Here is a 57,671-nt window from a genome sequence, read left to right on the forward strand (position 1 = left end):
AGCCGGGAACTGTCAAATTAACTTCTGGGAACGTGGCATTTGCGTTTTCAGGAGGGGCTGACATCTCTCTGGTGAGTCCTGCCCTGTTTGGAATGGAACGCAAAAATCATGGAACCTTGTTTTCAGGGACGCTTTCCGCGCACCTGACCGACCCTCAATCTCCCTTTACCTTGGAAACTCCAAGTGTCGAGGTCATCGATTTGGGAACCGAATATGAGGTGACCGTCAATGAAGCGTCTGAGACTTTTGTGCATGTGCTGGATGGTCAAGTCAAAGTGAAGCCGCGTCGTCGTCTGCCACGCTTTTACTGGAATTTCGATCAACTGGAGGAGAGCCCACTCACAGATACAATTTCCGGGAATGCAATCCGTATCGGGAGAAATGCGAAGCGCATTCCCGGATTGATTGGCGAGGGAGCAGTTCGGTTTAACAATAAACCTGATGCAAGCCTGCTCTTAGGAAACGGTGGTGGAATAGAAGTTGGAACGGGTGATTATTCTGCTTCGACTGGTGTCACGTTAGAAGCGTTAGTGATTTCAGAGTGGCAAACACCCAATGAGCCTCAAACTAAATATCCCTTTGACTACGATGAGATATTCCGTAAAGAAGATGGCAACTATCGTATTCTGCTCAGCTTTCAGAATGATGATGGCGCGTCTCAGACACAAATTCCAGATGTGGAACGCGGTCCGTGTCTGTCGTTTGGACTCTTTCTTTCAGGCATGGGTTATAACGAGCTCGATATGCCCCTGGATGGAAAAGAGGGACGTCCGTCTTTAGAGGAAATCCGAGATGGAAAACCGCATCACATCGTAGCAACCTATAACGGTTGGACAGGAATCAAAGCTATTTACGTCGATGGAAAACTTTGCATGAGCCATCGCTTTCCTGTAGGGACGATGATTATCAGCGGTGGTCGCACACCGGCCGTGATCGGGAATCTGATTTCAGGAAATTTTGAATCGCTGGTCGGCAGAGAACCCTTCAATGGTGTCATTGATGAAGTTGCCTTTTATGGTTTTGCATTGGACGCGGCGACAGTCGCACAACATTATGCCCGCGTGCAGCAGGGAAAAGATTATTTTGACGGCCAGCTAAATAATTTCGTCATGCAGGAAAAGGAAGGTGGCAACGTTCTACTCAATAAAGGCGAAAAAATGAAATTCGCCGCGGAGACCGGAGAGCCAATTTTCTGAAACGGGAATTGTCTTCAGTTGATTTGCCTTATTTAATCACTCATCCAGCGATGTTCCGTGAGTTTCCCTGATCGTGAGACAGATGAGAAATGATACGACGGCCATAGCAGAAAGATACCATGAAAATGAGACGGGATTACCGGTCTCCTTGACCAGCCAGGCCGCGACTACCGGAGCGGTTCCCCCGAAAATCGCAAAAGTCAAATTATAGCTGACGCTGGCTGCGCTCACTCGCACGCCCCGCTTGAAGAGTTCTGTGAGTGTGGCCGGTAGTGCGCCCCCAAAACAGGCGAGTAGCAGGGCAAAACAGATTTGTCCGGTGAGGATCATCGTAAAATTGTGATGGTGCATGAGATTGATCAGGGGAGGAGAAAAGAGAGCCACACCCCCTGCTCCGATCAGTAAAAACGGTTTGCGGCCAAATTTATCAGCCAGCATGGCCGCAAAGGGCAGCGCGATTGACAGGACGGCCATACTGATGGTATTGATGTCAAGTGCTTCCCCGCGGGGCTCGCCGACTTCTTCTTCCAACCAGGAAGCCAGATAAATGAAGACCGTGTAAAACGTGACGGCGATCATCAGATTGAGTCCGGCAGCCTGGAGTAGTTCTTTCCGATGATAGGTCAATGCCTCCCTGATCGGCGAGATCTTTGTTTTTTCTGTTGGTTCTTTTGTGACCGGTTCTTCCGGAATACCATGTCGGATGAAGTAACCTACGAAGGCAACCAGCACGCCCGCCAGAAAAGGCAGGCGCCAACCCCAGTTGAGCAATTGTTCGTCGGTTGTCAGGCTGTTGACCAAAGCACCGACTGCAGAACCAAGCAGAATGCCACAGGTGGCTCCGATCATACTCCAGGAGCCAAAAAAAGCGCGACGTTCTGGAGGCGCATGTTCAACGAGAAACACAAACGAACTCGTATATTCACCCCCGACCGAGACGCCCTGCACCATGCGCAATAAGACCATGAGCACCGCCGCATATACACCAATCTGTGCATGTGTCGGTAAGATACCCACCAGCAATGTTGGTACGGCCATCATGATCACCGAGATGGTGAGGGCTTTTTTGCGTCCGATACGATCGCCAATATGACCAAACAGAACTGCTCCCACAGGCCGCATCAGAAAGCCTGCCGCAAAGGCTCCAAAAGAAGCGATCAGCGAAGTGCTGGGATCGTCTGAAGGGAAGAAAAGTTTACCAATCGTAGGGGCAAAAAAACCATAGACGGCGAAATCGTACCACTCCAGAATATTGCCAATGAATCCTGCTGCCACAACACGAATATTCTTACCACCGACTTGTGTGGTGCCTGCCATTGATGATGCTTTCTGGATGATGTGATGGATTTACGAGGTTAGTAATGTGAGATAAGTTTAGAGGAAATGCAATTGATTGGGAATGGCGGTGTTATAAAGAACTGAATTATCTAATTGGGCTTCGGTTAATGAAGATATCCGGGTTTGCTCGTCATGACTTCGATACCCGAATCGCGTAATGATTGGATCGTGACGGAGGATAGTTTTGTGCCACTGACATTAACTTTGCTCAGTTTTGGGATATGTAACAGACTTTCTTTCACCTGATCGGTGATCAGCGTGTTTGATAGTTCCAATTTCGTCAAACTTGGGGAGTGAATCAGGTTTTTAATTCCTGCGTCAGTGATGTGAGTATTTGTCAGAAAAAGGTGGTGCAAATTTTTTATGTTGGTGAGTGGGATCAATCCCTGATCTGTGACTTCTGAATCATTCAGCATCAGAAATGTGAGTTGATTCACGTTAGAGACTTGCCGCACATGTTCATCTTTAGTAGCTTTACCTTTCAAACTTAGATAACGCAGTGACTTCACTTCGATTAGATGGTTGAGAGAATCGGCTTTGATTACCGAATTGTCAATGTTGACACAAACTAGATTTTTTGATTTGGACAAATGACGCAAACCATCACCGTCGATGACTGCTTTATTGAGATCCAAATAGTCCAAATTGGGAAGGGAAGCAAGATTCGCCAGACCTGTATCAGTAATACTTAAATCGGAAAAATGCAGGGATTTTAAGTTCTTCAATGTTGGGGCACACTGAAACTGATCTCCCGAGAAATCCAAATCACGGAGTATGAGGCACTTCAGGGTTGGTATTTTTTCCAGTACATTGAGTCCTGAATCAGTGAAAGATCCACCGGCAATACTGAGTATCTCAAGAGGGTATTTGGACAGCTTAGCGAGACCGTGGTCTGTGATGGTACTCGGTTGTTTCTCACTTCCCAGATAAAGGTGGCGTAAATGCGGCTGATTACCCAGAGAATCAATGAACTCGTCGTTGATCGGATAGTCTTCTGAACTCTGATATGAGATATAATAAATGGCGCCTACTGTATCATTTAGTTTTAAAGGCAATTTCAGGCAATATCCTTTGGCACACAAGGGATTGGCAAAATAAACCTCCCCCCCATGGCTGCGAATCGTTTCAGCTAAGACTATCAAGCGTCCACGCTGGAAAACAAGCGGGGCGAAGTAGATCACAACTGCCAGTACAAGTAGGACTAACGCATTGCGGAGTTTGAACCAGGAGGAGGATGAGTGTTTCAACTTGCGGATTCCATCAAATATGCGATTGTTATACATGGATACATTTTCACCGAAAAATAGCCGTTGTAATACTCTCAATCTGAAATGTCTGGTGTTTTCTCAGTAAAGACATTGATCCCTGAATCACGCAGAGATTGAATGGTGGCCGCCGACAACTTTGTGTTATAGACACTCACTTCTACAAGCTTTGGGATTTTCAATAAAAATTCTTTTGACTGATCAGAAATTTGAGTGTATGAGAGACCAAGACGTGACAAACTTTCAAGACGCGTTAAGTGTCTTAAACCTTCGTCCGTAATATGTGAGTTTGTTAGAGACAGTGAATCCAAGCTTTTCATATTCAATAGAGGGATCAAGCCTTGATCGGCCACTTGTGTGCTATTCAGCGACAGCACCTTGAGTTGTGTTAGATTTGCTAACTGTCGTACATGCTCGTCATTGACCCATTTACCCTTGAGTGTCAGATAATTTAATGTTTTCAGTCCCGCTAAATGTTTAAGGGTATCGGGTTCGATTTTAGAGTTTCTGAGCCTTAAAGAGGACAGTTTTTTTAATTTCGATAAATGCCGTAAAGCGTCACGTTCGAACTGAGTATTATCAATATCGAAATAGCTTAAGCCAGGGAGGGAAGCAAGATTCTCCATTCCTGAATCGGTGATTTTCACATCGGAAAGATAAAGAAAATTTAAGTTCTTCAATTTAGGAGCGCAGTCAAATTGTTCTCCTGTGAAACTTAAGTCATGAAGCATCAGTGTTTTGAGAGTGGTTAGATTCCCCAGTACATTGCAGCCGGCATCTGTGATTGAACCTCCCGTGACTCCAAGTTGTATGAGTGGGTATTTTGTCAGTGCCGCCAGTCCACGGTCTGTAAGTTGCGTTGGGTTTTCTTTATTCCCCAAAGTAAGACCATATAAATGTGGTTGCTTGCCCAGGGAGTCGATAAACGCATCGTTCACTGGGTAGTCTTCTGAATTCGCAATGGAGATCGAACCGATTGCCCCTGTAAATTCTGCTAATTTCGGGTGCGGAATCGAACAAATACCATAAATGCAATTGCCGTGACCAAACTGAACTTGCCCACCATGGCTGCGAATGGTTTTTACCAGATTCCGCGAACGCCATTGTTCCATTACAAAAGGAATCAAAATAAACACAGCCGCCAGTGAAAGGACCACAAACAGCTTGCGGAGGTTGAACCAATACCGTGATGGTTTTTCGATCTCTTTGATTCCAGCAAATAAGAGGCTCAATATCATAGGTACGATTCTTATCAGCAGATCATAAGTTCTTCATGGGTGTCTATCTCACTCTTTTATACGAACTTTATGGCGTCAGTCGGGGGATCCCGATGGATTGTCCATAAACCTGACTGAGTTGTTCGACTGTGATTCCGTAGGCTCTTAGTAAACTGTCCTGCCAGGTTAAGCCGTCTTTGATTCCATTGAAAAATAGTTTGAATTGTTCCGGGCTGGCTTTGAGCATGAGTTGAATGAGGGCACTAGCGCATCCATATTGCCAGCTATCCAGTCGGTCCGAATTGAAAAATTGACCGCCGAACGTTTGCATCTGTCTCAATCGGGCGGCCGCTTCTGTTTGTCGGTACTTTACTTCTTTCGACGAAGGGACAACAGTCATTGCAATCCAGTCAGCAATTCCCTCATTAATCCAGGTAGGAATACTGACTGTGGTGCGATAGCGGTGCATATACCCATGCGCGGTTTCATGGACGAGCACGGCACCAAAGAAATTTGGATCATCGCCGCGATAGCAGGAGACAATCACTTTTCCATTGCTGTGAGAATGACAGAGTCCTATTGCGTTGCCTGTTTCAATGCGATTGTAAAACTTTTTCTCAAATTCCAGAAACGCTGGCTTTGCCATAAAGGCGACGATGACCGCTTTGCCTCGCCAGATATTATAACCGGGTTTGAAACCAAACGACCGTCCCAATAATTCGTTCATCTTGTCGAGTTGAATCAGGTACGGAGCCACCTGCTTGGCAGGCATATCTGTAAAAAACAGAAAATACTTGGTTTCGTAGAATTTCATGTTTAACGCACTGAAATGTTCTCCAACTTTAGTGAGAAACGTTTTGTATTCCTCCACATGTTCGTTTTGCTCTTCTTCCGGGATCTCTTCCCAGAATTGTTCATTGGATAACCGGAGCTTTTCTGTAATCGCGGCCTTTTTCTGATCCAGATTTTCGATCAAGGCGGCTTTGATAGAGGGGATGTATTGAAACTGGTATTTTTTATCATCGACTGTCATCTCAACCAGTTTGGTTGCGAAGAAGCGTTTGCCTCTTTTGGCGTTCTCAGCCTTGAATTCAATCGATTTGACGTGCCCTTTATTTCGTCCGGTAAAGAAACGTGTGATTTCGACGTTCTGTTCTAATTTCCCTGTCGTTGTCAGTACGTCCGCCTTTTTTCCAACCAGTTCATTCACTTGTTCCGCAGTGAGCGCAAACTCCATAGCAGCCGCTTCCACAGTATTTGCCGGTTTGGCATTGAGCCGGGTAGAACGTTTCTGCGCTGTTGCTTCTGAGGGCTGAAAAATCAGAAGCATAAATAGAATAGAGGCAACTCGAAAAATGGAATTGGGAACCGCGCGAGAAACCTGCATAACGAGACGCTTTCTGGGATAGAATCGGAGATGTGCCCAACATCAATGGAAAACAATTATAATCCTCGTCTGCTAAGGTACAATAGTCAAGTGGTTGTTTGACAAATTACGGTATTTCTCACGCCGCTTTAATTCATCGTCGTTGCAAATTCAAATTAAGGTTATTCAATGGCATCATTTCTTTCTTCACTTTTAACATGGGATTTGTTGTAGATGGTGAATTGAGAGATCGGACACATGGTTCACAAGTCTGTCCTAAGTGAGGGGCATGATTCGAGGAAATGAAAATTGCTGAAAAAATGCGATCCGAAACATTTAGGTCAAAATTGATTTGTAATGACACTATTTTTGTGTGAATTTTAAGATTCTTTATTTTCCAGCAATTTTTTTCAGAGTCGATCAGTTCCCTGAAAACAGGTGTTCGTCACTAACAAGATTGTGATTATTCTTAAAAGCCAGAGAAAAACAGAATTTTCATCCAAAGTTTTTTGCGGCTGAGTTTGCTCTTAAAATAGGCTTAATGGTGTTTTGAGTACCTTATTGTGTGTGTTCTGTCGTACCAATTTACTGAACCTGCTTGTTTTATTGATGCCGCCCGTTAGAATGATCCTTCTGTGGTTGAGTAGCCTGAAATCAGTTTTATCGGGGGATTCCGCAGAGACACATTTATTTTTTAGGAATCGGAATTAAGATGGCAGAAGGTACGATCAAGAAAGTGACACAAAAAGGCTTCGGATTTATCGACACTGAAGGTAGCGGAGACTTGTTCTTCCACTCTTCAAACCTCGAAGGAATCACATTCGAGCAACTCTATGAAGGTCAACGTGTTTCTTTCACAGAAGGACGTGGAGAAAAAGGTCCAAGAGCAGAGAACGTAAAACCTATCTAAGCTCTCAGCCCGTACAAGAGACAAAAAGCCGACGAAACCTCGTCGGCTTTTTTTATTGGCTTTATCAGCGACAGTTCATAAATCGTTCAAGCAAGTCGAAGCCGTTTTCTGGCAAATTCGAGCGCATCGATCAGCACATCGATTTCTTCGGTCGTATTATAAAATGTCAGACTGGCGCGAACGCTGGCTGTGATGTTCAACCATTGATGTAATGGCATCGTGCAATGATGACCGTGCCGGACAGCGATCCCTTTGCGGTCTAACAGTGTGGCCAGATCTTCCGGATGAGCACCTTCAATATTGAAACTGAAAATGGCGCCTCTCATTTCCATTTCCTGAGGACCATAAATTTGTAGGCCAGGTACTTCCTGTAGTTTTTGTAGCGCATACTGACTGAGAAGATACTCCTGTTCCTGGATCGTGTCGAATCCGAGTTGCGAGACATAATCGATGGCAGTTCCTAGAGCGATGGCTTCAGCAATGGGAGGCGTACCCGCTTCAAAACGAGCAGGGATGTTGGCCCAGTTGGAATGATCGCAGTGAACTTCGGAGATCATATTTCCACCGAACAGGAAGGGAGGTAATGTTTCCAGAAGCGCCTTGCGTCCATATAACACGCCGATCCCCGAAGGGCCGAACAATTTGTGTCCAGAAAAGGCAAGGAAATCGATTTCACTCTCAACGACATTCACAGGTTGGTGCAGAACACTTTGGGCGCCGTCGACGAAAATCAATGCACCAACTTCATGGGCGCGCTGTGCCATTTCTTCCACCGGGTTTATGGTTCCCAACATGTTTGACATACCAGTGACGGCGACCATTTTGGTTTTAGAAGAAAGCAGTGAGTGATAATGTTCCTGGTCAAGCCGTCCGTCTGGTGTGAGTTGAATGAACTTTAAAGTGGCGTCACGTTCTTTGGCTATGGCCTGCCAGGGAACGAAGTTTGCGTGATGCTCCATTTCGTTTAGAATAATTTCATCACCTGCATTTAAGTGATGACGTCCCCAAGTCTGGGCGACCAGGTTGATGGACATGGTTGTGCCGGAAGTAAAAATAATCTCTTCCGGATAACTCGCGCCGATAAATGTTTGGACGCGAGCGCGAGCAGCTTCCATTTCTGTAGTAACCCGATCTCCCAGTTGATGCACGCCACGGTGCACGTTGGAGTAATAGTGCTCATAAATTTCGGATATTTTATCAATGACAACCTGAGGGCGCTGTGCCGAAGCACCACTATCCAGATAAACGAGATGCTGCCCGTTGGGAAGTTTTTTATTGAGAATCGGAAAATCGTGCCGAATTGAAGTGATATTGGCAACCATGATTTGTTGTTTCAGTCTTTAGAGTACGAAATTAATATGCTATTTGAATTTTAGCACGAAACCTCATAATGAAAAGGGTTCCCCGGAAAAGCAGTCTGCTCCACTAAACTCAGTTTAATATGAATCCGGTTGGATAACCTGATGACACGAAACAGCGACACAAAGTTCAGGTCGTCTAATCTTGTTGAAGCTTCTAAACGTACTTGAACTGAGCGAGCTGAGAGTGTTCCTGGATACTGCTCAACTTTCAGCTACAGCAATCAGATTCTATCATCTAGAATCGGTTGATGCTTCATTACATAAAAGTTGATACGTTTTTTCGAGTTCTTCATCAGACATCGCTTGTATTTGTGCTGGTGTCAGATCGAGGTGAAGTTCTTTTTTGTGCGTTCGTGTGGGACTATCCAGTCCCAGTAATTTATCAATGCGTTCACGTGCGCGAAGACGATCGCGCTGAGTGGAGTTTTCATCAGTCAGAATACCTCGATAAAAATAGTAGGCTTCTGCCACATGGTCTTCGATAGAAAATTTTGTATGTTTGACCATTTCGCGGCGTGCCCGTGTGATATATCGTTGCACTGATCGCGTCGAAAGACCGTATTTTTGTTGTACCGCTTTTTTAATTTCAGACGTATATTTTGCCATCCCCAGCATTTTCTTGATCAGACGAACGAGTTGAATCTGTTGTTCTTTCGAGATGTTCCGCTTTGGTTTTTGGGTAGGTTCAGTCATGAATTCGATTTCCTGTATTTATGGAGGATCTGTTTTTCTAACAGTGCCCATGATGTGAAACGGCGCGAGGGGGTCAAGCGGTGTTTGTTGTGTGAAGCAATGCTGAAGCTGCACGAGCGGATAATGAAGCGACTTCATATGTGGTCGATCGCGTTTGAAAATATCACGAATCAATACGATTCATTGGAAACGCATTCGCCGTGTTCAGATTCTGAGCGTCGAAAAACAGTCGATTTTATGACGTTTAAAACAACAGGTACGGAACTGTTCAGCGGGAAAATAAAGTTCCACGCGCGCGACGCAGATTGCGCAGTTTAAGGGGAGGGACGGCCGTGTCAAGCAATAAAAAAATCCCTGTTTTTCAGGGATTAAATACAACGGAATTTCAAGTCGTGAGTTTGTCAATGACAGTTGTGTTTAGATTGATAACGACAAAAGATGATTGGCATAGTTCTTTATTTTTTGGGAATCAATCTCTGTGCTTTGGAAATTCGGTAGCATGGTTTTCCCATTTTGTCTTGTTGAGAGCCATCAATGTGACCATCGAGAAGCACAACATCTCCATTCGTAAAGCGGTTTAATTTTCCCTGCTCATCGACAAGTACAATATTTCCACCAAATTTATCTGTGCGATCGGGGGTCGCGTTATAAGTGATGTTCCAGCTTTTTTCCTGTTCATCATATTCCACAATACCTCGTAACCAGCGATAGTTTTGTTTGTCATAATTGAATGGAGAAGGAGATTTGGCGGCTGAAGTTTGTACGTGGGAGTTCTTAGCTGGTGACTTAAAAGAAGCCGATTGGAATTTCGCAGGAGTCAGAAACGGATCTGATTTTACGAGTTGAGGTCCAGATGCGGGAGTTTGGTGATTTGCATGGCTGACTTTGTTTGAAGAGGGCTTCATCAGTGAACTGCTGTTGGGACCAAAGGCAGCATCATCATTGTTTTCTGGAAAACTGTTGATGGGCGCTCCGAAATTAGGACTGCTGTTTTGGGGATTCGCTTCAAAACTATCATTCGGATTCGAATTAAAACTATCGTTGGGGATACTATTGAAACTGTCGTTGGGATTCGCTTTAAATTCGGTGGGGTTTTCATTAAAAGCATCACTGCTGCTTTCGAAACTTTGCTGTTGCACAGGTTGTGGAACGCTAAACCCTGAGTTGTCATTTTGTTTGAATTGATCATTTTCACTGGGAGCGAATTGATCCTTCATTTGTGTTGAATCCGTACCAATTGGTTGAGGATTCTGATTACTTTCGAATTGATTATCGGCGTTGTTTGGAAATGTATTATTGTTATTTGCGGGGAATTCATTATCGGGAGTGAGAGGGTTGCCAAAATTCTGATTGGGGTCTTCGTAGCTGGGAACTGTTCCTTTGCTATTTAATCCTCTACTAGGGTTTGAGTTATTTCCAGACGCTGTTGGATTTGCACCAAAGGGAGGCTGGCTATTGGTTCCTGCGCTCGGAGTACTATTGATTGGTTGTTTCCATTGAGTATCAACGCCGTCGTAATTTGTGTTGCTGGGGAAAGCGCCTCCATTATTATCCGAACCTGAAGGTATAGATGAGCCTTGAGGTGGAGGTACTGGCTGACCAAGATCGGGCTGCACAGGATAGTTTCCAGGTGGAATACTACCTGGCGTGACTGTTCCAGGACCCATCTCATAAGGCCCTGGTGATCCGTAAGGGCCGGGATAGGTACCACCGTAAGGATACTGATGGTAAGAGTAACACCCGGAAATCGTGCAGCCCAACAGAGCGCACCAGCTGATATTGAATAGAAATCGTACAGACATGATAGGGTCCTTAAAGTTCCAAGTGATTTCCCGGAAGAGATTGGTGATCTACAGAAAGGGAAAAATCCAGGGACAGGTGCTAACTGAAACGTGTGGTTCGAACATTTTTGCTTCACATACAGCGGGGATTGATGTGAATATGTCTCTGCGGGGAGACGAATACAAAAACAGTCTTGTTTCAGTAAGCGTGCGGGATTTTAGAGAATCTTCAATATGTGTCTATACCGAAAATGGGATTCTCTCCCCTCCCTGAGAAATCTTGACCAGAAAGTTCGCTAGAACAGTGACTTTGCGTTTCGTTTTTGTAATCTTTACAATAAGTGTGAGCCTTATTTCCAAAGAAAAGTGTTTACATTAAGAATTTGTATGCCAGCCCCTCAATTAAAACTCCCTACGATCCAAAACTGGAACTGCCACAGTTGTGCTGGTTGTTGCAGGCAACATGAGATCGAAATCACAACAGAAGAAAAAGAGCGGATTGAAAAACAGCGTTGGGATCAGGATGAGTCGATTCCCACAGGCCAGCCTGTCTTTGTGAAGATAGGGCTTTCACCTGTCAGTAATCGCTATCGACTGGCTCATCAAGAGGATGGTTCCTGCATTTTTCTTGACGAAAAGGGCTTATGCCGCATCCACGCCAAGTTTGGCGAGCCGGCGAAACCATTGGCATGTCAGGTGTATCCCTACGCTTTTCATCCGGCAGGTAATGATATCGCCGTTAGTTTACGATTCAGTTGTCCTTCTGTGGTCTCCAATCTTGGTAAGCGGGTTGATCAACAATCCTCCGAGATTCGAAAAATTGTAGATCAGGTTCTCCCCAAACGTCGAAAAACACCACCGCCTCCTCGCCTCACCGCGAAAGAATCTCTCGGGTGGCCGGACACATTAAAAGTTGTTGGTTCATTAAACCAGTTGTTCCAGTCATCGGATACGCGATTTTTAATCAACCTGTTGCGTGCACTTGCCTGGGTGGAGCTAATAGAGCAATCACGGTTTGAGACAATTCGAGGAGAACGACTGGATGAGTTTCTTTCGTTGATCAGTCAGGCGATCGTACAGGAGTATCCGGGGGATCTGGAATTAAGCAGAACTGCGATTAGCAGATTGGGAGGAATTCAATTTCGCTTACTGGCGGCACAATACGCAAGGAAAGATACCTATGCAGAAGCTTCCCGGGGGTTAGTAAGAAGACGTTTATCGTTATTTCGCTCAGCCCTGAAATTCACTTTAGGAAAAGGTACTATTCCCTGTTTACAAGATCGATTTGTAGCCGTGCCTTTCTCACAATTGGAGGGATCGTTCGGGGCATTGCCACCAGAGTCTGAAAAATTATTTGCCCGCTATTACCGGGTGAAAATTCAGGGACTCCATTTTTTGGGAGCGGCTTATTATGACATTCCTTTTGTCGAAGGATTTTACCATTTGGCACTGATGTTCCCGGCGATTATGTGGATCGCGCGTTGGATTGCCGTCAGTGAAGGCAGGTCAACTTTACAGGTAGAAGATGTGAATGAAGCAATGGCGATTGCGGACCATCACCATGGTTATTCGCCTGTATTTGGTATGCCTCATTTCCGTAGCCGAGTACGAAATCTATCTCGTTCTCAGGATATCAAGAAGTTGATCACCTGGTATGGACTGTAATTAAGAGTTTGAATTCGGTATGGAGTTATTGCTGAAGCTCGATACCTTTCCAGAAGGCAATCCGGTTTTTAAGTTGTTCGTACTCTTGCTCAGGCTCTAAGTAGTACCAGGCAGCATCGCGATTCATCTTGTCGTTAACAATCACGTCGTAGAAAAAGGCTTTACCTTTATACGGACTTGTAGAAGTGGACGAACTCTTCTTTAGAAAATTACTATTTACAGATTCTAACGGGAAATAGACATCCCCATCTATAGTAATGACATCATCAGATTCAACTAAAACAGCCTCATTCCAAATCGCTTTGGGCACACTGAACTCCTCATTATTATATTCAAATAATGATACTAATAAATCACTTGAGAATAGATGTTTAACGAGGTTGCCCAAGACTATAGTAGCCAAGTTTTATTTGAAAGCTATCGATTTTTTTTAAAAATAAGGCTGCTCTTTAAAAAAATAAAATGAATTTCAATTCTGATAGCGGTATTGAGTGATGAATTGTCTGTCCTGATATCCGTCTTACGGATCTTGTTGATCATCGTCTGGAATTTGTCGTGGGCTGAAAGAGATGATGCCTAACTCCCACTGTTTCCTCTTGAACATATTTTGAGAATTTAAAGTGTGGATAAATGTGGCATCTTTTCGCTCATAGGAGATCAAGCCACCATCTTCGAGTTCGACAATATGAATCATTTCCTGAGGATCGGCAGATGGGTATTGCTTAATTTCCACCTCTTCTGAACCGAGAAGCGCTTCTACCGAGAGCGGTGTCTCTTGCCGGCTGAGAGTAAAACGACCATTCGTGTTAGGGATTTGTTCCCATTGAAATCGTTTGAGTAAGTCGTCAATTTTCATAGAATCATGTTCACAGGGGTGGTTTTGTTCGGCTATTACTACTTTCTATTTATGAGTCTAAAACGTTTTTCCAATGAATGGAAGGAATCCGCTTTTAAAAGAAACCTCTTATCTTGTCTGCGCATAAAAAAATGATGTTTCCCTAAAAGAGAGACATCATTTTAAATTTTAATAGCTGCTAAGCTTAAATTCTCAAAAATAAGGACTTCCTGATGTTCAATTCAAAGCTTCAAAGAAACTTTCGTGTTGTGAAGTCCGTCCGAGGGAAAGATTCCCTCGGACTTGACGTTCACGATACTGGAAGCTGCCTTTCGGACCTGATTGGCCAATCCCGTTTAGTGTAGTCTTGGGATTGCAGAAGTTCCTCAAATTCGAATTAGTTGCAGCAAGACTTTGGAGCTGGAGCACAGCAAGTTGGCTTTGGAGCTGGTGCACAGCAAGTAGGAGCTGGAGCACAGCAGCTTCGGGACTTGTGGTTGCAGCAACGAATTCTTACTTTACGGCAACGATCTTTGCAACGGTTGAACATCTTTCCGCAACGGTCTTTGCAACGGTTCATGAAGTTTCCTCTGAACAGTTTTTTACGACCACAGCATGAGTTATCACATGTGTTGCAGCAGGTCTTAGGAGCTGGAGCACAGCAAGTCTTAGGAGCTGGGGCACAGCAAGTTTTGGGAGCTGGAGCACAGCACTTAGGAGCAGGAGCGCAACAAGTTTTAGGAGCTGGGGCACAGCATGTAGGAGCAGGAGCACAGCATCCTTTACCAAGGAAGCTAGCAGCTTCAGCAGATACGCCAGCACAACAAACAACCGCAACGGCGGCAACATAACTTAACAATTTCATTTAGGCAATCTCCAAGGATTCGCTTCGTGGACGGTCGTGAGGTACTCTGTCATGGTTGATTCAGGTGAGGTTTCCCGATCAACCTGAGAGTCCATAGCCTCACGTAATTAAAAAGGTAAACCTGAATATCTTTTCGGCCATAATTGCCAAATGGTCCTTGAATAAACATAAAATTGTCGTGTCTTCCCCGAAAGTGGGTCCTGAAACGTCATTTGTATCGATTATGAGGTCCCTTCGAATGTGTCCGCTCACCTGAGAGAACTATCACTTCATTTTCTGGCAGAAATAACTGTGTCTGTTTGTATATTTTAGATTCCTTAGAAATGACTACCTTCACCTCAAATCTGGAAATCATAGAAAATCCGACTCAGGAGTCCTTCCTGAGCCCTTGAATGAGTTGTATTCAAGCGGGGTATGTATAGGATTGAGATAAAGTCACGCAATGTGTATTAAACAGGCAGCTTTTTATGTGATCGTATGTTTAATTTGAATGGACATCTATGAGAAAAGTGTTTGTTCTTGAAGAGCGGACACACGTTAGTTCTGAGCTTCAATGGCAATTTGAAGAGGAGTCAGATTGGAGCATTCGTGGGTTTTCCTCTGAGTCTAATTTGTTTCAGCAATGTCTTCAGGAAATCCAGGCAGATCTAATCGTAGTTATTAATCTGAGTATTAGTAAGCAAATTTGTTTGCAGTTTTTACAAAAGTGGCTGTCAGCAAGAGTCTCGTTTCCTGTCATCATTTTCTCGGAAGAACCTCTCCAAAATCTGGAATGGGCCCTCCGAGAGCTGGGAGTCTTTCATTTGCAAATAGGCAGTTTGGAGCCGGAAAGAATTGCAAAAATTTGTCGATGGCATTTGGGAGCAACAACATCAAGATCGAAGTCATAATCACGAACACTGCACTTTCATGAATCGATACTCACGCTGCAGATAGTGCAGGTCATTTATCTTACTTGTTCAGATTCTATAGAATGAACTGAGATTTCTTGAAACACAAATCAATAATGTCGTTATTGGAAAGAACATCAAACTGATGAGTAATTCTGAAATAAATGAAATGAATATACAAAGTTGTCTGAATGATCTTATGGATCCAGTATTTGAGAAACCTTTATCTTCTTCAGGATTTCTGAAAGAAACAACGGTTGGCGATTCCGGTCAGGTTCATGTGCTGATTGAATTGCCTGTTCCTTCTTACCCTTTACAGTCTGAGTTATCCGAGCAGATTCAAAGTGCGATTCAAAAACAGTTCCCCGAATGTCAAGATGTAAACGTGGAATATACTACTAATATTAAAGGGAAACAGTCGGGGGGTCGGCTGGGACTTAATGTGAAAAATATTATTGCCGTGGGGGCTGGCAAAGGAGGCGTTGGCAAAAGCACAGTGGCAGCGAGTTTGGCTTATAGCCTCAAGCAATTTGGTGCTCGTGTTGGCTTGGTTGATGCTGATGTTTATGGCCCCAGTATCCCACATCTGGTGGGCACAAGCGAAAAGCCAGTGGCGCAGGAGTTTCAAGGAAAAGATGGCCAGACAATGACTCGTATCGTTCCGGTTGAGGCAAACGGTTTGAAGGTGATGTCGATGGCATTTTTTGTCGAGCCCGATCAAGCTGTCATCTGGCGGGGGCCAATGTTGCATAAAGCGATCACACAATTTCTGCAGGATACAGAATGGGGAGAACTCGACTATCTTATTATTGATATGCCTCCTGGAACAGGTGATGTCTCGTTAACATTGTCTCAATTACTTGAATTGGCAGGTGCAGTGATTGTCTGCTCTCCTCAACAAGTGGCTTTGTTGGATGCAGTAAAAGCAGTGCAAATGTTTCGTCAGGTAAAAATTCCTGTCTTGGGAATCATCGAGAACATGTCTGGTGAGGTATTTGGACAGGGGGGTGCCCAGGCGAAAGGCGAAGAATTAGAAATCCCCTTCTTGGGAGAGATTCCCATGAATGCGGAAATCCGCATCAAATCTGATTCGGGAAACATTTCTCAATTAGTAGAAGAGGGCTCGGAAGCACAAATTCATTTACTCAAGGTTGCAGAAAACGTGGCTATTGAAATTGCCCGCAATCTGATCGCGAATCCCACTCGACCGCCTTTGGAAATTCTCTAGTGCCTCTAAAACCAAATTCAACAGCACATAATTCGACAACTAAAATGATTAGCATTGAAGAACTATTAGAAGAATTTAAGCATCTCGCCGATTGGGAAGAGCGTTGCGATTTTCTGATCGATCTGGGATTTGAACTTCCTGCCATGCCCGATTCAGAAAAAACGGAGGCGAACCGTGTGCATGGATGTCAGAGTATGGTCTGGCTTACCACAGATCTAAAACAGGTCGGAGACCAAAAGGTCCTGGAGATTAATGCGGACAGCGATGCATTAATTGTCAAAGGATTAATAGCTGTTCTACTTGCAATTTATAATAGTAAAACACCGGAAGAAGTCCTGAACATCGATGTGGAACAGTATTTTTCTGAGTTACAGCTAGATAAATATCTTAGCTCTCAAAGAAAAAATGGTTTATTTGGGATGGTTGAGCGAGTTCAGCAGGAAGCAAAAACGCTGTCTGGTCAAACTTAATAATCTACTATCTCGTCAGGAATTCAGTACGTGGTCTGTGATTAATCATCGACAACGTTCTTTCCTGGAAGTGGGATCGCTTCAAAGTGGAAATCAATGGGAGCTGAAGTAATCAGGGTTGGAGCCAGATAAGTGAATTGGTAACTTGTCTCTGCTTGCGGTAAATCAGTAAATTGATAGAGCACGCTAATCTTTCCCGTGCTTTCCAAAGTGGTTTGAGATGATCCGTTCAACCAATACTTTTTACCTTGCGGGTTCTGTAGAAATGCTCGATTGTGGTAAATCCATGTTCGATGTGATTCGAAAGCAGGGCCACTATAGTCATAGCTCAAAGCTATGCGAATATTCAGATTCTGTTTGAAATCATGTTTCATTTTCTCTGCATCAATCAATTCGACTGAAATATTTCCCCGTCGGCGAAGTGCTCCCTTTGATCGCGAAAGATGATCAAAGGTAATTGGTAGAGTTTCAGCCGCCAGTTCCATTTTTAGCCGTCCCTGAAACTCAATGGTCTTTGGAAGTTGATTGCGATCCAAGATCCATTGCATCGAAAATTTTAAATTCTTACCCCCTTCTCCCAGAGGAAGCTCATATTTCGCGTAGGGATTAAAAGGGAGAAGCTTGTGTGTCTTGTTCCCTTTTGCCTCTAATTCACTAGATGAGTAACTCAGAAATAAAGGTCTTAAACGTGGTTCAACCTGAATCAAAAATGTGGTCCGTAAGAGTTCTCGGCTTTTGCTGCCTACGAGAGGTCGTCTGAGAAACTTTTCGATCTCAATCCGAAAAGGTCCGCTGTAGCAGACATAAGTGGTTTCTGCTAATGGGTTCTGCTGATTCTGGCGAATCTGATTGAATTCCAAATGTCCATTCGAACTATTAATTTGATAAGCCAGGTGTCGTTTTCGAGAGAGATCATCAATGGCTTTCCAGAAGGGACGGTCGACAAAATTGACGTCGATCTTAGCTTTTAATAGAGCCTTCGATAAATTCGCCGTATCAAGCAGGTTCCCGGTTTGCTCAGTGATTTTTATGAAAATCATATGAAGCGAGTGTTTGCCTCTCAAATTAACAGTTGAGGCCTTAATGGAATCTTTTGCGACCCGCTTTTCAATCTGCTTTCGTATGCGTTGGAGGGTGTCTCGAACAGAATTACTCGAGACGAGTTCTGGTGGGGGCAGTAAAGACAGAACAGGTTTTCCCAACGAGACTAACTCTATTTCAGCTTGTTGTCGAACAACACGCTGATTCGAATCCAGCTTTTTGATGAGTTTAGCAATCTGCTGCTTCATCTGAGCTTTTTTTGTTATTTCTGGTTTCTGGTCAAAAGCGTTTGATTCCGCCATCATCCAAAAACATGTCAGATAAAAAAAAGGAATTCCAAAATGAAGCCAGGTACGCCACACAAGAAGGTTTCCATCTCAAGTAGATAGATTTGAATTAAGCTCCCTGAAGAAGCACTATAATATTGTAGCCGATTCGTATGCCATGAAAACACCAGGAAGATCAGGTAATACAATTAGTGTATTCATTATAATTGATACTGCTATTTCAATACTTGCTTCTTAACGCTCTGATTTGATGCAGATATTGTTTTATCGAATCCCCTTCTAAAACGGGTATTACACTTATCATTAGAGAGAACTCACAAATCTGTTTTCTACTAAAGGTCTTCTGGATGTTAACCTGCTTTCGTATCATTCCACTCTGTTTTCTGGGAGCGAGCCTCTTTTTCTTTTCAGGCGTAACTGCGCTGGCTAAGCCCCCTTCTCTTATCGAGATGAAAACCAAAAACGATACATTCATTGGGAAATCAATTGCCCATAATCATGATATCAGTTGGATGGTCGATCAGACCGGCAAGTTATCTGAGGTTGCATTAAAGGATGTCACTTCGTTCCGACGAGTCTCTTCTGAATTTCAAAGACTACCGTTAAATAAAATGAAGCTACGGTTACAGGAAGAGTTTGGCCCCTTTTTTGAAGTCATCTCAACTCGACATTATCTGATTTGTGCACCAAGAGGAAAGGCGAAAGCCTATGGTGGGATATTTGAAGAATTGTATCAATCGTTTTCACATTATTTTGCCTTGCGTGGATATCAGGTAAAAACTCCTGAGTTTTTGATGGTGACGGTAATTTTTCCAGATCAGGATCAGTTTTTCAAATATTGCAAGAAGGACCATGTCAGAACTGGGCAAGGTCTGCTGGGGTATTACCATCCACACACGAATCGGACTGCTCTCTTCGATCGAAGGACTGCATCAAAATCTGCCGGCCTTCAAGAGCATCAAGATGAAAACGAATCAATTTATTCGCGAGTTTCGAATAATGGTAAAAATATTACGGAAGCGTTACGAGATACAATTATCCACGAAGCCACGCATCAAGTCGCATTTAATACAGGCTTGCACTCACGGGTTGGTGATAATCCCCGCTGGGTTGTGGAAGGTTTAGCGACGACATTTGAGTCAGATGAACTGCGGTCTCATACGGGTGGTCGTGCCAAATCGATCTCGCGCGTGAATCGAGATCGACTTTTGTGGTTTACAAATTATGCACAAAAACGTCGTAAAAAAGATTCACTTCGATCATTCATTCGAGAAGACGCTTTATTTCATTCAGCGACATTTGACGCTTACGCAGAAGCATGGGCATTGACCTTTTATCTGGTGGAAACACGACCTGCTCGGTATGCACGTTACCTGAAGCAGATCTCACAACGTGATCCACTGAAAAAATACACACCTGAAGCCAGAGAGAAAGATTTCAAAAACGTATTTAAAACGAATCTTCAAGCTCTGGAAGTCGACTATCTGAAATTCATGGATCAGTTAGCTCAAGATCTAATTAAGCAGAATTAAGCAGCCGGTCTTACTAAATCCTGTTCCATCGCAGATACAACCAATGCACCACGGGCGATCGAAAGTTGTTCGTCTTGAACATGAGTTACCTGTTGAGAATCAAATCGAACTTGTCTGTTAGATAGATTGTGTACCAGGAATTCTCCGAACCCTTCAATGTGAGATAACTCACCCAGATAGACGATGGGAAGTTTCTCAAGCGTGGTAAGATAGTGTTGCATTGCTTCCATTTGTAAGACGAAATGATCTAACAGGCTGTCGAGTAGTGACTCATACCAGCTGGCGATCACGGAGTGATTAGTAAGAAAAGGGCTGATATTAATTCCCGGGTTGCGTCGTTTCAGTTTGGCTTTCTCTGTATCTGGAACCTGCTGACCTTCTGAATTTGTGGTAAACAGTTTTAAGGAATTAGCCAGTTGCTCATCCATCCATTCACTCCCATAGGGAGCCGAATGCTGGATCACCATTCGGCTTTGATGAATTAAGCCAATTTCTGAGTGAGAGTGGCCGAGGTAGACTGCATATCCTGACAATCGCGAAATGGCAGGAAACGCGGATAAGCCTGCCGCTAATGAAATACTCGTTGCTAACGGAGTATAACCTTGTAATGTAATCAATTGAGAGACCAGCTTATTTAAAGATGAAGTCGCATCAGTCCCTGGCGTCATGAAGGAACAATACTCACCAGTTTTTTTTGATTTGGGAAGGATTGATTGGATCAAGGTTGAGAGTAACTGTCGGTGGACAGGGTCGTTTAAAACCAACTCTCCTTTCGAAAAAAGAGGATATAAAGGCAAATTCGAAAATCGTGCAATTTGGCACGCTCTCTCTCCTGGAATAATCAAACTGTCTTCACAACAAAGAAAAGGGGTTGTGAGTTTTCGTAGAAAGAAACGGTTTTCTTTCGTATCTTCCATGATGGTATATGCGGTATCAATCGATCGGCTCGTTAATTTTTGGTTGGAATCGTTTTGTAATGTTCTGAGGCTGTTTGAGCCAATATGCAATGAAGTGCTCATTTTTGGATCACTCCCTGCATTGCCTGTAACACTCGATCGAGTATCCCGGATGTATCGTTTGCTTTTTCAGATGGCTGATGATTCGAAGTGACTGAACGAGAACTCTTTTTAGAATCCCTATTTTCTTCAGGAGATTTTGAAGCTTCCGGATGAGGCCTGTCAAATCGAAACGCAGGTGTTTTCAATGTTTTTTCTGCTCGCTCTGAACGCGGTTTTGCTGAGACCGCATTTGTTGCTTCAGCGTTCACTGGGATCTTTGATCCACGGTCTGTTTGTTTGTTGAAATGAGGGCCTTTGAGTATTTCTCGTTGATCGATACGTGCGGATCTGGTTTGGTGACGTCCATAAATAAAGTTGTCGGTCGGAATCTGAGGTGTTTCTTCAATGACGGGGATGTTATTTTCCAGGATTTGTTCCAGAAGAGATTTTTCCGGTAATGGAGGTAGTGATTCCCAATTTGCAACGAGAGCTACTTCTGACTCAGGGGACATTGTTGTTTGCTGCTGACCATCTTTTAGTGTATCACGTTTTGCTTTGGTTTTTTTATGGTAGAATCTCCAGCCCATAACACCAGCAAATGTCAGTAAGAGATATACGCTCCAATGAGACCAGAACGAAGAGCCAGCCTTCGATTCTGCCTCTTCAAGTTTGATTAAATCATTCTCCGATAGAACCTGGATTGCTTCGGCAGGAGGAGCGGGTGCCGCCTTTAAATGCATTTCAGGAACAGTAGGGGTGGCAGTGAGTTCTTTGTCCTGTTGGTTTGATTGATCTTTTGGCTCTTGGCCCCTGTTTTCAACGTGCGTAACTTTCGGTTTGGTATCCAAGTCCAGATTCGCAGTTGTTTGTTGTAGTAGGGGACCATTGAGTTGGAGCTGCTTATCTTCTAAATCAAGACGAGGTTCTTCTGTAGCACCCGGGATATTTTCTGGATGAGCTACTCCTTGAAACGTTTCCTGAATGTCTTTCTTCACGGGGGGCACTTGTTGAAAACGAGATGTCTCCAAAGGCAATGATACAGGAGCATTCATCTCTGCTGGAGATGCGAGAACATTAAATTCTTCTGCGTGTAACTGTAAAGGGGCTGGTAGGGATTTGGGTACCAACGAGAGATCGAGGCTCTGTTTGGCATTCAAAACGAGTACCGTGCCTGTATCCAGTTTGGTTGTCAGCTTATTTGTTGTGAAAGCAGCTTTGTGTCTGCCCCGATGAGGTGGAATCACTTTAATGGTTCGCGCGATTTGTGGGTACTTTTCTATCGGTTGATTCAAACAGCGCAAGATGCTAGCTAGATCAGCTATTTCTGGTTGCAGACCAAATACGATCGGACGGTTTAATAAGTTGATTATGGCAACTTGAATCAGTTCAGGTGATCCTTGTTGTTGATTTCTTTGATTGTAGTTCCACTGTTGGTTTGAGACATCATCAATCACTCTGGCAGATGATTTCATAGCAAGCAGCACATCACCATTCATCAGTGGAAACTCTTGATCTGCTGAGTAAAAGAGATTCTGGCTGATGCGTCCACCGCGAATAATACGAATGATACCCGATGATTTTGCGGTCAATCCGCCTGCTCTGGAGATCACTTTATTCAATTGCAGGTCTTGGTCGGCAACTTCATATGCAGCACAATGTGCAAATTCACCTAGTAGTCCAATCACCGCGGTCTGCTTCTGTGGTTGTCCGTCGATTTCATGGAATTCAGTTTGCGCATTAATGACACTCAATGATCCAGAACAGAGGATCATGATCGAAAACATAAAACAAAATACGCGCCAGCAGAACATCTAGCCTTCCTTATGGCAATTTGACAAAGGTAGAAGGGCATCGAGGAGAGTCCGTATAATCAGTAAAATCGGCATAATCTGAGTTCAAGCATCACCCAAAGTATCGGAATTCAGGGAAAACCTATGATTCAGAGAGAGCCCACGAAAAAGTGGTAAGTATTTATCTATAAAAGGCTTGAAATTATCATCAGAATAGAGCGGGGGTATTTATTCCAAGTGATTTGTGATGTTGATAGGATAAAGACATAAATGAAGCGCATGTGCGTTTTTAAATCGTAATTATGCATTTCATAATCAAATAAGCCCCTATTATAAAAGGGTTTATAGTTTGATGAGGCAGGATGATTTTGTGAATGTCACTAGTTTAACCGTTGAGAATTATTTGAAGGCAATATTACAGATTAGCCTCCAATCAAACTCAGAATGGATCAGTACCGGTGAGTTAGCCAAATATATGGATGTGGCCCCCGGAACGGTGACTAGTATGCTTAAAACCTTGAAGCATTCTGATCACGTTGAGTATCGTCCTTATGAGGGAGCCTGTTTAACGGAGAGCGGCAAACAGATGGCGATCCGTGTGCTTCGACGACATCGGTTAATAGAACTGTTCCTTGCTCAGACACTTAAACTTTCCTGGGATCAGGTTCATTCTGAAGCAGAGAATATGGAGCATGCCGTCAGTGATTTTCTTGTAGATCGTATTGATGAGTATCTTGAATTTCCCGAGACCGATCCACACGGTGATCCGATTCCATCCATTGATGGGCAGATGCGGCGTGCTTATCCCAACCTGACGAATTTATCTGATTGCCAAATCGGAATCCCGATCAAAATCGTTCAGGTGACTGATCAAGAAACAGAATTTTTGCGGTTTCTATCCCGATCAGGCTTAACCATTGGTTCTCAAGGCAGCGTCACTGAAAAAAATGTGGAAGCTGGAATTGTTGTCTCGGAATGGAATGGTCAAGTCATTTCAATGGGTGTGCATGTTGCCGAGAATGTTCGAGTCGTGCCTGTGAATAACTAATTATGCCTCATATAAGAGGGATTTTTGATTTACCATAACGGAGTTTGAGGAAACTCCTCCGTGTTGAAGAAAGAGAAGAAATTGAGTCATTTAATTTATGAGAATCCGTTGATTACTCGGTATGCGTCCCAGGAAATGAGCCAGATTTGGTCGGCTCAAAAAAAACATTCCACCTGGCGCAGATTATGGGTCGCACTTGCCGAGTCACAGCACGAAATGGGGCTCGGGATTTCAGCGGAACAGGTTCAATCGTTAAAAGAAGCTGTCGACGATATTGATTTCAAGCTGGCCGCTAAGTACGAAAAAGAACTGCGACACGATGTGATGGCTCATGTGCACACTTACGGTGACCGTTGTCCTGATTCGATGGCCATCATTCATCTCGGTGCCACCAGTTGTTTTGTAACTGACAACAGCGAACTAGTTATGATTCGCGAAAGTCTTGAGTGTGTGCGAGCCAGGCTTATTTCTGTGATCGATCATCTGGCTAGTTTTGCTAAAGAGAATCGTGATTTACCCTGTCTGGGATTCACTCATTTACAACCGGCTCAACCGACGACGATCGGAAAAAGAGCGACTCTCTGGTGTTATGATCTGATCCTCGACCTGGAAGAAATCGAATATCGTCTGGAAAAACTACGATTTCGAGGTGTGAAGGGAACCACGGGAACACAGGCGACCTTCCTCCAGCTTTTTAAAGGCGATCATGCAAAAGTAGATGAGCTGGATCGACGCGTGACGGAAAAAATGGGTTTCAGTGATCGCTATGCAGTGACCGGTCAAACCTATTCTCGCAAAGTGGATGCTCAGGTTTTGTCTACGTTGAGTGGCATTGGTCAGTCAGCACATAAAGCAGGTAACGACATTCGAATTCTGCAGAACCGGAAAGAACTGGAAGAGCCATTTGAGAAAAAACAAATCGGTTCCTCAGCTATGGCTTATAAGCGAAATCCGATGCGGTCCGAACGCATGTGTTCGCTGGCACGGTTTGCAATCAGCTTGACCGCGAACGCAGAAGATACGGCTGCGACTCAATGGATGGAACGAACGTTGGATGACAGTGCCAATCGGCGACTGTCTCTACCTCAGTCGTTTCTAGCCATCGATGCTGTATTAATTTTGTATCGGAATATTGTCGATGGGATGGTTGTTTATCCCAAAGTGATTGAGAAACATCTCAATGAAGAGCTCCCATTCATGGCGACGGAAGAATTTCTGATGGCCGGTGTTGCGGCAGGCGGTGATCGTCAGGAATTGCATGAACTCATTCGGGTTCATAGCCAGGCTGCTGGTGCAGAAGTGAAAGTGAATGGTGGACAGAATGATTTGATCGAACGCCTGCAAAAAGATCCCGCTTTCAAAGACTGTGATTTGAATAGTGCGCTCGACGCTCGAAAGTATATCGGGCGTGCACCGGAACAAGTGGATGCATTCATTGCCGAAATCATCGAACCAGTCAGGCAGCGCTATCAAAGCAATCTGAATCAGAGTACAGAAGATCTAAAAGTATAGCATCGCATCGATTTGACTTTGGTGGCTGACTCAAAATGAAGATGCCCCGATGATCAAGACCATCGGGGCATCCACTTCAGGGACTGTATAGTGCCATGCTACTACGTCAGAATATTTTTAATGACATGTGCCTCTTCAACACCTGTGAGTTTAGTATCCAATCCTTGAAATTCCACACTGAATTGTTGATGATTAATTCCGAGCAGGTGTAGCATAGTTGCATGTAGATCACGAACGTTGACAATGTTTTCTACGGAATTATACCCAAGTTCATCGGTTGCACCATAAGTAATTCCACCTTTTATCCCTCCTCCGGCCATCCACATGGAAAAACCTTTAATGTGGTGATCGCGACCTGCACCTCCTTTTCCCTGGAACATGGGAGTTCTGCCAAATTCCCCTCCCCAAATCACCAGTGTTTCCTCTAGCATCCCTCGTTGCTTCAGATCATTGATTAAAGCCCAGGTTGGTTGATCAGTTAAACCGCAGCAGGTATTCATGTATTTCACTAGGTCACCGTGATGGTCCCAACCGCGATGGTAAAGATGAATAAATCGAGATCCTCGTTCTGCCAGACGTCTCGCCAGCAGGCAATTAGTGGCATAGCTTCCAGATCCTGGTTCGGCACCATACATTTCCAATGTCTGTTTCGATTCTCCTGAAAGGTCCATGAGTTCGGGAACAGAGGTTTGCATTTTGAATGCCATTTCATAGGCGGCGATACGTGTTTCTATTTCCGGATTAGCGACACGCTGATTGCGGAATCGGTCCAGCTTTTGAACTGTTTCAATCAGTTCTTTTTGTTGCCGTGCATTCACACCTGCAGGGTTGTTTAAATAATTCACCGGATCACCGGTTGAATTGAATTGAACTCCCTGATAACGGCTGGGAAGAAACCCCGTGCCCCATTGCCGTGACGCGATTGGTTGAGGGTTTCGCCCACCTACACTGGTGAGTACGACAAAACCAGGCAGCTCTTCCGTTTCGCTACCTAATCCATATGTGATCCAAGATCCCATTGAAGGCCGCCCACTGATGGCAGTGCCTGTATTCATAAAAGTATGCGCGGGATCATGATTGATCTGCTCGGTGACCATCGAACGGATGATGCAGATGTCGTCGGCGATTTTTGCAGTCCAAGGCAGAAAATCGCTGATTTCCTGTCCGTTCTGACCGTACTTATGGAACTTAGTCAATGGCCCCTGGCATTTCAGGGCTTTGCCCTGCAACTGCGCAATCGGTTGACCTTTGGTGTAACTTTCAGGGAATGGTTTTCCATCCATTTCAGCCAATTTTGGTTTATAGTCAAACGTTTCAAGATGAGTAGGCCCACCTGCCATGCAGAGAAATATGACTCGTTTTGCTTTGGGAGCAAAATGTGGTAAGCCCGGTAACCCTCTCACTATAGATGGTTTTGCTACTGATTGCGCAACAGCACTTTTTTCGTTCGTTAGCAAAGAGCCCAGTGCGGCCGCTCCCAGTCCTACTCCCGAATTGGTAAGAAACGTTCGACGATTCAAGCCAGTTTGAATTTGATTCCAATTAATCATCACTTTAATTCCTCGTCACCACTTCATTCAGATTTAATAACGCACGAGTGACCTCCGTCCATGATGCCAACTCAATGTTATCAAGACCTTGTTTTGTTTTTGCTAAACCAGATTGTGTCAGTGATACCGCATCTTCGGGTTTTGATAGATATGTCTTGCGATTTAAATTCAACAGCGCCAAAAGAGCTTTAGATTCTATTTCTTCCGGGGAACGAGATGTCGCTTTCGAGAACGCATATTTGACTTTTTCTGTGTCGGATGTTCCTCCGTTTTGTAGAACCTCTTCTGCGAATTTTCGTGCGGCTTCGATGAAAGTCGGGTCGTTCAGAAGCGTGATTGCTGCAATAGGGGTATTCGATCGGGGACGCTGAGCCGTACATTCTTCACGGCTTGGGGCATCAAAGGCCTTTAACATAGGGTGGAGGAACTGTCGTTGCCAGTGCACATATAAGCCACGACGCCATTGTCGTTCATCAGAATGTGATACATACTTTCGTTTCGGAAAATTCAAGTGACGATAATAGCCGGCAGGCTGGTACGGTTTCACACTTGGGCCACCAATTTTGGTAATCAACAGGCCGCTGACAGCTAAAGCATTATCTCGCACCATTTCTGCAGGCAACCGGAAACGTGCCTGACGATTAACCAGTTGATTGTATGGGTCAAGCTTTCGTTGCTCTGGTGACTCAAGTGAAGATTGGCGATACGCTTTACTCATCACAATAAACTTGACCATTTGTTTGACGTTCCAGTTGTCATTGAAAAATTTCAGTGCCAATTGATCAAGGAGTTCCGGATAATGCGGTGGTCCTCCCTGCCCCCCAAAATCATCGAGAACGGGTGCAATACCATTCCCAAAGAAGAGATACCAAAAGCGATTCGCAAACACACGTGCCATCAATAATCCATAACCATTCTTGTCTGATAACCAGTTGGCGAGATCCAGGCGAGTCAGACGTTTCTCTCCATTACCCAAGGCACCTAGAAACTCGGGAATGGCTGGCTGAACAACAGGGCCCGAATCGTCCAGCCAATTACCTCGCGGGAGAATTCGAATGTCCCTTGGCTTAATCGAAACTGTAATCATGGTTTTCAATGCTTTTTTATCAATTGCCGTTCGCATTTTTTGTAATGCGTCTAATCTTTGCTTGAGCTGCGTCTGTTCTTTTGCCTGCTTTGTTGATTTCAAAGTTTTTTTCAGCGTTTTTATTTTCGATTCGAGTTCAGAAATTTGTTTTTGTTCTTCCTCAGAATAGAGGAAAAGTTCTGGTTCTCTTGCTGTTGGAAGAGCATTTGTCGCTTTTGTGAAATGTTGTGCTTCATCAATGTCAGCAAAAAAAGCGACTTGTGAGTAAAAATCTTTGATGGTGTAAGGATCGTACTTATGATCGTGGCATTGGCAACACCCCATGGTTGCTCCCATCCAGACGCCTGAAAAATTTCGGATGCGGTCGGCTGCATAGATAGCCAGGTATTCCTTGGGTTGTACACCCCCTTCATGTGAGGTTTGTAGCACGCGATTATATCCGGTAGCAATTTTTTGCTGCAGTGTCGGATTCGGCAATAAGTCCCCCGCTAATTGCTCTCGCGTAAATTGATCGAAGGGCATATTGTCATTAAACGCGTTGATGACATAATCACGGTAAGGCGAAATGTGATGGTCTTGATCGCCGTGATATCCCACTGTGTCTGCAAAGCGAACCAGGTCTAACCAATATATGGCCATCCGCTCGCCGTAATGTGGTGATGCCAGTAGTCGATCGACAAGTTTTTCATAGGCCTTAGCACTACGGTCATTTACAAACTCTTTGACTTCTTGTGGAGTGGGAGGCAGCCCAGTCAGATCGAAGCTGAGACGGCGGATCAGAGTAATCTTATCTGCTTCAACCGCTGGTTTCAGGTTCTGTTTTTCTAATCGAGACAGAATAAAATGGTCGATCCTATTCACGGGCCATTTCTGATTTTTTACTTTTGGAGTCGCAATGGGTTGTGGATTAACATAGGCCCAGTGCTTCGACCAGGGAGCTCCTTCTTCGATCCATCGTTTGAGCAATTGAATTTCGGCTGGCTTCAACGACTTTCCTGAATCAGCGGGAGGCATAACAAGATCAGGATCATTACTTGAGATGCGTTCGAAGAGCAAACTTTTCTCGGGTTGGCCTGACTCAATGATAAAAGCAGTTCCCGATTTCGCATTGATGCCACTTTCAATATCCAGACGTAAGTCTGCTTCTCGATGCGTAGCATCAGGTCCATGACAATGAAAGCAGTTTCGTGAAAGTATGGGCCGAATGTCACGGTTGAAGCTGATGTCTTTCGCTTCAGAGTAAACTTGAACGGGAAGCAAAAAAAATACAGTCAGTCCGATCCAGAAAGACCTTATGATTACCCGATGCATGGTAATTCGCCTCAGCCAAAGACGTGGAAGATACACCGAGAGTGGTAAGCGATCACAGCTTGGAAATCCAGGTACATCAAACACGTGGAAAACTGGTTTGGTGATACCGATCCGTAATCAAACGAGCTTACGGTAGCCAGACTCCCAAAGCCCGGCAGGTAGAATCATAATAGTTGACTTTTGAGTATGATCATTGCCAATCTATAATTTAATAATACCAGTCAATTTGGGATGACGCAATAATGAGTTCCCATGTTTGGTTCCGAATTTCAGCGTTTCATAACTTGACAATTGGCATTTTTCTAACGAACTTCATAAATCGGAATGTGTCATTGAAAATGAGTTGATTTCTAAAATTTAATTTATATAAGCAGGCGTTTATGATGCAGCCACCAACTTTTCAGGATATTCAAGAAGCAGTTCCCCGCGTCCGCCAAGTGTTGTCCCCTACTCCACTTTATGAGTGGCCAGGCTTAAGTCAGTTAACCGAGACCCAACTTTATTTAAAACATGAAAACCATCAGCCTGTGGGTGCGTTTAAAATCAGAGGAGGGATTAATTTAGTAAGTACTCTTTCTGATACGGAGCGTGAAGCAGGAATCATGGGATGTTCGACTGGCAATCATGGTCAGTCGTTAGCATACGCGGCTCGTATCTTTGGAATTAAATGTACGATTGTGGTTCCGAAAAATAATAACCCGGATAAAGTCCGTGCGATCAAATTACTGGGAGCGGACATCATTGAACATGGCGAAGACTTTGATGAAGCAAAACAATATCTGGAACACGTATTAGTTGATGGAAAACGTCGTTACGTGCATTCAGCGAATGAGCCGAAGCTGATTGCAGGGGTAGGAACTCAGGCGATTGAGATTTTTGAAAAACTGAACGCGCCTGATGTCATTATAGTTCCTGTGGGTATGGGCAGTGGTGTTTGTGGTACTGGGATCGTAGCCAAACACTTGAACCCAAAAACGGAAGTCATTGGTGTAGGAGCTGAGAACGCACCTGCAAATCAATTATCCTTTATAGCCGGTTCATTACAAACAACTGAAACCGCTCAAACCTGGGCAGAAGGAGTCGCCACCCGATCTTCGGCTGAGTTGACTCAGGAAATCATGAAGTCGGTCGTAGATGACTTTCTGCTGGTGAGTGAAGACGAGATGCGAATCGCCGCCTATCATACACTCAAAGAGACACACAATCTGGTAGAAGGGGCGGGAGCAGCAGCTTTAGCCGCGATTCTCAAAAACAAAGAACGATTTCAAGGTAAGAAAGTCGTTGCAATACTAAGCGGCGGTAATCTAAATCTGGCTGAACTTCCCGAGATTTTACGTTTGGGATCTCTCCAATAATCTATGATTTATTCGAACTTCGCCTCAGTCTGGCAAAATTAAACTCACTTAATTAATCCTTGTCTCTGAATTCAGTTCAACGTTTGATTGGAATTCCCTCTCCGTAATTGTTACCGTAAATGCCAAATTGGAATTAGTAAAAATAACAGGTTACTGTTAATTCCCAATTTGAACCCGCGAAACATATCGATTGAGGGAAGTATGAGATTCAAAGATCGTGTTGTGATTGTCACTGGCGGCAGTAAAGGTATTGGTGAAGGCTGCTCACGCGTGTTTTGTGAAGAGGGTGGTCTGGTCGCGATTCTGGCCCGAGGTATCGGTGCGGGGCAAGATTTAGCGCGCGAATTGAATGAAAAAGGCCCTGGGAAGGCGATCTTCGTTCAATGCGATGTCGGCGAGCATCAACAAATTTTATCTGCCATCGAAATGGTTGTGGAACAATTTGGCCGACTGGATTGTATTATCAATAATGCAGGGTTCCATCCACCAGCGATGTCTCTTGAAGAAACCAGTATCGAGGAAATGGAAGAGTTGATGCGTGTCAACTTTCTCAGTACGTTTGCTGGGGCTAAGTATGCCTTGCCATATTTACGTAAAACAAAAGGGACTATCATCAATATGTCGTCGATGACGGCCGTGTTAGGACAACACCATTCAACCGCCTATTGTTCAACTAAAGGTGCTCAAGTCAGCTTTACCAAATCATTGGCGATTGAACTGGGCGAAGCTGGGGTAAGAGTGAATGCAATTCTCCCCAGTAATATCGATACTCCTCTAATGCGTGATTGGGCTGCGACACTTCCTGATTCAGAAAATGCGTTGAAGCGGGTTGCCGATCTTCAGGTTTTCAAAAGGATGGGAACGATCGAAGAAATGGGCCGCCTGGCTCTGTTCCTAGCGACAGAGGATTCGAGCTTTCTCACAGGCCAGGCAATCGAAGCCGAGGGAGGCGCCAGTCTCGATTATTGAAAGCTTAGACAACACGATGTCAAAGTAGATCTCTTTACAAGTAGATCACTTGAAATTCTAATTCTTAGTTTAATGCAAAACTGAACAGAAAATAGAGAGAGAAGGAACAAGATATGACAGGTATGCGCAGAGTATTTCGTTTTTTGGCTGTTGCTGTTTTCCTTGGGATGGCGTATCAAACTTACGGAAATCTGGTGGAAGAATATAAGAACGGTTTAGTTTGGAAAGAGCCAGCTATTGTGACGACAAGTCCCAATAAGCCACCCTCTGACGCGATCGTCTTGTTCGATGGAAAAAACCTGAATCAGTGGAAAAACGGCGATCAATGGATCATCAAGGACGGTTATGCAATTACCACAAATACAGATATTGAAACCAAGCAATCATTTGGTGACTGTCAACTTCATATAGAATGGGCGACCCCAGAAAAAATCGAAGGAAAAGGTCAGGGGCGTGGCAATAGTGGTGTGTTCCTGATGGGTAAATATGAAGTTCAAGTCCTCGATTCCTATCAGAACAAAACCTACTTTGATGGTCAGGCGGGAGCCATTTATAAACAGTGGCCTCCGATGGTCAATGCCTGCCGCAAACCAGGGGAATGGCAAACATACGATATCATCTTTACCGCACCCCGGTTTGATGTATATGGACAACTGGTAAAGCCCGCATATATTACAGTCATTCAAAATGGCGTCGTTGTGCAAAATCATTCTGAACTGCAAGGTGGTACTTTTTACCATCAACCTCCTTTTTATACTGCTCATGAAGAGAAACTGCCCATCCGACTTCAGTTTCACAAAAATAAGACAAAATTTCGTAATATCTGGATACGTGAAATTTCCGAAGTTCACCCCATCGGTTGTGTTTGTCCCGAGTGAGTTCTATCTTATTCAAGACAACATATATTGCTGATCTGAGTAATTGATTGACTAACCGAGGGATGAGGATAATCGCATGGCTGTTTTTTTGGGCGTGGATATTGGAACGAGTGGAACAAAAACACTGGCAATGCAGGAAGATGGTACAATTCTTTCTTCTGCGACCGTAGAGTATCCACTCTATAGTCCTCGCCCCGGTTGGTCGGAACAGAATCCGGAAGATTGGTGGCAGGCCACGATCAAAAGTGTTCGCAAAGTTTTGAAAACAGGTAAAATCAAGCCTGTCGATGTCAAAGGCATTGGACTAAGCGGACAGATGCATGGAAGTGTTTTTCTCAATAAAAAACATGAAGTGATTAGACCAGCTCTGCTTTGGAACGATCAGAGGACCGCTGCGGAATGTGCTGAAATCGAACAGCGTGCCGGTGGACGGAAAAAACTGATCAACATGGTGGCAAATCCGGCTCTGACAGGTTTTACAGCCCCCAAAATTCTTTGGCTTCGCAATCACGAAAAGAAAAACTTTGATAAAACTGTCCAGGTTTTATTACCAAAAGACTATGTCCGATTTCGATTGACAGGAGAATTCGCGACCGAGGTCAGCGACGCCTCGGGAACGTTACTGTTGAATGTCAAACAGCGGAAATGGAGCCGTCCATTGCTGAGAAAATTGGAATTGGATGAATCGCTGTTGCCCGAAGTTTATGAATCAGAAGATGTCAGTGGACGTCTAACTGAGCAGGCTGCTCGATTGTTGGGCCTTTCTAAAGGTGTCGCAGTTGTGGGAGGAGGCGGAGATCAGGCCGCCGGTGCTGTCGGTAATGGAATTGTGAAAAAAGGTGTGATCTCAGCGACCATGGGAACAAGCGGCGTTGTGTTTGCACATAGTGATGAGGTACAGATTGATCCTGAGGGGCGGGTGCATACTTTCTGTCATGCTGTGCGTAATAAGTGGCATGTGATGGGGGTGGTTCTCTCTGCGGGAGGCAGTTTGCAATGGTATCGAAATCAACTCTGTGAACAACAAGTGGCTAGCGCCAAACGAAAAAAGATCGATCCCTATCAACTCATTACCGAGCAGGCAGCTGAAGCTCCCGCCGGAAGTGAAGGCTTGTTTTTCTTACCTTATCTGACGGGTGAACGAACTCCTCATGCAGATCCTGATGCTCGTGCTGCCTGGATTGGATTAAGCTTGCGGCATGGGCGTCCCCATTTGAGCCGTGCCGTGATTGAGGGAGCGACTTATGCCATGCGAGACTCCCTGGAAATTATCAGAGAGCTGAATATCCCTGTGAAAGAGATTCGGCTCTCAGGTGGTGGGGCCAGGAGCAAATTCTGGCGTCAAATACAGGCAGATATTTATGGTCGAAAAGTAGTGACAATTAATGCGGAAGAAGGTCCAGCCTATGGTGTCGCGTTATTAGCGGCTGCAGGGACTGGTGCTTTTAAGGATGTAGTTGAAGCCTGCTCAGCCAGCATTCGTGTCGTTGAGAGCACGAACGTAAATTCTAAAGGGAAAAAAGTATACAACAAAGCTTATCCTGTATTTCGTAAGCTCTACACATCGCTCAAAGCTGATTTTCAGGACATCAAAGAACTGTTGGACTAAAAGAGTGTTCACTTGCTCCTGTTTCTCTGATGTAAAAGGTACAATGTTGTTTGGTCTTGTATTTCATGACTGAAAGAATGCGTTTCAAAACAATTTTTGGACATGTTAATTGTACAAGAGAGAATAAACAGTTAATTTAGGGGGAGTTTAGACACACTTTATAACGTGTCTCGTCTGTTGTATTTGGTCATTCCCGTTGATGGTGATAGAGTTCTTCGAAGTCTCACACACAGGATGCCGAAATAAACTCATTATGGATCCAATGAACCTGATCAGTTCAAATTTGGATAGAGTGGTGAAAAATAGCAGTTTAGTCCTGAATCTCTTCGATTTGCCTGAAGACAGTCTAAGAAGAATATAGTATAGTCTCTCCATTTCAGCCGATTTGCATTGACTATCAAAATCTGAAGACAGGCAAGATTTTGATTAGCTGGGCTTTGACTTGTGTTGATAAAGAGTAGGACAGTCTCATCAGATGACTAAACCCAAGCAAAATAATAGTGGATCCACTCAAGGCCCTTTTTGTGTCTGGTCGGGGATTGGAATCACTAATTTCATCAAGCTAATGAGGCTGCGTCCCACAATTCGTCCATCGGGCTTGTTTCGTTTGATTTCTTCCGGGTTGTTTAGTATTTCCAACTCCTGTCTGGGCTTATTGGAAAATCTGGTCTTCAGTCGCAAAGTCAATCGGACGGAATTAGAACCCCCCGTATTTATCATCGGTCATTGGCGAAGTGGTACAACGCTACTCCATAATCTTATGTCGATGGATCAACAGTTCATTTATCCTAATATGGGAGCAATGCTGTTTCCTTCACATTTTCTGTTAACAGAACCTGTATTTAAACATGTTTTGAAGTATTTGTTACCAAAACAGCGCCCCATGGATAATATGCCGGTGAATTGGGATTTACCTCAGGAAGATGAAACTTCCATCATGCTACTCCACCTGATGTCACCCTATCTGGCGATTGGTTTTAGTGATCAACCTGAGGTTTATGATCGCTATTATGAGTTGGATCAACTGACGCCGAAAGAAGAAGCAATTTGGAAAAAAACATTTTTATACTTTATGAAGAAACTGACCTACAAGGAAGGTATAAAAAAACACATTCTCTTGAAGTCACCTACTCACACATTCCGAATACCATTTCTGCTCAAAATGTTTCCCGATGCTCGTTTCATTTATATTTATCGGGATCCTTACAAAGTTTATAACTCAACTTTACATTTACGCCGTACCATGTTTGGCGATAATGGCTTTGCTCCTCTCAACATGCAAAAGTTAGAAGAGGATATGGCCAATATTTATCTAAATCACTTGGATGTTTATGATCGCGATCGGAAAACAGTACCAGAAGGTCAATTACACGAAGTTCGCTTTGAAGAACTCGAAGCCGACCCTGTGGGAGAATTGAGAAAAGTTTACGAGCATCTGAATCTTTCCGGCTTTGATGATCTAGAAACAAATATGCAGCCTTATCTGAAAGATCAAAAGTCGTATAAGAAAAATAAATACGAAATGGATGCAGCTCAGGAAAAGAAAATTTACGAGCGTTGGCAAAAAGCATTTGAGATGTTCGGTTATGATCGCCTGCCTTCTGAACAATTAGTGAAAGCACGCGTTGCTTCCTAACACGTGTTGCATCACAAACAGCAATCTTGAGTCAGCTTATTGCTCTGATTCTGGATGAGACTTCTTATCAGTCGTTTGCTGCTTTTTTTCTCTCAGTTCCAGAATCTGTTTTTCCAGTAAGCGCTGTTGGTCCTGAATTCGAGAAATCATTGTGGAAGACCGGATCCGGGATGCGCTCATATCTCCAATAGCAGACAGAATGACCCAGAACGCAATCAAGAGAATGCCTCCCCAGTACGCTGCAAACAAGCCCGGGTAAGATTTCCAGGGCATGTAAGGTGCATCCCCCACTACGATCAGGAAACCAATCAGAATCAGCAGACCTGAAGTTTGCATGCGTCTGCGGTATTGTTTTGAGAAAAAACTGAGATCGTCATCACTGAGGTCTGCATCGAGTTGACGGTGAAACCAGGACGTACGGTGTAGTTGAATTAACCCTGCTCCAAAGAGAACCAAAAGCGTTCCGACGATGATGCCCGGGATCGTATCTGTCACAATATCTGCATCCTTGATTGGTGGTGGAGGAAATCCCTTTGAATGTTGAAATGTCACCAAGTCAATCTTCCAATCTTCTCAATTTAAGTCTAACAAAATCAGGTTGAGATGAAACGTGTCTGATGGGATTATTTTGTAGACAGCTCGAGAGTGGAAACACGGCGAAAGGCCGCTGATTGATCATTTCTTCATAATTACAGCCAGTTTAGAGGGATAAATGGAGATGTTGCATTTTTTGAACATTTTCGACTTCGGTTTTATAGCCGGTTGTTCACGTCAGCAAGTGACAAATTGAGAATCCTCAAAATGTTAAGTGACGTAGATTCGACTATAGACAATCTCCGTTAATGGTGCTCCTGATTCGATATCACAGAAATGACTTTCGGTAGAGAACGGAACATAATCGTAAAATAAATGCCAACTAATATGACACCGGGAATCCACCAATAAAGTGTTGTCTGTAATTCTTCTGGTGGAGGAGATGTATTGAAGATAGTCAAACTGTATTCAGGGTTTAAGCCAGGAAGGATATAAGGATAAAGGGCGGCCGCGCCACTAAATAAAAGCAGATACATGAAAAAGGAAGAACATAAAAACGCGGCCATGTTCCAGTTATTGATTCGAAAGAAAAGTGAACCCGCCAAGAAAAAAAGAGCTCCCAGGGGGAGAAAGATGAGCCATGAGTGAGTAGCAAAATTTTCTTTGGTGTGCGGTTGAACGACATAACTGGCAATGAGAGTCACTATGGTCAATCCGACAGTCGTCAGCCAAAAGCTGGTTGCACATTTCCGAGCGCGCTGTTGAACGAGACCATCAGTTTTAGCAACGAGCCAAAGTGAACCATGGTGCAAAAAAATCGAAGCAGAAGTGACACCGCTGAGAACTGTGTACCAGTCAAGAATTCCTGTCTGTTTGCTAATTCGAAAATCCGTCCAGAGAGGCTCAAAGAAAGTCCCTTCTGCATTTAACGGAACTCCTCGAAAGATATTGGCCAATGCCGCTCCCAGAATCACAATGAGCAAGCCACTGGAAACAAACAACATGATGTTCCAAAAATGGACCCAGAGGGAATCAGAAAAATAGTGAGGTAACTCGATACTGATTGCTCGAAAGAGTAACAGCCAGACAACCATGGTCAAAGGGAGATAAAACCCACTAAACATGGAACTCAAAAATGCGGGAAAGGCCAACATCATTGTTCCGCCAGCGGCAATCAACCAGACTTCATTTCCATCCCAGACAGGTGCAATCGACTGGATAACCTGTTTTTGTTCCTGTCGATTCTTAGCGATAAATAGATGTAACACACCAACACCCAGATCAAAACCATCCAACACAAGATAGGTCGAGATCATCAATAACAACAGGATATACCAGAGGGTTTCCATACTTCTAAGTTCCTCCCTCAGTTGCTAAATCAGGTTGATCAGTATCAATTGGTTCTGGTCCCTGATTAATGATACGTGTTGCGAGAAAAAAGTAGAGTACTGATAAAAACAGGTAAAGGCCCATAAAACCCAATAATGTGAAGAGAACATTACCTTGCGAAACATTTTGGGATGCTCCATCAGCCGTTTTCATCAAACCGTAGATCACCCAGGGCTGGCGACCGATTTCTGTGGTGAACCAACCAGCCGTATTCGCAATAAAAGGAAATGGGAGTGACAGCATTAAGAGCCAGAGTATTACGCGATTGGTATATAACCTTCGTTGCCAAAGCAGGAACGCGCTTATTCCCATTAAGGCAATAAACAATGTTCCGAGCCCCGCCATGATATGATACGAAAAATACAAGAGTTCTACATTGTCTGGCCAGAGCTCTCGATCGTATTCTGTGAGGCCTTTCACTTTTGCATTCCAGCTGGCGTGCGTCAAAAAAGAAAGTGCTTTGGGAATGATAACGGGATTGTCAATTTTGAGTTCGTCCATATTTGGCTGGCCTATGAGAATTAAGCCAGCGCCATCTTCAGTATGAAAGTGGCCTTCCATCGCTGCGAACTTGATGGGCTGATGTTTCTGTACCTGTTTTGCTTCCCAGTCGCCAGTCGGGACTGCAGCAATAATGCTGGAGAAAAGTCCGACGATAACTGAGACCTTAAGGTACCGCCGAGTCAATTCAACATGTTGCCCCTTTAATAAATAATAGGCGGCAATCGCTGACATCGTAAAGCTACCTGTGATCACAGAGCCAGTCATCGTATGCAGATATTGTTTGATTGCCCAGGGATTACTGAGCAGTGCTCCAATACTTGTGAGGTGATAAACTCCATCTTCGGAAATTCGATATCCAACAGGGTGTTGCATGAAGGCATTGGTGCAGACAATGAAATAACCGCTTAACCATGTACCGAAAAGTAATAAAAATGAAACACCCCAATGAGCCATTTTTCCGAGTTTTTTCTCTCCAAAAATTAACAGATAAAGAAACGTCGACTCGAGAAAAAAGGCAAACATTCCCTCCATCGCCAAAGTCTGTCCCAAAATGGATCCTGTCGATTTGACGAGCTGTGACCAGTTTGTACCAAATTGAAATTCAAGGGGGATTCCCGTGACAACTCCCATGAGAAATGTGAGACCGAAGATTTTTAACCAGAAGCGAGCTGCGGTATCTGCCCACGGGTGGCCACACAGCCCGATGCTCTTGAGAATAAAGATCAACAGCGCTAAACCCATCGTTAATTGCGGGAACAAATAGTGATACGAAACGGTAAAAGCAAATTGGACGCGATGCAGAAGAAGTGAATCAATCATCGATTTGATCCCATTTCGTCGATGGTGTGTTGGCTTTCGGAAATCGTGGTGCAGAACATTGTTCACAGTCTAAATTAGGGAATATTCTGCAGCCAGTAAATGATGACTTTCCCGACTTTTGCCATGCTTGTACCAGAGCAATACCGGGGAATGTCTCGCGTTGTGTGCCAGACCGGATAGTCAAAATCGATAATGTCACAGGTTGGTATGTGGGCGATTTCATTTAAAGGTAAATGATCATCCCGAATTTCAAATTTGACTTTCGGAATAAATTGTCTGACACCTGTTTTTTGAGCGGCTTGCCAGATGCTGCGCGTCAGCTTGGGAGCGTATTTAATACTGTTCTTCTCCATATAGATCATGAGATTTTTATCAGCAATCATGTCAAACAGGATACCATAGACGTATTCAAAATCTCGTGCCTGAGTTTTGTATTGATTGGCAAAATACTTGGAGCCAAGAAAATAAGGATCATTTTCGCGGTACACAAGCTCTTCACCATCAAAAAAAACAAAATCTATCCCATAACCGTGACTGATTTTGAGGTCGCGTATCACGTTTCCCAACTCCATCAAGAACGCAACTCCACTGGCCCCATCGTTAGCACCAATGAACAGGCCACGTGGTTGTGTTCGATCGCGATCGGGATAAGGCCTGGTATCATAATGGCAGGCGAAAAGTATCCTTTTTTTGGCTTCTGGGTACCAGCTGATAATCATATTATTCATCCGCACCGGATTTCCAGTTAAGGGATGCGGGGCATCAAATGTCTGAAAATGAACTTTCGCTTTGAGTTTCCTGAAATGCTCCGAAATCATTTTTTGTTGTTCAGCCATCCCCGGAGAACCACTCATACGAGATCTGAGACGGCAAATTTTTTTCAAATATCCATAAGAGCGTTCTGCATTAAAAACCGGTGTTACTTTTGGCTCTGCGGTAGTACCGCAGGCAAGTGAAGTTACCGAGATCAGCATCATTAGAATCAGACATCGGATCATTTGCCTCCAAGGCTTCGACGTATTCATTCGCTTCATTAATCCCCTGCTAATTGAAGTGATCCGAGTAAAACGACAATTCTTAACTTGTATTATGAATTTTACATCAATAATAGTCTGATCGACATACAAACAATTGCCGTGTACAACACAGCGCGTATGAATGAGTCTCCTTTACTGACAGCAAGATGAGATCCAATCCAGCCACCAAGGGACATACCAGCCATGAGGAACAAACCGGTAATCCAGTCAATCTTGCCTTCCCAGGCAAAGATCCCGATCGCAAACACAGTATAGATCGCCACAATAAACACTTTATGCATATTGGTTCGTAATAAGTCCAATTTCATGACATTATTAATGATGGCAATGATAATGAATCCAACACCCGCCTGGATAAATCCACCATAAAAACCTACCAGTACCATCAGAAAATGACCTGTTGTTAGCCTGCGTCTCTGATCAATCGAATCTTTCGCTTCGAGATCATTTTGATCAAGACTTTTTACATCATTTTCTGGATTCCGTTTCGATTTTTTCTTTTTGCGTTCTCCCAGAATCATCGTGACTAGTACACCCAGCATGACCACCGCTAATACGCGATTAAACCAGACACCACTGAGTTTTGTTCCCAGAAAAGCGCCTAGGAAAGTGCCGGGAATGGCGCACAACGCGAGGGAAAAACTGAGCCGAAAGTCTGAGAACCCTTTTTGTCGAAATCCGGCAATTGCGGTCACATTCTGCCCCAGTATGGCAACACGAGCTGTTCCGTTTGTAGTTGCCCCTGGCATTCCTAAGAAAATCATTGTGGGCATTAATATCAATGAGCCTCCGCCGGCCAATACATTCAGAATGCCAGCGATAATACCTACACCTGCTAATAATAGATTTTGCCAGAGGTCCAAGTCTGTTGCTTTCTCTCAAGTGATTTGAAATCCAGGGGCAGATTTCGTACCAGTATTCTTTTGGATCATCATTTTTATTTTCGATTTTACTTGATTAAACAATCAGTGAGGCAATCATTCCGGACAACACGATTCCGTCCCAAGTCCCTGCCCCACCAATGCTAACACACGGTGCTTTCAGTTTTTTGAATTCGTTCCAGTGTAGTAGGTCCGCACCAATCAGTGGGCCAGAGATTCCTATCACGAACGCAATGGGAGAATATAATGACCCAAAGTCAGCTCCGACTGTTCCCATCATTGGTCCGATGATGGCAAATCCAAACCAGGTTGCCAAGACAGCCACAAGCGGAGGGATGAACACAGGCATCGCGATTCCCATACCTGGGACCAGGCGAGACGTGTTATAGCATACGACTGTGTTGAATATGATTCCTGCCAAGGTGACGTATATGGGAGTCGAACCACCTGAAATAATAAATTGTGATAGCCAGATTGCCAGGAAAATAGGAATGACACAACCACCCAGGTTGACCGCAATTATGGCCTCCTGTCTTAATCGTTTCATTTGAGGCATGAAATTCAAGCCTGCCACCGATTCAAAAACGGGAACGTTTACTTCCTGGTCAAGCGGAAACCGGGAGATGGGAATATTGATCAAAGATCCGAAAATCATCCCGATTAAAACCAAAATGGCAGTGGGAGGTGAGAGGTGCAGGTTTGTTAAGGCTGTTTCCGCCAGATCAACAAAGATCAATGGCATCAAACAGCCAAAAAAGACGATTAATGTCAGGATCATGCAGCCGGATAACTGGGTGGCTTGTACATTATTCGGTTGCGGATTAGACACGGTCAATTTTCTTTCTGTGATGCTGGATCAGAGATATCTGGGGTAGTGGTATTAAGTTAAGGCCAAGGTAGAATTTTGTCACTCCTGGGAGTCATTTTAGTCACTTCACGGCGATTCCTGCAGGCTATCAGAGGGAATATTCGGAACAATTCCTACCTTCTCGATGAATTCATCTATGGGATCAGCTTGCGAAGGATGAAATTCCTTCAAGGCTGGTTACAATCATAGTATGGCAGGAAATTCTTTTGGACAAGCGTTTCGGATTACGACGGCAGGCGAAAGCCACGGTCCGGGCAATGTGGTGATTATAGATGGTGTTCCTCCGGGAATCCCGATCAGCGTGGAAGATTTACTCGTAGATCTCAACCGTCGGAAACCGGGACAAAGTAAAATTGTGACGCAACGCAAAGAAGCCGACCATCCCGAAATTCTCGCTGGTGTTTTTGAGGGGATTACGACAGGAACCAGCCTCGCGATTCTGATTCGTAACGAAGATCAGCGAAGTAAAGATTACAGCGATATCAAAGACAAATACCGTCCCGGGCATGCCGATTATACTTACGATGCGAAATATGGATTTCGAGATTATCGGGGTGGTGGGCGATCGAGTGCCAGAGAAACGAATGTCCGTGTTGCCGCAGGAGTGGTTGCCAAAAAAATTCTCGAAGCGGCCTTCGGTGGACATGTTGTCGGGTATGTGACGCAGGTAGGCGATCTTCGGGCACGAATTGAAGATCCTGCCACAGTGACCATCGATCAAGTTGAGAAAATGTCTGATGGTGAATTGAATCCGGTTCGCTGTCCCGATCATGAAGTCGCCAGCCAAATGATCGAGCTGATCGATCAAGTGCGTAAGGAAGGCGATTCAATCGGTGGAGTTGCTGAAGTGGTGGCCACCAATGTTCCTGCGGGGTTGGGAGAACCGGTCTTCGATAAATTAAAAGCAGATATTGCTAAAGCGTTATTCAGCATTCCTGCTGTTTTGGGAGTGGAATATGGCTCAGGCTTTGCATGTGCCACAATGCGAGGAAGTGAGAATAATGACCATTTTATCGCTGGTGAAAATTCGAATGTAGATACTCCTGTGATTACGACTGATTCCAATCGACATGGTGGAAGTCTCGGTGGTATTTCAACAGGGCAACCACTGGTCTTTCGGGCTGCAGTTAAACCCACAAGTAGTTTGTTGATCGAACAACCCACGGTCACAAAACAGGGTGAGCCTACTTCGATCAAAACGAAGGGGCGTCATGATCCGTGTCTGTTGCCTCGATTTGTACCTATTGCGGAAGCCATGATTGCGATCACTCTGGCCGATCATTGGCTCCGTTGGCGTGCTCAGTGTGCGGCAGCCCCTGATCGAACTCAGGACAACTGAAGAGAGTAAATCATCATGGCCTGGATACAAAAACAGATTCGATTGCCTGCCTTAAGACGTGGTTTTCATATTATTACGCATGAAGTCCTCAGCGAAATCCCGGAACTTTCGCAAATTGAGGTGGGATTGATGCATGTATTTATTATGCACACATCGGCTTCTTTATCGATCAATGAAAATGCCGATCCTGATGTTCCGCGTGATCTGGAGATGGCATTCAATAGTATTGCGCCGGAATCACTGCCTTATGTGCATACATGCGAAGGCCCTGACGACATGCCCGCTCATGTCAAAGCATCAATGATTGGTAATTCCCTTACAATTCCTATCAGCGGTGGCCGACTCTGCCTGGGTACCTGGCAGGGAATTTACCTTTGTGAACACCGCAATCACGCCAGCGGGCGTCAGCTTGTCGTCACGATTCAAGGTGAGTAGTTAACTCTTCAAGTTAAACTAAGCATCCTCATTACCTACACAATACAGGTGCTTGTCTGAGCGGATAAAGATTTGCCCATCGCTTATCGCAGGAGTTGCACTGAAGTCTTCATTTTCATCAGTCAGTCGATTGACTGAAAGCTGTTCCAGTTTATCGCCAGCTTTGATGACATAGGTTTCTCCAGAGCGAGAGACGAAATAGACCTTGCCATCGGCAATCACCGGTGAGGAATAGTCACTTCCTCGAAAACCGCCTCGGCCTCTGCCAGAGCGACTTTCAGATTGTTCCTCTCGATTGTTAGTTACATCAGAGTCACCCTTGTCTAGACGGCCTCGAAAGATACGTTCGCCTGTCTTGGCATCAATACAGTTCGCAATACCCCGAGAGAAGAAATAAATCCGACCCTGGTAAATGATCGGGGTTTCAATCCGATTGGAATCGCGTCCAGACCAGAGAACATGTGTTTTCGTCACGTCTCCTTTACCATCGGCTCGTACCGCGATTGATCCACCACCACGTCCTTCAATTCCATAAACGATACCATCATGGGCGATGACACTTGAGCAATACGTTTCAGTCGGCATCGCCTCACAGTACCAGCGGAGCTTTCCGGTATCGGGATTGAGACTCCAGATTTCGTAGGGAACACCAATTACCAGATCGGTTCTGTCCTCATCAATTGGAACCAGTATGGGAGTTCCCCAGGTCGCATTAAACCCCGTTGATTCCTGCCGCCAGACCTCTTTGCCGGTTTTTTTATTCAGAGCGACAAGTGCCTCGCTTTCGGCGGTTGCGGTCACAATCAAAAGGTTCTTATATAGAATAGGACTTGAGGAAGAACCCCACCTGCGTGGATCCAGTTCATCACCTGTAATCGTTTGCCAAAGCTGATTTCCATCGAGATCAAAGGCGACTGCACCTGATTTTCCAAAATAGGCATACACCCGCTTGCCATCAGAAACGGGTGTATGTGAAGCATAGCCATGTTCGGCGAACATGCCTGTGTATACGTCTTCTGGCAGAACGGGTTCTACAGTCTTGTCCCATAGGATCTTGCCGGACTGACGGTTCAGGCAAATCAAATGCCGTCTGAGATCTTTTTGGTCCCCAGGATTATTACGATTTAATCCATAACCTGACCAGCAAGTGACAAATACTTTGTCACCGACGATGATCGGGCTGGATGAACCAGGACCTGGTAACGCCGCTTTCCACATCAGGTTTTTCTGATCGCTCCATTTGGTAGGAGTTGCCTGCTTTTCGTCAGAAACTCCTGAACCGTTGGGTCCCCGAAACCGCATCCAGTCTGCCTGGACGTTTGATGAGATCAGTATCAGCAAAGCGAACACAGCAATCTTGAATGTCATAACGACGTACCTCAAGACGAAATGAAGTAAGAAACGACATGTACGTTACTATGAGTTAATCTTCTAACTCGGGACGTTTAGGGCGTTCTTTACCAGAATCTCGCTTTCCACGTTCTCTACCACCTGATCGGCCACGTGATTGAAACCGCTCCATCATTTTCTTTAACTCGTCTTTATCAATGACCTTGTCTTGATTGGTATCAATCCGATCAAATATAGGTTGCATCCGTTCTGGAAGCTCATCTTTCGTTAGTTTTCCATCTTCATTTTTATCATTCTTCATAATCCGTTCTATGAAGTCTCCGCCACGATTTCTATTTCGATCTCCGTCGCCTCCATCATTTCTGCCACGATCCCCGTCGCGTGGTCCTCTACCTTCTGGACCTCCAGGGCCACGACGATCTCCATCACGTGGTCCTCTTCCCTCTGGACCGCCAGGACCACGTCGATCACCGTCTCGTCTACCAAAATTAGGACGCAGTTCCTCTTCGGTCAACTTTCCGTTTTTATCTTTGTCCAGCTTTTGAAGAGCGGCAGTAGCGTTTTCCATTTCCTCTTTGGAAATTTCTCCATCTTTATTGGCGTCTAAAACAATAATGATGGGCATGATCGTCATGATATTAGGACGCCCTCCTGGACCTCTTCGACCAGGGCCACGGTCTCCTCTTTCAGGCCGATCTCCCTGATCTCTTCTTTCTGGCCGATCACCGCGTTCTCTACGCTCTGGTCGGTCTCCCCGATCTGCGTCACGTTTTTCCCCTTCAGGAGGTTGGGCAAATACAAGTGTGGTGGCACAGACTGCGAGTAGAGCTGTGTAGACAGAAAAACGATTTGCGATACGCATCAGAGTGTCTCCGGATAGAGGGTTAGAAGTGATAAGTGTCTATCTTTGAATACTTTACAGTCTTTTAGTAATAAACGAGGTGTATTATGAAAGACTCACTGAAATCAAAAAGTCCTGATGAATTGGCAAAAATATGACTGAGGGCATACCTCTAACGTATTTTCTACTCAGATCTAACACAGTGGACGCGAAAATGTTTCGAAAAACTCATTAATATGGAATAATTTCTGGCAGATGAGTTTTAACACAATAGCTAATGGTTTCCCGATTTTGGTTTGGTTGTCATTTCATCTGACATTTTAAGAGGGCCTGGATTCAAAACAATTGACACAAAAAAACGCTCGCAGAAAATACTGCGAGCGAGTTCAATATAGATGATAGGAGTTTCAAGAGCTCCCCTTATTTAAAGGCAGTCACTCCAGGCATGGCCACGGGAGGCACGGGCAATGATCCCCATTCATAGCTGGCTGGAGTTAAATCTTCTGTGGAGTTCATCGCCATTTCCCAGGTAATGGTCTTACCGGTATAAGCGGCCATTCGCCCCATAATGGCAAGCATCGTACTCTTCGTCATGTACTCACCATTATTAATTGGTTTTCCTGAGCGAATGCTTTCGAAGAACTCATCATGTTCAACCTGATACATGTTTTTGCTTTTTCCTCGGAATTGCCAGGTTTTTTCACCTTTGGGGTTATAGATACGATGTTTAAACACATCGACGCGACCTTTGGTTCCAAAAACATGATCAGAAACATCAACGGCACAACCATCTTGTTGCCGGCAACGGCTAAATCCTTTTACTCCATTAGGATATTCATAAGCGATGGCAAAGTGATCGTAGATGTGGCCATAATCTTTTCCAGTTCGAGTCTGACGGCCACCAGTTCCACTACAGGAAATCGGGGTTTGATCTTTCATTGTCCAGGCCATTTTATCCAGACTATGAACGTGCTGTTCGTTATTAAAATCTCCTGAGAGCCACGTGAAATATAGCCAGTTTCTCAACTGCCATTCCATGTCACTCCATTCCGGTTCTCGCTTGAACATCCACAAGCCACGCGTGTTGTAACTACATTGGATGGCCATTACATCGCCAGCGGCACCATCATGGATTTGTTTAAATGTTTCACGCATTCCCTGGTGGTAGCGCCAGCAGAGACCAGACACGATAGAGAGATTTTTCTCCTTAGCCAATTTGCAGGTTTCCAAAATGGAACGAACACCAGGTGCGTCCACGGCAACCGGTTTTTCTGCAAAAACATGTTTGCCCGCTTCAATTGCCGCACGCATTTGCATTGGACGGAAATGAGGGGGCGTTGTTAACAGAACAACATCGACACAGTCAATCACTTTTTGATAGGCATCGAAACCAACAAATTTGTGATCTGCGTCGACTTGCACCTGTTTCGCCACAGGGTTCTTTTTTAAGTTTTTATGACTCTTATCAAGGTGATCATAAAACGCGTCGCCCATTGCCACTAGTTTTGCATTGGGGTCGGCTGAAAGTGCTTGTGCTGCTGCACCGGTTCCACGTCCTCCACATCCAATCAGGCCCACACGAATGACGTCTGTGCCTCCCGCAAACAAACCAGATTGCAGTGCGGTCGTTTGAGGTGTTCTGGCGAGAGCAGCGCTCGATAATGTGGACACAGCGGCAACTGCGGCTGAACCAGTTTTAATAAACTCACGTCGTGTTGTGTTTGAAGTCTGTGATCGATTGGGATTCATAAGGTAGTCCTGAGTAAATTAGCTTTGTTAGAAAACTTAGCCTTTCAAGATACCATAGGATCCCTACTATTTTCGAGGCAAAAAGGCGATTCAATTCAGGATTTTCAATGGAGATTTGAACATGTTCTCATCGGGATTCGTCGGGTTGGATGAGGGCATCGATATGCTGACGGCCAAAACGTTTTAGACTGGCGGCAGCCAGATTCACGTAATGCTGCCAGGTTGCCTTCAAGCGTTCTTGTTGTTGTTCTGTGAGCACTTTAATTTGTCGTGCGGGGTAGCCAGCCCAAAGTGTATTGGGGGGGACGTGGATTCCTTCACGTACCAGGGAGCCTGCCGCAATGAGAGCTCCTTTGCCAATGACACACCGGCTGAGGATGGTGGCGCCGATGGCAATCATGGCATCATCTTCAACGATTGAACCATGTACAATCGCTGAATGTCCTAATGTGACACGATTTCCCAGAATGCAGGGGTGTTCGTAATCTGTGTGCAATATAGAGCCATCTTGCACATTGGTCTCTTCCCCCACTTCAATGTATTCTAAATCGCCTCTTAGTACACATTGGTGCCAGACAGAACTGTGTGCTTTCAAACGAACTCTACCTGTCACTATGGCATCAGGGGCCACCCAGGCTGTCGAATCAACAATAGGCGTGCAATGTAAGGCACTCCAATCACAGTCTACTTCTGGGTATGGTACTTCAGGAGGGGCGGGTATTGAAGAAGCGATTTGAGGCCATTCAGGATCAGAATGCGAGTTATCCATTTGAATTACCCTCTTGCAAATTTTCATTCGATTGGGATGTTTCACCCATGGGGCTATTGGGAATAGACGGCCTCTTTTTTTCCATTAAAAAGAGACCACCAATAGTGAGTGCAGTACCACTTAATAGCCAGACGGTTAATTCTTCACCAAAGAAAATAACACCTGCAAAAGCAGCCATTGCTGTTTGAGAGGCATTCAATAAATTGACGCGCGTCACACTCAGGTATTTCATTGATGCACCGATTGCGAAGAAGGCAATCGCATTCATAATGCCTGCGATTAACATGACAAAATATTGCCAGGGTGTCGTCTCCCATAAAATTGAAAAACCGAGTCTATAAATGGCAACAGTCGTTAAACAAACTAAGCCGGTCGTGCTGATTAAAACCAGTGTTGCCGAAATGGAAAGTTCGCCTCTGACGGAACCACGAATGACAGTGCCACCAGCTCCATAAGCACAGCCTGAGAAACAGGCAACAAAGATGGTCAGCGCTACGGTGCTCATTGAATTCGTATGGTGTTCCATATGCTCGTAAACAGAAAGTTCTGCTTGATGGGCTCCCAGGCTGAGTAGCACGATGGCTGCAGTTAGTACCAACATAGATACAAGCATGCGGCGTGTAATTGCTTCTTCCAGAAAAATACGTCCTAATAAAGCACCTGTTGTGAGTAGCGTAGCAAAACACAGAGGTACAGAAAGTGCCAACCCACCCAGACTTAGCGACCACTGGAACATAACGTTGCCACCAAATTGCATTACCAGGCCAGTCAGGATTAGTGGGATGACGAGCCGACGAGGGGGTAGTGAGGGTAATCCTTGAAAATCACGATAAGCAACTATGACCCAACCTGCGATCGCCGCGGGAATGGATTTTAGTGCAGAGATCCAAATTGCCCAATCGGCATTGTTATCGACTGCAGCCTCTCGTAGAGCAATATTGGCTGCTGTGTAAGCAAGTGCTGATATCAGTCCGAACAGGGTCCCACGAACTCCAGGAGAGAGACCGCTCTCATGCTGGCTTTCAGAGTTGTGAGTCGGAGAGAGAACGCGCGTATTCGATGAAGTCCCTTTAATAGTCTTCATCCTCTTGTTCCAGCCGTTGTAACTCAATCAAACGAGGATCCAGGTCTTCTACGATTGCATACTTTCCTTCAGACCAACGGAACAGATCGACATCGCGGCATTTTTTGCTACAAAAAGGGAACGGAGACTGTTCATCACTGGCTTTAACTGTGACGACTTTTCGACATATGGGGCATGTTTGAGGTTGAATCATCGAAGCCTCAGACTGAAAGAGAAGCAATAGCAGGGTCTCATTCTCTTATAGATGAATCCGGGCAAAATTTCAAAGGTAATCAGGATTCAGATGAGGAACTCTTTTTAGTTGAGCCTGAATCTTTGCTGGTTTTGGATTCAGAACTCGCTGATTGAGCCTTACTGTCTGCCTCCGCTGCTTTTTTATAAGAACTGCTGCGGTAATCAGTTTGGTAAAATCCTGATCCCTTGAAAATGATACCGGCACCAGCACCAATGACTCGCTTTGCACGAAGTTTGCCGCACGCGGGGCATTTTCTCAGTGGTTTTGCAGTAATGGACTGAAACTCTTCCCATTTATGTTCACACTGGGAGCATTCATAGTCGTAGGTTGGCATCGATAAAATACCCTCGAAGTAAGATAATGAAAACGGATTTAACTTTCGGTAGGACCAGAGGAAACGATGACTTTGGTAGGGCGAACCACACGGTCGTTCAGAATGAAGCCCTGTTCAAGTTCCTGCATGACGGTCATCGGAGGATGTTCATCCGAGGGGAGTTGTTGTAGTGCTTCATGCAGATTGGGATCGAATGGTTTTCCTAATGCATCAATGGCTTTGACGTCATGTTGTGAAAAGATATCCACAATTTGTTTTGCCACCATTTCCACACCCTGTTTTAGTTCATCAACGTGGTCCGCGCTTTCTGCTGCGTCGATGGCTCGTTTGAGATTGTCCAATGCTGGCAATAAGCTCTGAATAAAAGGTGCGGCTGCATATTGGCGTGTTTGTGCTAATTCTTTCTGATAGCGTTTGCGGGTATTGTCCAACTCCGCTTGCGAACGTAAAAAGCGATCTTGTGCTTCATCTCGTTCCGCTAGTGCTGTTTGTAGTTGTTCTTCTATAGTCGGCGTTTCATCAACCGTTTCTTTTTCTGCCTCTTCTATGGGATTATCTTCGGGTTGATTCTGAATTCCTTCAGGCTGTTCCATTTCTGACATTCTTCCGACCTATTAACGCTCTTTAAATTAGATTTGTAACTGATTAAAAAGGATGATCCTGACACAACATTCGATCTTGTTTAATCTGAGTGTGTAAAGTATTCCTTTAGTTTATCAAAAAACGAATTTCGATTGGGACTACGATGCTGTGAAACTTCTGTATGTTCAATTTCAGCTAAATCACGCAGCAGTTCTTCTTCGCGTTCTGAAATTTTCTTGGGTACATCAATCTGGACTACGACATGCAAATCTCCTCGCCGACCACCATGAGGATTAGGCATGCCGAGACCTTTCAAACGAAAGACTTCACCCGGCTGAGTTCCCGATGGAATTTTTAAATCGTGTCGTCCTTCCAAAGTGGGAATTTCAATATTTGCACCGAGAACCGCTTGAGTATATGTTATGGGAACGTGACAACTCAGTTCTTGTTCTTGTCGTCGGAACAGAGGGTGTTCGTCAACGCCCACAACAACATAAAGATCACCGCGTGGTCCGCCATTGGCTCCCGGATTCCCTTCACCTCTCAGGCAAAGTTGCATTCCATTATCAATGCCTGCTGGTACTTTTACATCTAACGTCGTGTCACGAGCGACCCGGCCTTGCCCATGACAATCGGTGCACTTATCTGAAATGACGGTACCTACACCACGGCAGCGAGGACACGTTGTTTGTACTCGGAAAAAACCCTGTGATTGGACGACCTGCCCTGCTCCACCGCAGTAATCACAATCGTCTGGTTGTGTGCCTGGTTTGGCGCCAGAGCCATGACATGTTTCACACGTTTCCTGACGGGTGATGTTAATTTCCCGCTCACAGCCCGATGCAGCATCAAGTAAATCAATTTGGATGCTCGTTCGCAGGCTTTCGCCTTGTCGCGGACGATTTCCACCTCTTTGTGACGAACTTTTGAATCCGAACCCTTCAAAGAGGTCTCCAAACGCACTGAAGATATCTGAGACGTCATGAAACTGACTCCCTCCAGATCCAAAATCAGCATGGCCATAGCGGTCGTAGTGAGCGCGTTTTTTCTCATCCCCAAGGACCTCGAATGCTTCTGATGCTTCTTTAAAACGTTTTACTGCTTCTTCATCACCAGGGTTTCGGTCAGGATGGTTCTCTAACGCCAGCTTTTTGTACGCTTTTTTGATCTCAACGGTGGTCACTTCGCGCGATACATTGAGAACTTCATAATAATCGCGTTTCGATGCCATTTCTTACAACTCGTCGTTAAATGTTTTGAAATTTACCTGATCTCGAGAGGTTAAATTTCTGAAGCCAATGATTCTTCTAAAACTGAAAAAACGGGCCACCATTCTACGGCGGCCCGTCTGATATCACAAAGTCAATACTGAAATCAGTGAGATGATTTTCAGCAAAACATCGAAATTACCGAACACTTCCTTCGACATCAGCCAGTTTGTCGCCTTCAGTACTATCACTTCGAGTCACAAGTACTTGTGTGGTTAACATCAGGCCAGCGATCGAAGCAGCGTTTTTCAAGGCGTTTTTCACAACCTTAGCTGGATCAATAATTCCTGCTTTAAACATGTCAACATATTCGCCACTGTTAGCATTGTAACCTTTGGATCCGGTGAGCTGTTTCACTTCGTCAGCGACAACAGCACCATCAGTTCCACAGTTTTCAGCGATTTGACGAATCGGCCCTTCTAAAGCACGGGCCACAATGGCGATACCAATCTTTTCATCACCATTTTTGCCTTTGACATTTTCAATGGCTTCGATGGATCGTAGAAGTGCCACCCCACCACCGGGAAGAATTCCTTCTTCGACAGCAGCGCGAGTTGCGTGTAATGCATCTTCCATGCGGGCTTTGGTTTGCTTCATTTCAGTTTCGGTGGCAGCACCGACAGAAATAATAGCCACGCCACCGGTTAGTTTAGCAAGCCGTTCCTGGAACTTTTCACGATCATATTCGCTATCGGTTTTTTGCAGTTGTCCACGAATTTGGGCAACACGTGCCTGCAGTGTCTCATTCTCTCCCGCCCCTTCAATCAGGGTACATGAGTCTTTCGTGATTTCGATCTGCTTAGCTTGACCCAGCTGACTTAATTCGACTGATTCCAGTTTAATTCCGAGATCTTCCGAAATAACAGTACCGCCGGTGAGTACAGCAATATCTGCCAACATTGCTTTACGACGATCGCCAAAGCCGGGGGCTTTAACAGCAGCAACATTGAGGACACCCCGCAACTTATTGACAACTAATGCCGTCAGTGGCTCACCTTCAACATCTTCAGCAATAATCAGTAGAGGTTTGCCGGTTTGAGATACTTTTTCCAGAAGAGGAACTAAATCTCGCAATGCGGAGATTTTTGATTCATGAATCAAAATATAGCAATCTTCAAGAATCGTTTTCATGCCTTCTGTGTCAGTGACGAAGTAAGGAGAAATGTAACCCTTATCGAATTGCATCCCATCAGCAAAGTTCAGAGCGGTTTCATTTCCTTTACCTTCTTCTACGGTGATCACACCGTCACGGCCCACTTTCTCTACCGCGTCAGCGATGAGGTCTCCAATGACAGAATCATTATTCGCCGAGATCGCACCGACCTGAGCAATTTCTGACTTTTCCGTTACAGGTTTAGCGAGCTCTTCAATTGCCTCTACGGCAGCTTCAACTGCTTTGTCGATTCCACGGCGAACGATCATAGGATTCGCTCCCAGGGAGATACCTCGCAGACCTTCCTGATAGATGGAACGAGCTAAAACAGTCGCGGTTGTTGTGCCGTCTCCAGCGATATCACTGGTTTTAGAGGCGACTTCGTTGACCAGTTTAGCTCCCATATTTTCGAAAGGATCTTCGAGTTCGACTTCCTTACTGACTGTAACACCGTCTTTGGTCACCAAAGGGTTCCCAAAGCTTTTATCGATGATCACATTGCGTCCCGTCGGACCCATTGTGATTGCTACAGCGTCGCTAATGGTTTGCACGCCTTTTTTAAGCTTAGTACGTGCGCGATCTTCAAACAATAGTTGCTTTGCCACGCTTATAAACTCCTCTGTTTAACAGGAACGAACATGTGATCGGATTGCTCCGTTCTCCCCTGCGTAATTATGTGATTTGAATTAGATTTCCAGGATAGACAGCAATCGTTGTAGTGAATATCTGCCTGAGATTCCGAGAAATGTACGTTCCTTATTTCATGATTTTGGCAAGAATATCGCTTTCACGTAAAATCTTGACTTCTTTTCCGCTCACTTCGATATCAGTTCCACCATACTTGCCGTAGAGTACCTCGTCTCCTATTTCAACGGCAACGGGGCAACGTTCACCGCTTTCAAGAAGTCGTCCTGGACCAACGGCGACAACAGTACCGCTTTGTGGTTTTTCCTGAGCGGTATCAGGCAGAACAATTCCACCGGCAGTGGTTTCTTCCGCAACATTTGGTTCAATGACGAGACGGTCATCAAGGGGATTCAGTTCCATTGTGTTAACTCCCGATTATTCCAATTGATCTAGTTGTATTTATGAATCCAGGATCAGTTCCCGGATAAAAGTCACTTTGAGTTTTACAAAGAAAATTGAGCATAGGCCCAATGGTTATTTCGTAACAGATTACGAACGGTACTAGAAGCCTCCCATGCCTGGCATACCACCCATTCCGGGCATGCCTCCCATTCCTGGCATTCCGCCACCCATACCGCCCATGCCTCCCATTCCACCCATGTCGTGGTGGTCGTCATGGTGGTGATCGTCTTCTTCTTCTTTGGGTTCTTCAACAACGATGGAATCTGTTGTCATGAGCAAGGTAGCAACACTGGCTGCATTCTGTAATGAAGAGCGTACTACTTTTGCTGGATCAACCACACCAAAGTCGAACATATCGCCATAACGATCATTCAATGCGTCATACCCAAAGGAATTACTTTTATCTTTTTTCACGCGGTTCGAGACAACGGAGCCATCTAGACCTGCGTTTTCTGCAATCGCCCGTAAAGGCATTTCCAGAACTCTCTGGACTAAAGAAACTCCCAGAGCCTGATCACCAGACAATTTTAAATTATTGAGCGATTTGGTAGATCGTAGTAATGCAATTCCACCACCGGGAACAATACCTTCTTCGATGGCAGCACGGGTTGCAGAGAGTGCGTCATCAATCAGGTCTTTTCGCTCTTTCATTTCAGTTTCGGTTGCAGCACCGACGTTAATTTGTGCTACACCACCAGCCAGTTTTGCCAAACGTTCTTGGAGTTTTTCACGATCGTACTCGCTGTCTGTGACTTCAATTTCTGCTCGAATTTGGTCAGCACGGCCACTGACAGCAGCTTTATTTCCACCACCACTGACTATGGTTGTATTGTCGGTGTTGATATGAACCTTCTTGGCCTGACCAAGATCTTTCAGTTCGACAGCTTCCAGTTTGATACCAAGGTCCTTGAAAATGGCTTTGCCACCAGTCAAAACGGCAATATCTTCAAGCATAGCTTTGCGACGATCACCGTAGCCAGGAGCTTTTACAGCACAGACTTTAAGGATTCCTCGCAGCTTATTCACAACTAAAGTTGCTAATGCTTCACCTTCAATATCTTCTGCGATGATCAAAAGTGGTGAACCATCTTTGGAAACCTGCTCCAGCAATGGTACTAATGCTTGAGCAGAACTGATTTTTTCTTCGTAGATTAAGATACGAACTCGTTCCAGATCGCAGGTTTGATTGTCTTCATCAGTGACAAAGTGAGGTGAAAGGAAACCACGTTCAAACTGCATGCCTTCTACCAGGTCAACTTCTGTTGAGACACTGCGCCCTTCTTCTACAGTGATGACACCATCAGCTCCCACTTTCAGTAATGCGTCGGCCAGAATCTTTCCGATTGCCGGGTCATTGTTCCCCGCAATAGTGGCAACCGTTTGAATTGCCTTTTTATCTTTGCCTTTTACTTCTTTGGAAATCTTTTCAATCTGCTCAACCACGGCATCGACGGCTTTCTGAACACCGCGACTCAGTGCCATTGGATCTGCACCAGAAGCAATATACTTCAGACCTTCTCGGTAGATGGCTTCTGCCAAAACGGTGGCCGTTGTAGTGCCATCGCCGGCGACATCATTTGTTTTTGATGCAGCCTCTTTTACCAACTGAACTCCCATATTTTCAAATGGGTCTTCCAGTTCGATGTCTTCCGCTACAGTGACACCATCTTTGGTCACCTTGGGGGTTCCCCAGCCTTTGTCTAAGACAGCGTTACGTCCTCGCGGACCAAGCGTACTGCTCACTGCCTGCGATAATTTGGTGACGCCTGCCAATAAACTCTTTCTGGCCTCTTCGTCAAAGCTTAAAAGTTTTGCCACAGTCTCTCCTCAACCAGCAATAAATGGCCAATAAATTTGCCCATGATCACGATATCTCACACAAGAATTCTAAACCTATGTGCTAATCCCATGCAGATTAGCGTGTGAGTACGTTAGGTGTTACATAACAAAGTTGGCAGGATCATTCCTGGACCCCGACCATGCGAACCCCTAAATGCAATCATCATGCCAATTGAATTTAGGGGGCGTAAGAGTCTGTAATATAAGGGATTGCAAAGAGTAGATGATTCAAGAAGGAGCAATTGACTGCCAAGTTGGCAGCATTTCATTATCAGTTCCATTCAGATTGCAGCTTCGATGAGACTGTCGCCTTTTTGTCAAAAAGCGGGTATCAAAAATCGATCTTTCTGGAGCCATTCCTATCTATCAGATTGGCCTGCTCAATAAGCGGGCACTTAAGAGGCTCGGTGCCTGATCAGAATGCATGGCAAGTCCCCGAAAAATCAAGTTTCAGGAAATATTAATTTATTATGTAACGCTTTAAGTCTTTTTAGAAAAGGATGATATAGCGAGTAGCGCCTTCCGGAATATGCAATGAGGCACACTGTTTGCTTTTTAGCTTAAAAACCAAAAAGTGCTCAAATCAGTGATTGGTAATTAGGGGCCTAGATCAAATTTATTAATTCTTAAGACAGCAAGCGAAACAGCGATTGATTTAGACTCCGGGAAAGGTTTGCAACAAAAATGAATTGGAAAAATGCGCTCACGGGCTTATTGTCTAGCCTTGTCGTAGTGTTAGCATTCACACAACCGACGATGGCGTTTGATGAAGCTGAGTCGACTGAAACACCAGCAGTCGAAGTTACTGAGGAATCAGTAGAGGAAACGGAAGAAGCCCCCGCCCTGTCATTATCTGAGATCTATTACGCTCTCGACAACAGTATGTTGTTCTTGTGTGCGGTTCTGGTGCTCTTCATGCAGTCTGGCTTCGCGATGGTCGAATCCGGATTTAACTCTTCTAAAAATACAATCAATATTCTCTTTAAGAATCTCATGGATGTGTGTGCCGGTGTTCTTATTTATTACGCCATCGGATATGGATTAATGTATCCGGGTGACAATGGGAATGGATACTTCGGCTTTGGGCAATTTGGTATCGGTGAGGCAGGAGATGCTGGACCTGGCGTCTTGCATCCTCAAGTCGATTTCCTATTCCAGGTAGCCTTTGCGGCAACTGCAGCTACGATCGTCTCGGGGGCTGTCGCTGGTCGTATGAAATTCAGCTCATACCTCATCTATAGTATCGTGCTCACAGGGATTATTTATCCGATTAGTGGATACTGGAAATGGGGCGGTGGATGGTTAGATGCGAAAGGCTTTTATGATTTCGCCGGTTCAATTGTAGTACATGCAGTCGGTGGATTTGCCGGTTTAGCTGGAGCACTTGTATTAGGACCAAGAATTGGTCGTTTCAAGGATGGGAAATCCTCTCCTATTCCCGGTCATAACATTGCTCAAGCCACGTTGGGTGTATTTATTCTCTGGGTCGGTTGGTACGGATTTAACCCTGGTAGCCAATTGGCATTTGCGGGTACTGATAACACCAACGCTGTAATGTTGATCGCAACAAATACAACGCTCGCTGCAGCCACAGGTGGTGTCGCGGCGATGATCCTTGGCTGGCTCATGTATGGCAAACCCGATATTTCCATGGCTTTGAATGGAGTCTTAGCAGGATTAGTTGGAATTACAGCCAACTGTGATAGTGTGACCAATGTAGAGGCGATTGCCATAGGCGGCATTGCAGGAGTGTTAGTGGTTGGTGGTATTCTTGCTTTGGAAAAATTGAGAATTGACGACCCCGTCGGTGCGTTTCCCGTGCATGGTCTGTGTGGCATCTGGGGGGGAGTCGCCACAGGTATCTTTGGTGATTACGATCTGGGTGTGCA

The 57,671-nt window shown here is 44.7% G+C and carries 49 protein-coding genes (2 of these 49 running past the window's edge); 17 read left to right on the plus strand and 32 right to left on the minus strand.

The window, feature by feature from the left end:
• On the plus strand, nt 1–1,196 hold the 3' portion of the coding sequence (locus tag V144x_RS05715; RefSeq protein ID WP_144982665.1) for a LamG-like jellyroll fold domain-containing protein. 502 nt of this gene lie to the left of the window's left edge; the window shows 1,196 of its 1,698 coding nt (coding positions 503–1,698); its start codon lies beyond the left edge, outside the window; it ends in the stop codon at nt 1,194–1,196.
• A gap of 36 nt (nt 1,197–1,232) precedes the next feature.
• On the opposite strand, the gene V144x_RS05720 is transcribed toward V144x_RS05715, so the two are convergent.
• The 4 genes from V144x_RS05720 to V144x_RS05735 all read right to left on the minus strand — a co-directional run bounded on the left by V144x_RS05720 (nt 1,233) and on the right by V144x_RS05735 (nt 6,403).
• Complete coding sequence (locus V144x_RS05720; protein ID WP_144982668.1) at nt 1,233–2,513, minus strand: MFS transporter; 1,281 nt, start codon at nt 2,511–2,513, stop codon at nt 1,233–1,235.
• A 125-nt stretch (nt 2,514–2,638) separates the two neighbouring features.
• On the minus strand, nt 2,639–3,781 hold the full coding sequence (locus tag V144x_RS05725) for a leucine-rich repeat domain-containing protein (RefSeq protein WP_144982671.1): 1,143 nt from the start codon (nt 3,779–3,781) through the stop codon (nt 2,639–2,641).
• Between the two features lie 74 nt (nt 3,782–3,855).
• Entirely contained in the window at nt 3,856–5,037 is a 1,182-nt protein-coding gene (locus V144x_RS05730; RefSeq protein WP_144982674.1) for a leucine-rich repeat domain-containing protein, read from the minus strand.
• Nucleotides 5,038–5,104: 67 nt separating this feature from the next.
• The gene (locus V144x_RS05735; RefSeq protein ID WP_144982676.1) at nt 5,105–6,403 is read right to left on the minus strand and encodes a hypothetical protein; all 1,299 of its coding nucleotides are present in this window, start codon (nt 6,401–6,403) and stop codon (nt 5,105–5,107) included.
• A 691-nt stretch (nt 6,404–7,094) separates the two neighbouring features.
• On the opposite strand from V144x_RS05735, the gene V144x_RS05740 reads away from it, so the two are divergent.
• Nucleotides 7,095–7,292, plus strand: coding sequence for a cold-shock protein (locus V144x_RS05740; RefSeq protein ID WP_144982679.1), 198 nt, complete (start codon nt 7,095–7,097; stop codon nt 7,290–7,292).
• Nucleotides 7,293–7,378: 86 nt separating this feature from the next.
• On the opposite strand, the gene V144x_RS05745 is transcribed toward V144x_RS05740, so the two are convergent.
• The 3 genes from V144x_RS05745 to V144x_RS05755 form a co-directional block, all read right to left on the minus strand.
• Entirely contained in the window at nt 7,379–8,614 is a 1,236-nt protein-coding gene (locus V144x_RS05745) for an aminotransferase class V-fold PLP-dependent enzyme (protein ID WP_144982682.1), read from the minus strand.
• A 270-nt stretch (nt 8,615–8,884) separates the two neighbouring features.
• Nucleotides 8,885–9,346 carry a hypothetical protein gene (locus V144x_RS05750; RefSeq protein ID WP_144982685.1) on the minus strand — a complete coding sequence of 154 codons (462 nt, stop codon included), beginning with the start codon at nt 9,344–9,346 and terminating at the stop codon, nt 8,885–8,887.
• A 455-nt stretch (nt 9,347–9,801) separates the two neighbouring features.
• Nucleotides 9,802–11,148 (minus strand): hypothetical protein, encoded by a 1,347-nt coding sequence (locus V144x_RS05755; RefSeq protein WP_144982688.1) that lies wholly within the window; start codon nt 11,146–11,148, stop codon nt 9,802–9,804.
• 366 nt (nt 11,149–11,514) lie between these two features.
• Here V144x_RS05755 and V144x_RS05760 point away from each other — a divergent pair, with 366 nt between their 5' ends.
• Complete coding sequence (locus V144x_RS05760) at nt 11,515–12,792, plus strand: YkgJ family cysteine cluster protein (protein ID WP_144982691.1); 1,278 nt, start codon at nt 11,515–11,517, stop codon at nt 12,790–12,792.
• 25 nt (nt 12,793–12,817) lie between these two features.
• Here the strand turns inward: V144x_RS05760 and V144x_RS05765 are convergent, their stop codons facing one another.
• Both V144x_RS05765 and V144x_RS05770 read right to left on the minus strand, forming a co-directional pair.
• Nucleotides 12,818–13,102, minus strand: a complete 285-nt coding sequence (locus V144x_RS05765) for a DUF427 domain-containing protein (protein ID WP_144982717.1) — start codon at nt 13,100–13,102, stop codon at nt 12,818–12,820.
• A gap of 210 nt (nt 13,103–13,312) precedes the next feature.
• Nucleotides 13,313–13,648 carry a hypothetical protein gene (locus V144x_RS05770; protein ID WP_144982720.1) on the minus strand — a complete coding sequence of 112 codons (336 nt, stop codon included), beginning with the start codon at nt 13,646–13,648 and terminating at the stop codon, nt 13,313–13,315.
• Between the two features lie 380 nt (nt 13,649–14,028).
• On the opposite strand from V144x_RS05770, the gene V144x_RS28295 reads away from it, so the two are divergent.
• From V144x_RS28295 to V144x_RS05785, 3 genes are all read left to right on the plus strand, one after another.
• Entirely contained in the window at nt 14,029–14,478 is a 450-nt protein-coding gene (locus tag V144x_RS28295; RefSeq protein ID WP_197998775.1) for a hypothetical protein, read from the plus strand.
• 1,073 nt (nt 14,479–15,551) lie between these two features.
• A complete protein-coding gene (locus tag V144x_RS05780; RefSeq protein ID WP_232102727.1) occupies nt 15,552–16,610 on the plus strand; it encodes an Mrp/NBP35 family ATP-binding protein in 1,059 nt (352 codons plus the stop codon).
• Complete coding sequence (locus V144x_RS05785; protein ID WP_232102728.1) at nt 16,610–17,080, plus strand: SufE family protein; 471 nt, start codon at nt 16,610–16,612, stop codon at nt 17,078–17,080. Before V144x_RS05780 ends, V144x_RS05785 begins: the two co-directional genes overlap by 1 nt.
• 41 nt (nt 17,081–17,121) lie before the next feature.
• Here V144x_RS05785 and V144x_RS05790 read toward each other — a convergent pair whose 3' ends face one another.
• Nucleotides 17,122–18,483 (minus strand): hypothetical protein, encoded by a 1,362-nt coding sequence (locus V144x_RS05790; RefSeq protein WP_144982729.1) that lies wholly within the window; start codon nt 18,481–18,483, stop codon nt 17,122–17,124.
• 272 nt (nt 18,484–18,755) lie between these two features.
• Here V144x_RS05790 and V144x_RS05795 point away from each other — a divergent pair, with 272 nt between their 5' ends.
• Nucleotides 18,756–19,940, plus strand: coding sequence for a DUF1570 domain-containing protein (locus V144x_RS05795; RefSeq protein WP_144982732.1), 1,185 nt, complete (start codon nt 18,756–18,758; stop codon nt 19,938–19,940).
• Here the strand turns inward: V144x_RS05795 and V144x_RS05800 are convergent.
• Together V144x_RS05800 and V144x_RS05805 are read right to left on the minus strand one after the other, a co-directional pair.
• Nucleotides 19,937–20,959, minus strand: coding sequence for a disk-shape morphogenesis protein volactin (locus tag V144x_RS05800; protein ID WP_144982735.1), 1,023 nt, complete (start codon nt 20,957–20,959; stop codon nt 19,937–19,939). The two genes, V144x_RS05795 and V144x_RS05800, sit on opposite strands and share 4 nt — an antisense overlap.
• Nucleotides 20,956–22,749: a hypothetical protein gene (locus V144x_RS05805; protein WP_144982738.1), complete on the minus strand. Its 1,794-nt coding sequence runs from the start codon at nt 22,747–22,749 to the stop codon at nt 20,956–20,958. The genes V144x_RS05800 and V144x_RS05805 overlap by 4 nt, the downstream gene beginning before the upstream one ends.
• A gap of 349 nt (nt 22,750–23,098) precedes the next feature.
• On the opposite strand from V144x_RS05805, the gene V144x_RS05810 reads away from it, so the two are divergent.
• Together V144x_RS05810 and purB are read left to right on the plus strand one after the other, a co-directional pair.
• Nucleotides 23,099–23,776: a metal-dependent transcriptional regulator gene (locus V144x_RS05810; protein WP_232098888.1), complete on the plus strand. Its 678-nt coding sequence runs from the start codon at nt 23,099–23,101 to the stop codon at nt 23,774–23,776.
• A 60-nt stretch (nt 23,777–23,836) separates the two neighbouring features.
• On the plus strand, nt 23,837–25,288 hold the full coding sequence (purB, locus tag V144x_RS05815) for an adenylosuccinate lyase (RefSeq protein WP_232102729.1): 1,452 nt from the start codon (nt 23,837–23,839) through the stop codon (nt 25,286–25,288).
• Nucleotides 25,289–25,389: 101 nt separating this feature from the next.
• On the opposite strand, the gene V144x_RS05820 is transcribed toward purB, so the two are convergent.
• A complete protein-coding gene (locus V144x_RS05820; protein ID WP_144982744.1) occupies nt 25,390–26,838 on the minus strand; it encodes a DUF1501 domain-containing protein in 1,449 nt (482 codons plus the stop codon).
• Nucleotides 26,839–26,842: 4 nt separating this feature from the next.
• Complete coding sequence (locus tag V144x_RS05825) at nt 26,843–29,236, minus strand: PSD1 and planctomycete cytochrome C domain-containing protein (protein ID WP_144982747.1); 2,394 nt, start codon at nt 29,234–29,236, stop codon at nt 26,843–26,845.
• 380 nt (nt 29,237–29,616) lie between these two features.
• On the opposite strand from V144x_RS05825, the gene V144x_RS05830 reads away from it, so the two are divergent.
• From V144x_RS05830 to V144x_RS05850, 5 genes are all read left to right on the plus strand, one after another.
• The gene (locus tag V144x_RS05830) at nt 29,617–30,591 is read left to right on the plus strand and encodes a threonine ammonia-lyase (RefSeq protein WP_144982750.1); all 975 of its coding nucleotides are present in this window, start codon (nt 29,617–29,619) and stop codon (nt 30,589–30,591) included.
• A 201-nt stretch (nt 30,592–30,792) separates the two neighbouring features.
• Nucleotides 30,793–31,560 (plus strand): SDR family oxidoreductase, encoded by a 768-nt coding sequence (locus tag V144x_RS05835; protein ID WP_144982753.1) that lies wholly within the window; start codon nt 30,793–30,795, stop codon nt 31,558–31,560.
• Nucleotides 31,561–31,673: 113 nt separating this feature from the next.
• Nucleotides 31,674–32,438, plus strand: a complete 765-nt coding sequence (locus V144x_RS05840; RefSeq protein WP_144982756.1) for a 3-keto-disaccharide hydrolase — start codon at nt 31,674–31,676, stop codon at nt 32,436–32,438.
• A gap of 76 nt (nt 32,439–32,514) precedes the next feature.
• Complete coding sequence (gene xylB / locus V144x_RS05845) at nt 32,515–34,047, plus strand: xylulokinase (RefSeq protein WP_144982759.1); 1,533 nt, start codon at nt 32,515–32,517, stop codon at nt 34,045–34,047.
• A gap of 475 nt (nt 34,048–34,522) precedes the next feature.
• On the plus strand, nt 34,523–35,683 hold the full coding sequence (locus V144x_RS05850; RefSeq protein ID WP_144982763.1) for a sulfotransferase family protein: 1,161 nt from the start codon (nt 34,523–34,525) through the stop codon (nt 35,681–35,683).
• Between the two features lie 36 nt (nt 35,684–35,719).
• Here V144x_RS05850 and V144x_RS05855 read toward each other — a convergent pair whose 3' ends face one another.
• From V144x_RS05855 to V144x_RS05880, 6 genes are all read right to left on the minus strand, one after another.
• A complete protein-coding gene (locus tag V144x_RS05855) occupies nt 35,720–36,235 on the minus strand; it encodes a sugar porter family MFS transporter (protein WP_144982766.1) in 516 nt (171 codons plus the stop codon).
• Between the two features lie 287 nt (nt 36,236–36,522).
• Complete coding sequence (gene cydB / locus V144x_RS05860) at nt 36,523–37,566, minus strand: cytochrome d ubiquinol oxidase subunit II (protein WP_144982769.1); 1,044 nt, start codon at nt 37,564–37,566, stop codon at nt 36,523–36,525.
• 4 nt (nt 37,567–37,570) lie between these two features.
• Entirely contained in the window at nt 37,571–38,929 is a 1,359-nt protein-coding gene (locus V144x_RS05865) for a cytochrome ubiquinol oxidase subunit I (RefSeq protein WP_144982772.1), read from the minus strand.
• 74 nt (nt 38,930–39,003) lie between these two features.
• Nucleotides 39,004–39,927 carry a M28 family peptidase gene (locus V144x_RS05870; RefSeq protein ID WP_144982775.1) on the minus strand — a complete coding sequence of 308 codons (924 nt, stop codon included), beginning with the start codon at nt 39,925–39,927 and terminating at the stop codon, nt 39,004–39,006.
• A gap of 98 nt (nt 39,928–40,025) precedes the next feature.
• Nucleotides 40,026–40,829 (minus strand): sulfite exporter TauE/SafE family protein, encoded by an 804-nt coding sequence (locus tag V144x_RS05875; RefSeq protein WP_144982778.1) that lies wholly within the window; start codon nt 40,827–40,829, stop codon nt 40,026–40,028.
• A gap of 94 nt (nt 40,830–40,923) precedes the next feature.
• Nucleotides 40,924–41,676: a DUF1614 domain-containing protein gene (locus V144x_RS05880; protein ID WP_144982781.1), complete on the minus strand. Its 753-nt coding sequence runs from the start codon at nt 41,674–41,676 to the stop codon at nt 40,924–40,926.
• A gap of 229 nt (nt 41,677–41,905) precedes the next feature.
• Between V144x_RS05880 and aroC the strand changes: the two genes are divergently transcribed.
• Together aroC and V144x_RS05890 are read left to right on the plus strand one after the other, a co-directional pair.
• Nucleotides 41,906–43,054 carry a chorismate synthase gene (aroC, locus tag V144x_RS05885; protein WP_144982784.1) on the plus strand — a complete coding sequence of 383 codons (1,149 nt, stop codon included), beginning with the start codon at nt 41,906–41,908 and terminating at the stop codon, nt 43,052–43,054.
• Nucleotides 43,055–43,069: 15 nt separating this feature from the next.
• The gene (locus V144x_RS05890; RefSeq protein ID WP_197998776.1) at nt 43,070–43,489 is read left to right on the plus strand and encodes a secondary thiamine-phosphate synthase enzyme YjbQ; all 420 of its coding nucleotides are present in this window, start codon (nt 43,070–43,072) and stop codon (nt 43,487–43,489) included.
• 18 nt (nt 43,490–43,507) lie between these two features.
• Here the strand turns inward: V144x_RS05890 and V144x_RS05895 are convergent, their stop codons facing one another.
• From V144x_RS05895 to groL (V144x_RS05950), 12 genes are all read right to left on the minus strand, one after another.
• A complete protein-coding gene (locus V144x_RS05895) occupies nt 43,508–44,857 on the minus strand; it encodes an outer membrane protein assembly factor BamB family protein (protein WP_144982792.1) in 1,350 nt (449 codons plus the stop codon).
• A gap of 55 nt (nt 44,858–44,912) precedes the next feature.
• A complete protein-coding gene (locus V144x_RS05900) occupies nt 44,913–45,701 on the minus strand; it encodes an EF-hand domain-containing protein (RefSeq protein ID WP_144982795.1) in 789 nt (262 codons plus the stop codon).
• A 399-nt stretch (nt 45,702–46,100) separates the two neighbouring features.
• Nucleotides 46,101–47,429, minus strand: a complete 1,329-nt coding sequence (locus V144x_RS05905; protein WP_144982798.1) for a Gfo/Idh/MocA family protein — start codon at nt 47,427–47,429, stop codon at nt 46,101–46,103.
• Between the two features lie 127 nt (nt 47,430–47,556).
• Nucleotides 47,557–48,198 (minus strand): gamma carbonic anhydrase family protein, encoded by a 642-nt coding sequence (locus V144x_RS05910; protein ID WP_144982801.1) that lies wholly within the window; start codon nt 48,196–48,198, stop codon nt 47,557–47,559.
• Entirely contained in the window at nt 48,191–49,282 is a 1,092-nt protein-coding gene (locus V144x_RS05915; RefSeq protein ID WP_144982804.1) for a DMT family transporter, read from the minus strand. The genes V144x_RS05910 and V144x_RS05915 overlap by 8 nt, the downstream gene beginning before the upstream one ends.
• Nucleotides 49,269–49,475 (minus strand): DNA gyrase inhibitor YacG, encoded by a 207-nt coding sequence (locus V144x_RS05920; protein WP_144982807.1) that lies wholly within the window; start codon nt 49,473–49,475, stop codon nt 49,269–49,271. Before V144x_RS05920 ends, V144x_RS05915 begins: the two co-directional genes overlap by 14 nt.
• A gap of 79 nt (nt 49,476–49,554) precedes the next feature.
• The gene (locus V144x_RS05925) at nt 49,555–49,851 is read right to left on the minus strand and encodes an FmdB family zinc ribbon protein (RefSeq protein WP_144982810.1); all 297 of its coding nucleotides are present in this window, start codon (nt 49,849–49,851) and stop codon (nt 49,555–49,557) included.
• A gap of 38 nt (nt 49,852–49,889) precedes the next feature.
• Nucleotides 49,890–50,444, minus strand: a complete 555-nt coding sequence (gene grpE, locus V144x_RS05930) for a nucleotide exchange factor GrpE (protein ID WP_144982813.1) — start codon at nt 50,442–50,444, stop codon at nt 49,890–49,892.
• 89 nt (nt 50,445–50,533) lie between these two features.
• The gene (gene dnaJ / locus V144x_RS05935; RefSeq protein WP_144982816.1) at nt 50,534–51,664 is read right to left on the minus strand and encodes a molecular chaperone DnaJ; all 1,131 of its coding nucleotides are present in this window, start codon (nt 51,662–51,664) and stop codon (nt 50,534–50,536) included.
• A 175-nt stretch (nt 51,665–51,839) separates the two neighbouring features.
• Nucleotides 51,840–53,459 (minus strand): chaperonin GroEL, encoded by a 1,620-nt coding sequence (gene groL / locus V144x_RS05940; protein WP_144982820.1) that lies wholly within the window; start codon nt 53,457–53,459, stop codon nt 51,840–51,842.
• A gap of 151 nt (nt 53,460–53,610) precedes the next feature.
• Nucleotides 53,611–53,901 (minus strand): co-chaperone GroES, encoded by a 291-nt coding sequence (locus tag V144x_RS05945; RefSeq protein WP_144982823.1) that lies wholly within the window; start codon nt 53,899–53,901, stop codon nt 53,611–53,613.
• Nucleotides 53,902–54,042: 141 nt separating this feature from the next.
• Nucleotides 54,043–55,761: a chaperonin GroEL gene (groL, locus tag V144x_RS05950; RefSeq protein ID WP_144982827.1), complete on the minus strand. Its 1,719-nt coding sequence runs from the start codon at nt 55,759–55,761 to the stop codon at nt 54,043–54,045.
• A gap of 705 nt (nt 55,762–56,466) precedes the next feature.
• Between groL (V144x_RS05950) and V144x_RS05955 the strand changes: the two genes are divergently transcribed.
• Nucleotides 56,467–57,671: the 5' portion of an ammonium transporter gene (locus V144x_RS05955; protein ID WP_144982830.1), read on the plus strand. The gene runs 154 nt beyond the window's last position; the window shows 1,205 of its 1,359 coding nt (coding positions 1–1,205); it begins with the start codon at nt 56,467–56,469; the stop codon falls past the right edge of the window.

It is taken from the genome of Gimesia aquarii (assembly GCF_007748195.1).
GTDB lineage: Bacteria > Planctomycetota > Planctomycetia > Planctomycetales > Planctomycetaceae > Gimesia > Gimesia aquarii.

Coding starts and splice junctions, on each gene's coding strand:
- V144x_RS05720 (WP_144982668.1), bottom strand. CDS start 2,513: ATGGCAGGCACCACACAAGTCGGTGGTAAGAATATTCGTGTTGTGGCA.
- V144x_RS05730 (WP_144982674.1), bottom strand. CDS start 5,037: ATGATATTGAGCCTCTTATTTGCTGGAATCAAAGAGATCGAAAAACCA.
- V144x_RS05735 (WP_144982676.1), bottom strand. CDS start 6,403: ATGCAGGTTTCTCGCGCGGTTCCCAATTCCATTTTTCGAGTTGCCTCT.
- V144x_RS05740 (WP_144982679.1), top strand. CDS start 7,095: ATGGCAGAAGGTACGATCAAGAAAGTGACACAAAAAGGCTTCGGATTT.
- V144x_RS05745 (WP_144982682.1), bottom strand. CDS start 8,614: ATGGTTGCCAATATCACTTCAATTCGGCACGATTTTCCGATTCTCAAT.
- V144x_RS05750 (WP_144982685.1), bottom strand. CDS start 9,346: ATGACTGAACCTACCCAAAAACCAAAGCGGAACATCTCGAAAGAACAA.
- V144x_RS05755 (WP_144982688.1), bottom strand. CDS start 11,148: ATGTCTGTACGATTTCTATTCAATATCAGCTGGTGCGCTCTGTTGGGC.
- V144x_RS05760 (WP_144982691.1), top strand. CDS start 11,515: ATGCCAGCCCCTCAATTAAAACTCCCTACGATCCAAAACTGGAACTGC.
- V144x_RS05770 (WP_144982720.1), bottom strand. CDS start 13,648: ATGAAAATTGACGACTTACTCAAACGATTTCAATGGGAACAAATCCCT.
- V144x_RS05780 (WP_232102727.1), top strand. CDS start 15,552: ATGAATATACAAAGTTGTCTGAATGATCTTATGGATCCAGTATTTGAG.
- V144x_RS05795 (WP_144982732.1), top strand. CDS start 18,756: ATGTTAACCTGCTTTCGTATCATTCCACTCTGTTTTCTGGGAGCGAGC.
- V144x_RS05800 (WP_144982735.1), bottom strand. CDS start 20,959: ATGAGCACTTCATTGCATATTGGCTCAAACAGCCTCAGAACATTACAA.
- V144x_RS05805 (WP_144982738.1), bottom strand. CDS start 22,749: ATGTTCTGCTGGCGCGTATTTTGTTTTATGTTTTCGATCATGATCCTC.
- V144x_RS05820 (WP_144982744.1), bottom strand. CDS start 26,838: ATGATTAATTGGAATCAAATTCAAACTGGCTTGAATCGTCGAACGTTT.
- V144x_RS05825 (WP_144982747.1), bottom strand. CDS start 29,236: ATGCATCGGGTAATCATAAGGTCTTTCTGGATCGGACTGACTGTATTT.
- V144x_RS05830 (WP_144982750.1), top strand. CDS start 29,617: ATGATGCAGCCACCAACTTTTCAGGATATTCAAGAAGCAGTTCCCCGC.
- V144x_RS05835 (WP_144982753.1), top strand. CDS start 30,793: ATGAGATTCAAAGATCGTGTTGTGATTGTCACTGGCGGCAGTAAAGGT.
- V144x_RS05840 (WP_144982756.1), top strand. CDS start 31,674: ATGACAGGTATGCGCAGAGTATTTCGTTTTTTGGCTGTTGCTGTTTTC.
- xylB (WP_144982759.1), top strand. CDS start 32,515: ATGGCTGTTTTTTTGGGCGTGGATATTGGAACGAGTGGAACAAAAACA.
- V144x_RS05850 (WP_144982763.1), top strand. CDS start 34,523: ATGACTAAACCCAAGCAAAATAATAGTGGATCCACTCAAGGCCCTTTT.
- cydB (WP_144982769.1), bottom strand. CDS start 37,566: ATGGAAACCCTCTGGTATATCCTGTTGTTATTGATGATCTCGACCTAT.
- V144x_RS05865 (WP_144982772.1), bottom strand. CDS start 38,929: ATGATTGATTCACTTCTTCTGCATCGCGTCCAATTTGCTTTTACCGTT.
- V144x_RS05870 (WP_144982775.1), bottom strand. CDS start 39,927: ATGATCCGATGTCTGATTCTAATGATGCTGATCTCGGTAACTTCACTT.
- aroC (WP_144982784.1), top strand. CDS start 41,906: ATGGCAGGAAATTCTTTTGGACAAGCGTTTCGGATTACGACGGCAGGC.
- V144x_RS05890 (WP_197998776.1), top strand. CDS start 43,070: ATGGCCTGGATACAAAAACAGATTCGATTGCCTGCCTTAAGACGTGGT.
- V144x_RS05895 (WP_144982792.1), bottom strand. CDS start 44,857: ATGACATTCAAGATTGCTGTGTTCGCTTTGCTGATACTGATCTCATCA.
- V144x_RS05900 (WP_144982795.1), bottom strand. CDS start 45,701: ATGCGTATCGCAAATCGTTTTTCTGTCTACACAGCTCTACTCGCAGTC.
- V144x_RS05905 (WP_144982798.1), bottom strand. CDS start 47,429: ATGAATCCCAATCGATCACAGACTTCAAACACAACACGACGTGAGTTT.
- V144x_RS05910 (WP_144982801.1), bottom strand. CDS start 48,198: ATGGATAACTCGCATTCTGATCCTGAATGGCCTCAAATCGCTTCTTCA.
- V144x_RS05915 (WP_144982804.1), bottom strand. CDS start 49,282: ATGAAGACTATTAAAGGGACTTCATCGAATACGCGCGTTCTCTCTCCG.
- V144x_RS05920 (WP_144982807.1), bottom strand. CDS start 49,475: ATGATTCAACCTCAAACATGCCCCATATGTCGAAAAGTCGTCACAGTT.
- V144x_RS05925 (WP_144982810.1), bottom strand. CDS start 49,851: ATGCCAACCTACGACTATGAATGCTCCCAGTGTGAACATAAATGGGAA.
- grpE (WP_144982813.1), bottom strand. CDS start 50,444: ATGGAACAGCCTGAAGGAATTCAGAATCAACCCGAAGATAATCCCATA.
- dnaJ (WP_144982816.1), bottom strand. CDS start 51,664: ATGGCATCGAAACGCGATTATTATGAAGTTCTCAATGTATCGCGCGAA.
- V144x_RS05945 (WP_144982823.1), bottom strand. CDS start 53,901: ATGGAACTGAATCCCCTTGATGACCGTCTCGTCATTGAACCAAATGTT.